This is a genomic window from Streptomyces sp. NPDC005017 (assembly GCF_042873115.1).
Taxonomy (GTDB): Bacteria; Actinomycetota; Actinomycetes; order Streptomycetales; family Streptomycetaceae; genus Streptomyces.
In genome coordinates, this window is record NZ_JBIALD010000013.1 from 1 (window position 1) to 56,722 (window position 56,722).

The window sequence follows — 56,722 nt, forward strand, 5'->3', positions numbered from 1 at the left end:
CGGGCCCCGGCCGCCACCCCCCCCCCCCCCCCCGCGGGGGGGGGGGGCCGCCCGCGCCCCCCCCCCCCCCCCCCCCGGCCCCGCACCACCCACCCACGCAAGACGCTACGCCCACCCCCACCGGACACGAGCAGGCCGCCGCAGGCACACGCCCCGCACCACCCACCCACGCAAGACGCTACGCCCACCCCCACCGGACACGAGCAGGCCGCCGCAGGCACCCCCTGTCAGTGCCGACCGCTACCGTTTCCCCATGGCCGCCCGTACGAAGACCGCCAAGGACCGACCCTCCTACCGCTGCACCGAATGCGGCTGGCAGACCGCGAAGTGGCTAGGCCGCTGCCCGGAGTGCCAGGCCTGGGGCACGATCGAGGAGTACGGCACGCCCGCGGTCCGCACGACCGCCCCCGGCCGCGTCACCACCTCCGCCCTCCCCATCGCCCAGGTGGACGGCCGCCAGGCCACCGCCCGCACCACCGGCGTCCCCGAACTCGACCGCGTACTCGGCGGCGGCCTGGTCCCCGGCGCGGTCGTCCTGCTCGCAGGCGAACCGGGCGTGGGCAAGTCCACACTCCTCCTCGACGTGGCCGCGAAGGCCGCGAGCGACGAGCACCGCACCCTCTACGTCACCGGCGAGGAGTCCGCGAGCCAGGTCCGCCTCAGAGCGGACCGCATCGGCGCGCTCGCCGACGACCTCTACCTCGCCGCGGAGACCGACCTCGCCGCCGTACTCGGCCACTTGGACGCCGTGAAGCCGTCGCTGCTCATCCTCGACTCGGTGCAGACCGTCGCCTCCCCCGAGATCGAGGGCGCCCCCGGCGGCATGGCCCAGGTCCGCGAGGTCGCCGGCGCGCTCATCCGCGCCTCCAAGGAGCGTGGCATGTCCACCCTCCTGGTGGGCCACGTCACAAAGGACGGCGCGATCGCGGGCCCGCGCCTGCTGGAGCACCTCGTGGACGTCGTCCTGCACTTCGAGGGCGACCGCCACGCCCGCCTCCGCCTGGTGCGCGGCGTCAAGAACCGCTACGGCGCCACGGACGAGGTCGGCTGCTTCGAGCTGCACGACGAGGGCATCACGGGCCTCGCCGACCCCAGCGGCCTGTTCCTGACCCGCCGCGCGGAACCCGTGCCGGGCACCTGCCTGACCGTCACCCTGGAGGGCAAACGCCCCCTGGTCGCGGAGGTCCAGGCGCTCACGGTCGACTCCCAGATCCCGTCCCCCCGCCGCACCACCTCCGGCCTGGAGACGTCCCGGGTGTCGATGATGCTGGCGGTGCTGGAACAGCGGGGCAGGATCAGCGCACTGGGCAAAAGGGACATCTACTCCGCGACGGTCGGCGGAGTGAAACTCACCGAGCCCGCCGCGGACCTGGCGGTGGCCCTCGCCCTGGCCTCCGCGGCCAGCGACACCCCCCTGCCGAAGAATCTCGTGGCGATCGGTGAGGTCGGTCTCGCCGGCGAGGTCAGACGGGTCACGGGCGTGCAGCGCAGACTCGCCGAGGCACACCGTCTGGGGTTCACGCACGCCCTGGTACCGGCCGACCCGGGCAAGATCCCGCCGGGTATGAAGGTGCTGGAAGTCGCGGACATAGGGGACGCTCTCAGGGTTCTGCCGCGCTCGCGTCGCCGAGAGGCCCCCCGGGAGGCGGAGGAGCGCCGGTAGACTTTGCCCTGGTCTCGCCCGTCCGTACGAACCGCGTGCGCGTACGGGAGCGCCCCAGAACCCGCGACCGGAGGAGTGCAGTGGCAGCCAACGACCGGGCGGCAGCTCCCGGAAAGTCCGGTGGGAGTGCCGGTTCCGATGGCCTGATGCGCGCTTCCCTGAGCGCCGTGGCGCCGGGTACGGCGCTGCGCGACGGCCTGGAGCGCGTGCTCCGCGGCAACACCGGCGGCCTGATCGTGCTCGGCTCGGACAAGACCGTCGAGACCATGTGCACGGGCGGCTTCGTGCTGGACGTGGAGTTCAGCGCGACCAGGCTGCGCGAGCTGTGCAAGCTGGACGGCGGCATCGTGGTGTCGTCGGACCTGTCGAAGATCCTGCGGGCGGGCGTGCAGCTCGTGCCGGACCCCACGATCCCGACGGAGGAGACCGGCACCCGGCACCGTACGGCGGACCGGGTCTCGAAGCAGGTCGGCTTCCCGGTCGTGTCGGTCTCGCAGTCGATGCGCCTGATCGCGCTGTACGTGGACGGCCAGCGCCGGGTCCTGGAGGACTCGGCGGCGATCCTGTCCCGGGCCAACCAGGCCCTGGCGACCCTGGAGCGCTACAAGCTGCGCCTGGACGAGGTCGCGGGGACGCTGTCGGCGCTGGAGATCGAGGACCTGGTCACGGTCCGGGACGTCTCGGCCGTGGCGCAGCGCCTGGAGATGGTCCGCCGTATCGCCACCGAGATCGCCGAGTACGTCGTCGAACTGGGCACGGACGGAAGGCTCCTGGCCCTCCAGCTCGACGAGCTGATCGCGGGCGTGGAGCCGGAGCGCGAGCTGGTCGTACGGGACTACGTGCCCGAGCCGACGGCCAAGCGCTCCCGCACGGTGGACGAGGCACTGGCGGAGCTCGACGCCCTGAGCCACGCGGAACTGCTCGAACTGTCCACGGTCGCAAGGGCGTTGGGCTACACGGGCTCGCCCGAGACGCTCGACTCGGCGGTCTCGCCGCGCGGTTTCCGTCTGCTGGCGAAGGTCCCGAGGCTGCCCGGCGCGATCATCGACCGCCTGGTGGAGCACTTCGGCGGCCTCCAGAAGCTGCTCGCCGCGAGCGTGGACGACCTCCAGACGGTGGACGGCGTGGGCGAGGCGCGCGCCCGCAGCGTGCGCGAGGGCCTGTCCCGCCTCGCGGAGTCGTCGATCCTGGAACGCTACGTCTGAGACGGGCCGGCCGGCCCCGAAACGGATAGCAGAACCCGTCACCCCGAAACCCGTCACCTCGAAACCGGTCGTACCGAAACGGGTCACCCCGCAACGGGTCGCCCCGGAGCCGACAGCCCCGAAACGGATCGCCCCGAAGACACCCGACCCCGAACCCCTCACCCCGGATCAGACCGCTCCGAACGCGTCACCCCGGAACCGGCCGCCCGAAGCCGCCCCACCCCGAAACCCGCCGCCCCGGAACGGGTCACCCCGAAACCGGTGGCCCCGAAACTAGTCGGCCTTCAGCAGGAACGACGTCTGCGCCTTGGCGAACCCCGCGGACCGCGCCTCGACGAGGTACGTCCCCGCCCCGGCCACCCCCGCCGGAGGCGTACCGCACTCGGCGGCGCTCGGCTTGCGGTCCCACTCCACGGTGTAGGTGATGCTGCTGCCCGCGGGCACCCGGTACAGCCGGCCGGCGGCGCCCTCCGGACAGTCGGCCGAAGACCAGTACGGCTCGTCCTCGTTGGTCCGCGTGATGGTCAACACCGCGCCCCTGGGCCCGAGATCGACCTTGCAGTCGCCGCCGGAGGAGTTCTTCGCGGTGATCTGGAACGAGGGCGTCTGGTCCGGCGAGTAGGAGTTGTGCAGGCTGCGCAGGGTCAACGTCACAGCATTGGAAGTGCAGTTGGGCAGCGAGGAGCTCGCGGGCAGGGTGCTGACGGAACCACCGCCGCTGTCGACGGCACCGCCCGCCGATCCCGAGCCGCCGGCGCCGGACCCGTCGCCCCCGTCGGAACCGCCCGCCCCGGAACCGTTGGCGCCGTCGGAGTCGTCGCCGGTGCCGGACCCCGTGTCCCCGCCGGAGCCGGCCCCCGATCCGGAGCCTGACCCGTCGGACCCCCCGTCGCCCGACTCGTCGCGCCCGCCCGGGGCCTGACTGATCGCCGGACCGGAACCGGAAGGACCGGGAGTGATGGTGGAGGGCGCGGGATTCTTGCCGTTGGTGCCCTGCGCGTCCTTCCTGCCGCCGCCGCCCGAGACGACGACCCAGGTGGCCAGCAGCGCCAACAAGGCGACCATGGACACCAGAACGACCCTCCGTCGCCAGTAGATGGAGGAGGGAAGCGGCCCGACCGGATTGCGCAGAGATCCCACGGCGCAAACTGTACGAGAGATCGGCGCCCCAGCCTGCCCCACCCGCCGTTGATCGCATCAACTTTTCCGGATCATCATCCCGGACTCCCCGACGAGCGTTCGCAGTCGCGCGCCTTGCACCTATGGCCAAGGCCGCCGGACGGCACGGTCCACCCCGCCACACACCCCGGGTGGCGCTCCCCCCGACCCCCCGCCGCCGCATGGCAGGATCGGAAGTGCCATGACTGCGCCCACGAAGCCCCCGCACAGCACGCCCCCGCCCACGGAGACGGCCGAGACAGCGGCAGCCGCCTCCTCCCGGGGAGCGGATCTGCACGCACCGGTCATCGACTGGTTCGACGAGAACGCCCGTGACCTGCCCTGGCGGCGCCCCGAGGCCGGGGCGTGGGGCGTGATGGTCAGCGAGTTCATGCTCCAGCAGACGCCGGTCAACCGCGTCCTGCCGGTGTACGAGCAGTGGCTGGCCCGCTGGCCGCGCCCGGCGGACCTCGCCCGCGAGGCCCCCGGCGAGGCGGTACGCGCCTGGGGCCGACTCGGTTATCCGCGCCGCGCGCTGCGGCTGCACGGCGCCGCGGCCGCCATAACGGAGCGGCACGGCGGTGACGTACCGTCCGACCACGCGCAGTTGCTCGCGCTGCCCGGCATCGGCGAGTACACGGCCGCCGCGGTGGCGTCGTTCGCGTACGGGCGCCGGCACGCGGTGCTGGACACCAACGTACGGCGGGTGTTCGCGCGCGCGGTGACGGGCGTGCGGTATCCGCCGAACGCCACCACCGCCGCCGAACGCAGGCTGGCCCGCGCGCTGCTCCCGGAGGAGGAGGCGACGGCCGCGCGCTGGGCGGCGGCCTCGATGGAGCTGGGCGCGCTGGTGTGCACGGCGAAGAACGAGACGTGCCACCGCTGCCCGATCGCGGCGCAGTGCGCCTGGCGCCTCGCGGGCAAGCCGGAGCACGACGGCCCGCCACGCCGGGGGCAGACGTACGCGGGCACCGACCGCCAGGTCCGCGGCAAGCTGCTCGCCGTACTGCGCGATGCGCGCACGCCGGTCGAGCAGGCCGCGCTCGACGCCGTCTGGCACGAGCCGGTGCAGCGCGCCCGCGCCCTGGACGGGCTGGTCTCCGACGGCCTGGTCGAACCGCTGCCGGGCGGCCTGTACCGCCTGCCGTCGAGCTGAACCCGGCCGGCCCGCCGGGCCTCCGCAACGGACCCGTAGGAAACGGGGCCGCCGAGAAGCCGGTCCCGTGACAAGCGGCCGTAACGAACGACCGCACCCGACCCGCGCCCCGAATTCCCCCAAAGCACGGCAACTCGGCGACCCGCCTTACCCCGTTCCTACTTCTGTTACACAACCGACGGACAGCCGCGCGCTGTCCGCAGGCTGCTTCGGACAGCCCCGTGACAACCCCTCCGTAGCTTCTTGGGCAGACCAGACACGGGGAAGCGGGAGGCGGTTGATCATGGCGCAGGGCGAGGTGCTCGAGTTCGAGGAGTACGTCCGTACCCGGCAGGACGCGCTGTTGCGCAGTGCCCGTCGGCTGGTACCGGACCCCGTCGACGCACAGGACCTGCTCCAGACCGCCCTGGCCCGTACGTACGGCCGCTGGGAGGGCATCGCCGACAAGCGGCTGGCGGACGCCTATCTGCGCCGGGTGATGATCAACACCCGGACCGAGTGGTGGCGCGCCCGCAAGCTGGAGGAGGTCCCGACCGAGCAGCTGCCCGAGGCCTGCGTGGACGACTCCGCCGAGCAGCACGCCGACCGTGCCCTGCTGATGGACGTGCTGAAGGTGCTCGCCCCGAAGCAGCGCAGCGTGGTCGTGCTGCGACACTGGGAGCAGATGTCCACGGAGGAGACGGCCGCCGCTCTCGGCATGTCGGCCGGAACCGTCAAGAGCACGCTGCACCGGGCCCTCGCGCGGCTCCGCGAGGAGCTGGAGTCCCGCGATCTCGACGCACGCGCGCTGGAGCGTGAGGAGCGGGAGCGTTGCGCGGCCTGAGCGGCGCGGAATCCACACAGGACCGGTACCCGGCACAGCCCCCTCGGGGTTCCGCGGAAGCCGGACGGCACGAAGCCGGACGGTACGGGGAGCGCACGGTGCCCCCGCGCGGGCGGGACTCCTGGCGGGCGGTGAGCACGGCGGCGGCCGGTCTCGCCGCCCTCGCCCTCGCGGTCTCCGCGTGTTCCACCGGCGGCACCGGCGCCCGCGACGAAGGCCCGGCCCACGCCGACGGCCTGGCGGGGGCGGCGGCCTCCCCCTCGGTCCCGGCGGCGGCCCCCTCGCGGGTGAACGCCGTACGGCTGGTGCAGGAGGACCCGCTGGTGTCGGGCGCGGTCAAGCAGGGCCTGCGCCCGTGCGCCGGCGACAAGTACCCGGTCGACGTTTCCTACGGCGAGCTGACCGGCGGCCCGGCCGACGACGTCGTGATCAACGTGCTGACCTGCGGTGACACCGTCGGTGTCGGCTCGTACGTGTACCGCCGCGAGGGCGGCCGCTACGAGAACGTCTTCCGGGTCGAGGAACCCCCCGTCTACGCCGAGATCGACCGCGGCGACCTGCTGGTGACCAAGCAGGTCTACGACGAGGGCGACCCGGTGACCGACCCGTCCGGCGAGGACGTGATCACCTACAGCTGGGCGACGGACCGTTTCGTCGCCGGGCACCACTGGCACAACGACTACGGCACGACCGCCGGGGGCGAGCAGCCCGCCCCGGCGCCCGAGAGCGACTGACGGAGCATCCGGATGGCAGACCAGACCCACGTGCTGTTCGTGGAGGACGACGACGTCATCCGCGAGGCCACCCAGCTCGCCCTGGAGCGGGACGGCTTCGCGGTCACCGCCATGCCCGACGGGCTGTCCGGCCTCGAGGCGTTCCGCGCGCACCGCCCGGACATCGCCCTGCTGGACGTGATGGTGCCGGGCCTGGACGGGGTGAGCCTGTGCCGCCGTATCCGCGACGAGTCGACCGTGCCGGTGATCATGCTGTCCGCGCGGGCCGACTCCATCGACGTGGTGCTCGGCCTGGAGGCGGGCGCCGACGACTACGTCACCAAGCCGTTCGACGGGGCCGTGCTGGTCGCCCGTATCCGTGCGGTGCTGCGCCGCTTCGGGCACGCGAGCGGCGGCGCGCGCGCCGAGGAGGCCGGGGCCGCGGTCGGCGGGGTGCTGACCTTCGGCGATCTGGAGATCGACACCGAGGGTATGGAGGTGCGCCGGGCCGGGCGGCCGGTCGCGCTCACCCCGACCGAGATGCGGCTGCTGCTGGAGTTCTCCTCCGCGCCGGGGACCGTCCTGTCCCGGGACAAGCTGCTGGAGCGGGTGTGGGACTACGGCTGGGGCGGTGACACCCGGGTCGTCGACGTCCATGTGCAGCGGCTGCGGACGAAGATCGGCCAGGACCGCATCGAGACCGTGCGCGGTTTCGGCTACAAGCTCAAGGCGTGAGCGGGCGAGGGCGGGGCGCGGCCGTGCGGGGGGACACCGGGGGATCGCTGCCCCGACGCGTGCACACATGGACCGGGCTCGGGCGCCGGCGACGACAGCCCGACGCGGACGGCGGCCGTCCGCCGGGGCTCGCCCCCGGGAGCGGCGACGACGACCGTTTCACCGCCCCCATCCGCCGGAACGACGACGATCCGTACGCCGCCGCTGCCCGCCGCACCGCCGAGGACGCGTACACCGACCTGACCCGCCGCACCGCCGACTACCCGTACATCGGCCAGGCCTTCCGAACCGTCGACGATCCGCGCCCCCGGTTTCCGCTCCCCCACCCCTTCCCCCACCACGACAGCGGCTCCAGCCCAGGTCACCCGCGCCACCCGGTCACCGGCAGCCCGCACCCGCGGGCGCATCTCCGTTCGCCCTGCCTCGGCAGACTCACCGGCCCCCTGCTCCGCACGCGCCTCGGTCGGCGGTTCGCCGGGAACCTGCGCCGGACCCGGATCGGCAGACGGCTCGGCAGGCGTCTCGGCGACGGTCTGCGCACCGGACTGCGCTGGAAGCTCAGCGCGGCCATCGCCCTGGTCGGCGCGCTGGTCGCCGTGGCGCTGAGTCTGGTCGTGCACAACGCCGCCCGGGTCTCGATGCTGGACAACGCCCGTGGCCTGGCCGACGAGCGGGTGCGGATCGCCCAGCGCAACTACGAGCTGAACGGCCGGCCCAACTTCCCCGACATCGTCGTCGACGACCCCGATCTGCCCGCCGAGCTGCGGGAGAAGGTGGAGCGCGGGCGGCGGGCGACCTATGTGTGCGACAGCCACGACGGGCCGCCGGAGATCTGGGCGGCCGTGCCGGTGACGGACGGGCGGGTGCTGTCCCTGCACAGCGGCTTCCCCGACCGCAGCGCGGACATCCTCGACGACCTGGACCAGGCGCTGGTCATCGGCTCGATCGCGGCCGTCCTGGGCGGCAGCGCGCTCGGCGTGCTGATCGGCGCGCAGCTGTCGAGCCGGCTGCGCCAGGCGGCCTCGGCCGCGAACCGGGTCGCCAAGGGCGAGACCGAGGTCCGGGTCCGTGAGGAGATAGGCGGGGTCGTCCGGGACGAGACCGACGATCTGGCGCGGGCGGTGGACGCGATGGCGGACGCGCTGCGCCAGCGTCTGGAGGCCGAGCGCCGGGTCACCGCCGACATCGCGCACGAGCTGCGCACCCCGGTCACGGGCCTGCTGACCGCGGCCGAACTGCTGCCGCCCGGCCGTCCGACCGAGCTGGTGCTGGACCGGGCCAAGGCGATGCGCACGCTGGTGGAGGACGTGCTGGAGGTGGCCCGGCTGGACGGGGCCTCGGAGCGGGCGGAACTCCAGGACATCATGCTGGGCGAGTTCGTGGCCCGGCGCGTGGCGGCCAAGGACCCGGACGCCGAGGTGCTGGTGGTGCACGAGTCGGAGGTCACCACCGACCCGCGCCGCCTGGAGCGGGTGCTGTTCAATCTGCTGGCCAACGCCGCCCGGCACGGCCGCCCGCCCATCGAGGTCACGGTCGAGGGCCGGGTGATCCGGGTCCGCGACCACGGCCCCGGCTTCCCCGAGGACCTGCTCGCCGAGGGCCCGAGCCGCTTCCGCACCGGCAGCAAGGACCGCGCCGGGCACGGGCACGGTCTGGGCCTGACCATCGCGGCCGGCCAGGCCCGTGTGCTGGGGGCCCGGCTGACCTTCCGCAACGTACGGCCGCCGGGCGCGCCGGAGCATGTGCCTGCCGACGGCGCGGTCGCGGTGCTGTGGCTGCCGGAACACGCGCCCACGAACACGGGCAGTCACCCGATGCTCCCGGCGCCGAAGTAGCCCCGGCCTCACTGCGGCACCGGCGGCCCCGGGGTCACCGGCTCAGCAGGCCCAGTCCTTGTCCAGGTCGAGCTCGCCCTCGTGGGGCTGGGTGAAGGAGAACCAGTTCCCCGAGTCGTCGCGGAACAGGGCCTCCGTGCCGTACGGGCGCTCCTGGGGGTCCTGGAGGAACTCCACGCCACGGTCCTTCAGCTTCTTGCAGTCGCCGTGGATGTCGTCGGTGGTGAGCACTCCGGCGCCGAGCACTCCCTTGGTCACCAGCGTCTTCACCATCTCGGCGGACTCGGGGTCCATGGCGGGCGGGCCGGGCACCATCAGGGTGAGCTCGACGTCGGGCTGTGCCGGGGAGCCGACGGTGAGCCAGCGCATCCCGCCCTCGCCCATCGTCATGTCCGTACGGACCTCCAGCCCCAGCTTCTCGGTGTAGAACTCCTTGGCACGGTCCTGGTCCAGTACCCAGACGGTCGAGATCTTGAGTCCCTTGATCACGGCTTGCTCCTGTGAGGTGCTGCTGAACTGGCTTGTGCCGCCACCGTAGGCAGCACGGCCCCCGGCCCGCTTCTCCGGAATTGCGCTCCCCCTCGCTCCTCCGGAATCGGACTCCACAGCCTCCCCGGGACCGCGCTCCCCTGCTTCACCGGCGCGGCCTTCACCGCCCGCGGCCGTCGCCGCCCTGTCGGCCACCGGTTCCGCCACCCGGTCCGCCGCCGAAGCCGCCCGCCCAGAGCATGGCGTAGCACCCGGGTATGAGCGCGGCCCCGCGGCCGACGTGTGTCGCCCGGTACTCGCTGGGGGTCAGCCCGGTCCACAGCTTGAACCGGGTCGAGAACGTGCCGAGGCTGCTGAAGCCGACCAGGTGGCAGATCTCGGTGACGGTCAGGTTGGCGGTGCGCAGAAGGTCCTGCGCCCGCTCTATCCGGCGGTGGGTCAGATACTGGCCGGGGGTCTCGCCGTACGCCCCTTTGAAGGCGCGGACGAAGTGGTAGCGGGAGTAGCCGGCGTGTGCCGCGACCGCGTCCAGGTCGAGGTCGGGATCGGCCCAGTCCCGGTCCATGGCGTCCTTGGCGAGCCGCAGCTGCCGCAGCCTGTCCACGCGGGCCTCCCCTCCGTCGTCGCACGGCCCTGTTCCTCCGTGGACCGATGGTGGCACGGGGGTCTGACAACGCTCCCGGCCCGCGGCGGGGCCTGGCCGGCGGAGCCCTGCCGGGAACGCCGCAGGCCCCCGGGGCGGGCACCCGGGGGCCTGCGGTCACGCGCTGGCCGGACGGCTTTCAGGCGGCTTTCAGACGGCTTCGGCGGGGGCGTTCGGCCCGGTGCCCTCGGTCTTCTGGGGCCCCGCTCCCTTCAGCGGCACCTCCTTGACGAACACCGAGGCGATCACCGCGATCACCGCCACGGCCGCGCCGAGCAGGAAGGCACCGTGGGTGCCGGAGGAGACGGCGTGCTGGTAGGCCTCGCGGGCCGCGGCCGGCAGCTTGGCCAGGCTCGCCGCGTCGAGCTGCGCGGACTGCTCGGTCATCCGGGAGCCCAGCGCGCCCGCCCGCTCGGCCATGACGTCCTGGACGCGGTGGTTGAAGAGCGCGCCCATGATCGCCACACCGAAGGACGAGCCGAGGGTGCGGAACAGGGTGGTGGTGGACGAGGCGACGCCCATGTCCTTCAGCTCCACGCTGTTCTGGGCGACCAGCATGGTGATCTGCATCAGGAAGCCCATGCCCGCGCCGAGCACGGCCATGTAGAGCCCGGAGGTCAGCCGCGAGGTGCCGGTGTCCATCAGCGACAGCAGGTACAGGCCGGTGACCATCAGGGCGCTGCCCGCGACGGGGAAGACCTTGTAGCGGCCGGTGCTGGTGGTGACCCGGCCCGCGACCATCGACACGACGAGCATCGCGCCGAGCATCGGCAGGAGCAGCAGACCTGAGTTGGTCGCGGAGGCGCCCTGCACCGACTGCTGGTAGAGCGGCAGGAAGAGCACCGCGCCGAACATCACGAAGCCGGTGAGGAAGCCGATGACGGACATCAGGCTGAAGTTGTGGCTGCGGAAGATGTGCAGCGGCACGATCGGCTCCGCGGCCCTCTTCTCCCAGAACAGGAAGCCGACGAGCGAGGCCACGCCGATGGCGGTCAGCTCCATGATCCGCGCGGAGGTCCAGGCGTACTCCGTCCCGCCCCAAGTGGTGACCAGGACGATGGAGGTGATGCCGACGGTGAGCAGCGCGGCGCCGACGTAGTCGATGCGGGCCTTGGCGGCCTTCCTCGGCAGATGCAGCACGGCACCCACGGCGGCCAGCGCGACCACGCCGAGGGGGAGGTTGATGTAGAAGGCCCAGCGCCAGCCCCAGTGGTCGGTGATGGTGCCGCCGACGAGGGGGCCGCCGATCATCGCCAGTGCCATGACACCGGCGATCAGGCCCTGGTACTTGCCGCGCTCGCGCGGGGGCACCAGGTCGCCGATGATCGCCATCACGCCGACCATCAGACCGCCGGCGCCCAGGCCCTGGACGGCGCGGAAGCCGATGAGCTGGCCCATGTCCTGGGCCATACCGCTGAGCGCGGAACCCGCCAGGAAGATCACGATGGACGCCAGGAACGAGCCCTTGCGTCCGTACATGTCGCCGAGCTTGCCCCAGATCGGGGTCGAGGCGGCGGTGGCGAGGGTGTACGAGGTCACGACCCAGGAGAGGTGTTCGAGGCCGCCCAGTTCGCCGACGATCGTGGGCATCGCGGTGCCGACGATCATGTTGTCCAGCATCGCGAGCATCATCGCGATCATCAGCGCGAGGATGACGACCCGTACGTTCTGCGGCTGTCCGGGGCTCTCCGGGTTCGCCGGGGGCGCGGAGCCGTCCTCGTCGGGCTTGTTCTTCTTCGGTGTCGCGGTGTCCGCCATCGTCTCCCCCAGCCCGGGTACTTACTTGCCGACCGGCTAGTTGCCTACACTGGAGGAAGCTAGCCCTCTAACTAGCCGGGCGTCAAGTAAGTTCAGTCGAGCCGATTTCCGCGGCAGCGCGAGGAGTACGAGGATGGGCGTCACGATGGACGGCACCAAGCAGCAGCGCCGCGGCAACACCCGCCAGCGCATCCAGGACGTGGCCCTCGAACTCTTCGCCGAGCAGGGATACGAGAAGACCTCCCTGCGCGAGATCGCCGAGCGCCTGGAGGTCACCAAGGCCGCGCTGTACTACCACTTCAAGACGAAGGAAGAGATCCTCGTCAGCATCTTCGAGGACCTCACGCAGCCGATGGAGGACCTCATCGAGTGGGGCAGCCGTCAGCCGCACACCCTGGAGACCAAGCACGAGATCATCCGGCGCTACAGCGACACCCTCGCGGGCGCGGCACCGCTGTTCCGTTTCATGCAGGAGAACCAGGCGACCGTGCGTGACCTGCGGATCGGCGACAGCTTCAAGGAGCGGATGCGCCGGATGCGCGACATCATCGTCGACCCCGGGGCCCCGCTGATCGACCAGATCCGTTCGGTCAGCGCGATCTTCACACTGCACGCCGGGATGTTCTTCCTCCAGGACCTCGAAGGCGACCCCGAGGAGAAGCGCGAAGCCGTCCTCGAGGTCGCCATGGACCTGATGTCCCAGGCGCACTCGGGCGCCTGGGGCCCTTCTGCCGGAGATCCGCCAGACGGGCCCTGAGAGCAGTCGGTCAGAGGTCTCAGACCTTCAGACCCTGGCCGCGCAGGAAGGCGACGGGGTCGATGGCCGTGCCGTAGTTGGCGGTCGTGCGGATCTCGAAGTGCAGGTGCGGACCGCTGGAGTTGCCGGTGTTGCCGGACAGGGCGATGTGCTGGCCGGTACCCACGACCTGGCCGATCTTCACGTCGACACGGGACAGGTGCGCGTACTGCGAGTAGGTGCCGTTGGCGTGCTTGATCACGACGGCGTTGCCGTACGCGGGACCGTCACCGGCGCCGTTGCCGCCGGCCTTGACCACGGTGCCGCCGTGCGTGGCGACGACCACGGTGCCGCTCGGGACGGCGAAGTCCTGGCCGCTGTGGGTGGACTGCCACATGCCGCCGGCCTGCGCGAAGCTCGCGGACTTGGCGTAGTGCTTCACCGGCGAGACCCAGGCCAGAGCCTTCTTCGCGGCGGCCTTCTTCGCGGCGGCCTTCTGCACCGCCGCCTTCTTGGCAGCGGCCTGCTTGGCGGCGGCGGCCTTCACCGCGGCCGCCTTCTTCGCGGCGGCGGCCTTGGCCTGCACGGCCGCGGCCTTCTCCACGGCCTGCGCCTGGGCGGCGGCCTGGGCCTGGACGGCGGTCGCGGCCACACCGGCCGCGGAGTTGTCCACGGCGGCCGCGACCCCGGCCCCCAGCACGGCCGACGCTCCCAGGCCGGCGGCCAGGACAGCGGCACGGGTGCGAAGGGACGTGCGGAAGAAACGGGACGTGACGCGCTGGGACATGAGGAACCTCGTGGGGTGGGGGACATGAGTGACCACCCGGTGCACAACTGCGTCCGGATGGCTATCCCTTGGTACCCGGATCGCCCATCAGGCCCCAAACGTGTGATCTACGACGAAAGCTAGTAACGATCACCCAAAGCCCCGAATCGTTGACAGAACCCCGAATTGGGACGAATCACCCAAGAAGCCGCGATCAACGGCATGAAGCCCCGACGTCCGACACGGGACACCTACCTCAAGATCACCACTATTCCTCCTAGTAACGGACAAATCGCCTGTGCGGCATGTCACCGGGGTCTCCGCCGCTCTGTGACGGGCGCTACGCGCCGCTGACCTGCGATGTGACGGGGGCTACGCCTTTTACTACCGTCCAGTAACCTGCCGGTCCCCTCGACGCCACCTGATCCGTCGAGCATGCTCACGACACGTTGGTTGTGTACGGGACGCCGTACACGCGTGAGAGGACCCCCACACATGACCGGACGACGCCTCTGGACGCGTCGCGCTGCCGCGACCGCCGTGACCGCGACCGCCCTGGTGGGCCTGGCCGCACCGGCCCAGGCCGCACCGGCCGCCACCGGCACGATCACGACGGCCGCCGCCGCGACCGCCGCCGCGGACGTCGACTACGCCACCTGGCAGAAGGACTGCCGGGCGGTGATGAACCAGGCGCTGCCCGAGATCAAGCAGCGCATCGCCCAGCCCAGGCCGGGCGAGAAGCAGGCGATCGTGCTCGACATCGACAACACGGCCCTGGAGACCGACTTCGGCTTCAGCTACCCGCAGCCGGCCAACAGCCCGGTCCTGGAGGTCGCGCGGTACGCCCAGGAGCACGGCGTCGACCTGTTCTTCGTCACGGCCCGCCCCGGCATCATCTACGGGCCGACCGAATGGAACCTGGAGTACCGCGGCTACGAGGTCAGCGGTCTGCACGTCCGCGGCTTCCTGGACCTGTTCAAGAACGTCGCCGACTACAAGACCGCCCAGCGCGTCTCGATCGAGAACAGGGGCTACACGATCATCGCGAACATCGGCAACAGCGCCACAGACCTCTCCGGCGGCCACGCCGAGAAGACCTACAAGCTGCCGGACTACAACGGCCAGCTCTCCTGATCCCGGCCCCGCAACTGCGGGTAGCCTCACCCCTGTTGACGCGATCACGGGGGTGAGGCCGGATGGATCCGGCGGTACTGGGCGGCAGACTCGCCTCATCGGTGATCGCTCCGCTCCTGAAGAAGCTGTTCCGCTCCGACGGCCCCGGCGCGGGCCTGGTCGACAAACCGGTCAGGCTGTCCGCACTGGTCTCCTTCCGCGGCGAGAAGCGGGCCCTTCAGGAGCGGGACGTCCGCGGGCTCGCCGCCCAGCTCGTCGCCCAGGCCGTGGACTCCCCCGGCGAACCGCCCTTCCCCGCCGACGAGCGGCACGCCGTCACCGAGGCCCTCGGCCGCCGACTGATCGCGCTCGGCGACCTGGACATGGACGACGTGCAGGCCGTGCGCCTCGGCCGGCGCGAACTGGCCGCGAGGCTGCGGGCCGCGGCCCCCGCCGACGGGCTGTCGGCGGACGCGGAGCACTTCCTCGACTCGGCGACCGAGTGGGCGTGCCTGCACATCCTGGAGTTCTTCACCCGCCGGTCCACCTTTGTGGCACGCACCCTGGTGGAGCAGACCCGCGGCCAGGCGGACCTGATCGCAAAGGTCGACGCCCTGCTCGCCCGCACCCCCCGCCCGGCGGCCTCCGACACGGCCTTCGAACGCCGCTATCTGCCCTACGTCGCCGACCGCCACGACCACCTCACCATCTACGGCCTCGACCTGCGCGACTCCCCCGACCGCTGGCCGCTGGAGGTGGCGTACCTCAGCCTCGAGGCGACCGGCCCGGGCCAGGACGTCCCCTTCGAGGAACCCGAGCCCGCCGCCCCGGCCCACATCCCCGCCGAACAGGCCCTGCGCGACCACGACCGCGTCCTGCTGCGCGGCGACGCCGGCTCCGGCAAGACGACGCTGGTCCAGTGGCTGGCGGTGACGGCGGCGCGGGACACCGGCGAGATCCCGTACGTGCTGCCGCTGCGGACCCTGATCCGCCGCGCCGCGCTGCCCGCGCCCGCCGACTTCCTCACGGCCGTCGGCTGCCCGCTCTCCCCGCCCGAGGGCTGGGCGGACCGCGTACTGTCCGTCGGCCGTGCGCTCGTCCTGGTCGACGGCCTGGACGAGATCCCCGCCCCCGACCGCCATCGCGCCCGTGACTGGCTCCTGGACCTGATCAGGGCGTTCCCGGGCAACCGCTGGCTGCTGACCTCCCGCCCCACGGCCGTACGCCCCGACTGGCTGGCCTCTGAGGGCTTCCGCGAGCTGCTCCTCGCGCCCATGCGGCGCGGGGAGGTGGCGAAGTTCGTCCACCGCTGGCACCGGGCCGCCCGCGCCCCGGAGTACGAGACCCCGCTGCTGGACTCCCTGCGGACCAAGCGCGACCTGGCCCGCCTCGCCACGAACCCGCTGATGTGCGGCCTGATCTGCGCCCTGCACCGCGAACGCCGGGGCTACCTCCCGACCGGCCGCAAGGAGCTGTACGACGCCGCGCTCGGGATGCTGCTGACCCGCCGCGACAAGGAGCGCGGCATGGGCTCGGTGGACCGGGTCGGCCTGGGCGAGGAGGCCCAGCTCGAGCTGCTGCAACGTCTGGCGTACGCGCTGGTGCTGAGCGGCCGCACGGAGATGGACGCGGAGACGGCGGAGGGCATCGTCGAGCGCTGCCTCCCCTCGATCGCCCTGGCCTCGGACGCCCGGTCGGTCCTCGCCCAGCTCCTGCTCCGCAGCGGTCTCCTGCGACAGCCCGCCGACGGCGTCCTGGACTTCGTCCACCGCACCTTCCAGGACTACCTGGGCGCGCGGTACGCGGTGGAGGAGGGCCACCTCGACGTCCTGCTGAGCCACGCCGACGACACGCAGTGGGAGGACGTGATCCGCATGGCCGTGGCCCACGCCCGCCCCCGCGAACGCGCCTCCCTCCTACGACAGCTCCTGTCGCGGAACACCCCTCGGCTGACCCTCCTCGCCCTGGCATGCCTGGAACACGCACCGGCCCTCGACCCGGGGGTGCGCGGGAACGTGGAGGCCCGGGCGAGGGCTCTGATCCCGCCGGGGACGAAGAACCATGCCAGGGCCCTCGCCGAGGCCGGTGCCCTGGTTCTGGAGCTGCTACCGGGGCCGGAGGGGCTGTCCGGCGAGGAGGCACTCGGGATGACGATCACCGCCTCGCTCCTGGCCGCGGAGGAACCTGACGCGGCCTTGGCGGTGCTGCGGCGATTCCGGGACCATCCGGACCTGGATGTGCGGCGGCAGTTGGTGGGCACATGGCCTCGCTTCGACGTCGAGCAGTACGCCATGGAGGTGCTGGATCACCTCGACCGGCACCAATTGATCCTCACGTGCCAGACGCGGGCGGAGACGGCGACGGTACGGCAGATGCGTCCGTGGTCGCGGCTGAGCTTCCATGGACTCGGTGTGGAGGTCCTGGACGTCATGGACCCCGCCCCGCTCGAATACCTGAGCCTGAACGACATCGACGGCCTCACCGATCTCTCGGCGCTGACGGCTTTCCCCTCGCTGTCCAGCCTCCGGCTCCAGAACTGCACCGGCGCCTCGAACCTCGCCGCCTTGGCGGGGCTGCCGTTGACCGTCCTGACGCTGGACGGCGCAGTGGATCTCTCCGGCCTCGGCGCATTGAGCTCGCTGACGCACCTCGCGCTGCTCCAGCTTCCCGCGGACAAGCCGGTCGCCGACCTGCTGCCCGCAGAGGCACCGCTGGAATACCTCTTCCTCGCGGGCGGGGGCCTTCGGCGGCCTCACCCGCTGCGAGGGCTGCGAGCATGGCCCACGCTGAAGCAGCTGGACCTCGACGAAGGAAGGCACTCCGCCGCGGACTGGGCGGAGATCGCCGCCCTTCCAGCGCTCGAGGCCCTCACGCTCCGCAGCGACCCCGGTGACCTGGCTCGCATCAGGCGCTCGGCTCCGCCTCTCCCGAGCGTGCGCAAGGTCGTCCTGCGTCCCCTTGCCGACGCGAGCCAGATCCCCGACCTGACCGCGGTCTTCCCGTCGGCGCAGATCCATCACCACCCCTTCTGACCCCGGACACGCCGAAGGGGCCGGCGCCTGACGGCACCGGCCCCTTCGACCACGCTCACCCCGGAGGGCTACGCGTCCTTGCTCAGGTTGGGACCCGCCCCACCCGCGGCCTGCTCGATCGGCGGGACGTCGGGGAGCGCGGACTTCTCCTCGCCCCGGAAGGTGAAGGTCTGGTTCTCGCCCTCGCCCTCCGTGTCGACGACCACGATGTGGCCGGGACGCAGCTCGCCGAAGAGGATCTTCTCCGACAGCGTGTCCTCGACCTCGCGCTGGATCGTGCGGCGCAGCGGACGCGCGCCCAGCACCGGGTCGTAGCCCTTCCTGGACAGCAGCTCCTTGGCGGACTGGGAGAGCTCGATGCCCATGTCCCGGTCCTTCAGGCGCTCGTCCACCTTGCCGATCATCAGGTCGACGATCGCGAGGATGTCGTCCTGCGTCAGCTGCGGGAAGACGACCACGTCGTCGACGCGGTTGAGGAACTCGGGCCGGAAGTGCTGCTTGAGCTCGTCCGAGACCTTGTTCTTCATGCGCTCGTAGTTGGTCTTCTTGTCGCCCGAGGCCGCGAAGCCCAGGTTGAAGCCCTTGGAGATGTCCCGGGTGCCGAGGTTGGTCGTCATGATGATGACCGTGTTCTTGAAGTCCACGACCCGGCCCTGGGAGTCGGTCAGACGACCGTCCTCCAGGATCTGCAGCAGCGAGTTGAAGATGTCCGGGTGGGCCTTCTCGACCTCGTCGAAGAGGACGACGGAGAACGGCTTGCGGCGGACCTTCTCGGTCAGCTGGCCGCCCTCTTCGTAGCCCACGTAGCCGGGGGGCGAACCGAAGAGACGCGAGACCGTGTGCTTCTCGCTGAACTCCGACATGTCGAGGGAGATCAGCGCGTCCTCGTCGCCGAAGAGGAACTCGGCGAGCGCCTTGGACAGCTCGGTCTTACCGACACCGGACGGACCGGCGAAGATGAACGAGCCACCCGGACGCTTCGGGTCCTTCAGACCGGCGCGCGTACGGCGGATCGCCTTCGACAGCGCCTTGACGGCGTCCGTCTGGCCGATGACCCGCTTGTGCAGCTCCTCCTCCATGCGGAGCAGGCGGCTGGACTCCTCCTCGGTCAGCTTGAAGACCGGGATGCCGGTGGCCGTGGCGAGGACCTCGGCGATCAGCTCGCCGTCGACCTCGGCGACGACGTCCATGTCGCCGGCCTTCCACTCCTTCTCCCGCTTGGCCTTGGCGGCCAGGAGCTGCTTCTCCTTGTCGCGCAGGGAGGCGGCCTTCTCGAAGTCCTGCGAGTCGATCGCGGACTCCTTGTCCCGGCGGACACCGGCGATCTTCTCGTCGAACTCGCGGAGGTCCGGCGGCGCGGTCATCCGGCGGATGCGCATCCGGGAACCGGCCTCGTCGATCAGGTCGATCGCCTTGTCCGGCAGGAAGCGGTCGGAGATGTACCGGTCGGCCAGGGTGGCTGCCTGGACGAGGGCCTCGTCGGTGATGGAGACGCGGTGGTGGGCCTCGTACCGGTCACGCAGACCCTTGAGGATCTCGATCGTGTGCGGCAGGGACGGCTCGGCGACCTGGATGGGCTGGAAGCGGCGCTCGAGGGCCGCGTCCTTCTCCAGGTGCTTGCGGTACTCGTCCAGCGTGGTGGCACCGATGGTCTGGAGCTCACCGCGGGCCAGCATCGGCTTCAGGATCGAGGCGGCGTCGATGGCGCCCTCGGCGGCACCCGCACCGACCAGCGTGTGCAGCTCGTCGATGAACAGGATGATGTCGCCGCGGGTGCGGATCTCCTTGAGGACCTTCTTCAGGCGCTCCTCGAAGTCACCGCGGTAGCGGGAGCCGGCGACCAGCGCGCCGAGGTCCAGGGTGTAGAGGTGCTTGTCCTTGAGGGTCTCGGGCACCTCGCCCTTGACGATGGCCTGGGCGAGGCCCTCGACGACGGCGGTCTTGCCGACGCCGGGCTCACCGATCAGGACCGGGTTGTTCTTGGTACGGCGGGACAGCACCTGCATGACCCGCTCGATCTCCTTCTCGCGCCCGATGACCGGGTCGAGCTTGGACTCACGAGCGGCCTGGGTGAGGTTCCGGCCGAACTGGTCGAGGACCAGGGACGTCGAGGGGGTGCCCTCGGCAGGCCCGCCGGCGGTGGCGGTCTCCTTGCCCTGGTAGCCGGAGAGCAGCTGGATGACCTGCTGCCGCACCCGGTTGAGATCGGCGCCCAGCTTGACCAGGACCTGGGCGGCGACGCCCTCGCCCTCACGGATCAGGCCGAGCAGGATGTGCTCCGTGCCGATGTAGTTGTGGCCCAGCTGAAGGGCCTCGCGGAGCGACAGCTCCAGGACCTTCTTGGCACGGGGGGTGAAGGGGATGTGCCCGGACGGGGCCTGCTGGCCCTGCCCGATGATCTCCTCCACCTGCTGGCGGACCGCCTCGAGCGAAATCCCGAGGCTCTCAAGGGCCTTGGCGGCGACACCCTCACCCTCGTGGATCAGGCCCAGGAGGATGTGCTCGGTGCCGATGTAGTTGTGGTTGAGCATCCGGGCTTCTTCCTGAGCCAGGACGACAACCCGCCGCGCGCGGTCGGTGAACCTCTCGAACATCGTTAATCGCTCCTCAGAGCGGTCAGGCAGTGGGGGGAACTTCCCCTCCCTGTCCTTCCGCAGCTTAGTCCCGCAAGCGGGGACCGCTCATTCCAACTGCCGACACCCTCGATGGCCTCCTGACCCCGAACGCCGACATCTGCTCCAACCCGATGGTGCGAGACGATGTTCCCGCAGGCCAGGCAGTTACCCCAGTCGCCACTACGCCGATGGCGAACGTGAGACGGCCTTTCCCGCGCGTCGCCCCCTCCCACTAGGGATGTCTTACCCCGTGGGACTGACACTCCATACCGTGCGCCCCCGGTCCCTCCGCTACGGGCGAACAACCTTGCGCCTCCCCGTACGCCCACCCGACCCCCTTTCGGAACTCCGGGCACCCGTGGCGACACCCAGCGTAACTTCGGCGCCGTTTCCCCGGTTGCACTTGTCATGGTTGGCGCCCACCCGCCCGTGACCCCGGTCCCTCCGGCCTCCCCGGCCCAGTCGTCCGTCTCCCCGACGGTCCCTCTTCCCCGCCGGGGTCGCCGGGCAGCCGGGGCGCATGCCCGGGTCCGGCGCTGGTACGAGAACGAACTGGGATGGGCGACAGTGCCCGGTGATCCGGTACGACTTTCGGTCGGTCCGCGCTTCGACGTGCTGGACGTCCCCGCGGCGGCGGGCCTCGCGGCCCTGCGGCATCTGCGGGCGGGCTCCCCGGTGGCCGTGTGCGGGGATCGGATGTGGCTGCTGACGGCCGCGGGCAGCGCGGAGGAGCTGCCGGCCGTGCTGACCTGGCTGGAATGGGGGGCGCTGGCGACGGACCTGGTGCCGGTCGGCGCGGGCGGAACGATTCTGGCCCCATGGCCGCCGGGGCGGGAGCCGAGCACGCCGGGGTCGGCGGACGAGCCGCTCACGAGCGGCCGGGGAGCGGGAGGTCCGGCCGCGGCCGGTCATCGGACGCCGGCGCCCGCGACGGGGCCACCGGTCCGGTCCGGCTCACTGCAGGGGGCCGCTTGGCTGCGGCCCCCCGTGCCGGGATGCGAGGTGGAGGCCTCGCTGCCGACGCTGTCGGCTCTTGGGGGCGCACCGGACGCCCCCGATCTCGCGCGGGTCGTGGACACGGTGGCCACGCAGTGCCACCGGATCCGGCTGCGGCGCGAGGGCGCGCAGCCACCGGTCATGCCGTAGTACCTCAGCCGTTGGCCTTCTCGTACGCCTCACGGATGGACGCGGGAACGCGGCCGCGGTCGTTGACCTCGTAGCCGTTCTCCTTGGCCCAGGCGCGGATCGCCGCGGTGTCCTGGCTGCCGCCGCCGGCCACGGCGCGCGTCTTTCCGCGCCCGCCCGAAGCACGGCCCCCGGTGCGCCGGCCGCCCTTGACGTAAGGGTCGAGAAGGCTGCGCAGCTTGTCCGCATTGCCGGTCGTGAGATCGATCTCGTACGTCTTGCCGTCCAGCGCGAACGTCACGGTCTCGTCGGCCTCGCCACCGTCGAGGTCGTCGACAAGAAGGACCTGAACCTTCTGTGCCACCGGATTTCCTTTCATCGATAACGTGAGGGCCGAGGGTCCGCGGCTCCGCCGTTTCGCCGCCCCCTCTTATATGCAGTACTGCACTACGTCGGAAAGCAAACCGCTTTTGCTGGAAAAACACAAACCCCCGGAGAGGACCGCAGGCCCGCCCCCGCCCGGGAAACGTGCGCGATTCGGACATAGGGGAACCGGGCAAGGAGGATCGGCCAGAATACCTCCGGCATAGGCGACGGCATACCCCTTGGGATACCTGGGGATACCTCAGGCATACCTGGGGCATAGGCCGGGCATAGGGCCGGCGTCGATCACAGATGCAGAAGCATCCGGCTGTTGCCCAAGGTGTTCGGTTTCACTCGTTCGAGACCGAGGAACTCCGCTACGCCCTCGTCGTAAGAACGCAGCAGCTCCGCGTACACATCCGTGCCCACAGGCGTCTCGCCGATCTCCACGAAGCCGTGCCTGCTGAAGAAGTCCACTTCGAAGGTCAGACAGAAAACCCGCCGAACGCCGAGCCACCGCGCGGTCTCCAGCAACTTCTCCAGCACCTGGTGGCCGACGCCCGCCCCCTTCAGGCCGGGCCGGACCGCCAGGGTGCGGACTTCCGCGAGGTCTTCCCACATGACGTGCAGGGCGCCGCAGCCGACGACCTCGGCGTTGTCGTCGCGTTCCGCGACCCAGAACTCCTGGATGTCCTCGTAAAGCGTCACGGTCGCTTTGTCGAGCAGGATGCCGTCACGGGCGTAGTCGTCAAGGAGTCGGCGCACGGCGGGGACATCGCTGGTCCGGGCCCGCCGGACGGTGATGGCTTTAGCGGAGACTTCGGGACTGGCTGCTGACATGAGCGGACGCTATCGCCCGGCGTCCTCCGGCGCCGAGCCGGGGTTGTCCCCGCCGGCCGCTTCGGAAGGACCGACAGGCCGGGCGTGTTCCGCGGCTTGCGGGGGTTCGACGGATTCCGGGCCCTGGACGATCCGTACGGCGTCCGTGAGGGCCTGGCGCTGTTCGTCGCTCATCATCCCGAAGAAGGCGACGAGGGCCGCCGCCGCGTTGTCGCTCTGCGCCCAGGCGTCGTTCATCAGGGCCGCGGCGTAGGCGGCGCGGGTGGAGACCGCCTCATATCGATAGGCACGGCCTTCCGCCTCGCGGCGTACCCAGCCCTTCTGATGGAGATTGTCCAAAACGGTCATCACCGTGGTGTAGGCGATCGACCGTTCCTGCTGCAGGTCTTCCAGGACTTCCCGAACGGTCACCGGGCGGTTCCACTTCCACACCCGCGTCATGACCGCGTCTTCGAGTTCTCCCAATGGGCGAGGCACAGCTCAGCACCATAGTGGGAGATCAACCGGATGGCATGACAGACGTGCACATCGATCTGCGTAACGAGACAAAAAGGGCGTACGGCTCCCGGTTCAACCCGCCGAAACGGTGCCACGAGGAGTCGTACGCCAGGTCGCCGCGCGCCCCGAGGGGGATCAGACGTCGGCGCCCGCGGACGGGCGGGCACCCTGCGCGCGCTTGAGGGCGGCGTCGACGGCCGCGTCCTCCTTGGCCTTCTGCGAGCCGCCCTGGGTCTTGACGATCACCCGGATCACGCCGATGAAGAACACGGCCATGACGGCCGGGGGCAGGAGCGCGGAGACGTAGTCCATGCCCCCAGAGTAGCCACGCGCGCGTGGGGGACCGTGACCGGGTGCCGACGGCTCCCCCGGGACACGCGGCGCGCGGCGCAGCCGTCCTCTCAGCCCGCGGCCAGGTGCCGCGGCGGGTCGGCGGGCGGCTGGGGCGGCCTGCGCCGCGGGAAGACCTCGCCGGGCGTGGGAATCGGCCGGCGGGCGGGCTCGGGCGCGGCGGGCTTCTCCGGGCGGGGCCCTCCCGGCTGCTCGCCCGGCCGGCCCTCCGGTTCCTCCTCGGCGTCGAACGGCCCGGCGAGGCCTCCCGGCAGCGCCAGGAGCCGGGTACGGGAGGCGGGGACGGCGGGGACGGGACTCGCGACGGTGCGGGCGGCGGTACGGCGGGCCAGGCGTGCGCGTACGTCCTGCTCGGCGAGCCTCTGGCAGCGGGCGAGGAGCGCCGCGGCGACCGGGTTGCCTCTCAGTGCGCGCAGAGCGGCGAGGTCATCGGGTTCGGGGCGGTGGCCGGCCCCCAGAACCTCCTCCAGCAGCGTCAGATATCCGGCCGCCGTGCCGGGCAGGGCTTCCCGGTAGCGGGCGAGGTCGGCCACCAGGAACGCCCGCAGCCGGGCCCCCTCCCGCATCGCCTCGTCTAGCGACTCCGCGAGGCGATGACATTCCTGGACGTCCTGGGCCGAGGCGGGGCCGGGGTGCAGGGCGAGGGCGAGGGCGCGGCGGAGCACACGCAGCTCCTCCGCGCCGAACGCCATGCCGCCGCGGGATCCGTATGGCGTGGGCATGCGCCGACAATACGCGCTAATCAGACAAACTCTACGTAACTCGCACGTGTCCCCGCCCCGTGCCACCCACCCGGCTGTCGTGGCTGGGGGCGGGGCGGTGCGCAGCTCGGCGTCATCGAGGTGCCTCCCCCGGAGGAGACCCCCAGCGCCCACCCGTGCCGCCCCTGGCGACACGCATGCCCGCGGCGGCGGCGCGCGGCCCGAGGCAACGGGCGACGGGCGACGGGCGACGGGCGACGGGAAGCCGCGTACGGCGGCAAGGGGCCGGGGCGGGGGGTGTCCGCCCGCAGCGGCCGCCGTCGAACACCAGAACCCCCGTAGGAGACCGGATCGGCGGACCGAGGACGGACACCCCCCGCCCCGGCCCCGCACCCCCCACAAACCGCAGACGCGGGCACAGGCACGGGCACAGGCACAGGCACAGGGACAGGGACAGGGACAGGGACGCCACCCGTCACATACGCGACACGTTCCGCTCGTACACCAACCGCAGCCCCACCAGCGTCAACCACGGCTCGTGCTCGTCGATGACATGCGACTCACCGAGCACCATCGGCGCCAGCCCACCCGTGGCGATGACCGTCACCTCGTCCGGATCGGACGCCAGCTCCCGCGCCATCCGGCTGACGACCCCGTCGACCTGCCCGGCGAACCCGTACACGATCCCCGACTGCATCGCCTCGACCGTGTTCTTGCCGATGACGCTCCGCGGCCGCGCCACCTCGATCTTCCGAAGCTGCGCCCCCTTTACCCCGAGCGCCTCCACGGAGATCTCGATGCCGGGCGCGATGACCCCGCCGACGTACTCCCCGCGCGCGCTCACCGCGTCGAACGTCGTGGCCGTACCGAAGTCGACGACGATCGCCGGCCCCCCGTACAGCTCGACGGCCGCGACCGCGTTGATGATCCGGTCCGCGCCGACCTCCTTGGGGTTGTCGGTGAGGATCGGCACGCCCGTCTTGACGCCGGGCTCCACGAGCACGGCGGGCACGTCGCCGTAGTACCGCCGCGTGACCTCCCGCAGCTCGTGCAGCACCGACGGCACGGTCGCGCAGATGGCGATGCCGTCGATGCCGTCGCCGAGCTCGTCGCCGAGCAGCGGGTGCATGCCCATCAGGCCCTGGAGCAGCACCGCCATCTCGTCGGCGGTACGGCGCGCGTCCGTCGAGATCCGCCAGTGCTCGACGATGTCCTCCCCGTCGAACAGACCGAGCACGGTGTGCGTGTTGCCCACGTCGATCGTCAGCAGCATGGCCGGTACCGCTCCCTTACTCCGCCGCGCGCAGGTCGAGGCCGATGTCGAGGATCGGCGAGGAGTGCGTGAGCGCGCCGACGGCGAGGAAGTCCACGCCGGTCTCCGCGTACGCGCGGGCGTTGGCCAGCGTCAGCCGCCCCGAGGCCTCCAGCGCGGCGCGGCCGCCGACGAGGGCGACGGCCTCCTCGCACTCACCGGGGGTGAAGTTGTCGAGCAGGATCAGGTCGGCCCCCGCGTCGAGGACCTCGCGCAGCTGGTGCAGGGTGTCGACCTCGACCTCGATCGGCACCTCGGGGAAGGCCTCACGGACGGCCTTGAAGGCCTGGGCGACGCCACCCGCGGCGACGACGTGGTTGTCCTTGACGAGCGCGGCGTCCGACAGGGACATGCGGTGGTTGACGCCGCCGCCGCAGCGCACGGCGAACTTCTCCAGCGAGCGCAGCCCGGGCGTGGTCTTGCGGGTGTCGCGGACCCGGGCGCCGGTGCCCTCCAGGGCGTCGGCCCACGCGCGCGTGGCGGTGGCGATGCCCGACAGACGGCACATCAGGTTCAGCGCGCTGCGCTCGGCGGTGAGCAGGTCGCGGGTGCGGGTGGTGACGGACAGCAGCTTCTGCCCGGCCTCCACCTGCTCGCCGTCCTCCACGTGGCGTTCGACCTCGAACTCGTCGGTGGCGACGACGGAGACGACGGCCTCGGCGACGCGCAGGCCGGCGACGACGCCGGCCTCACGGGCGACGAAGTCGGCGGTGGCGACGGCGTCCTCGGGGATGGTGGCGTCGGTGGTCACGTCGACGCCGCCGGCCAGGTCCTCCTGGATCGCCACGTTGGCGACGTCCTCGACCTCGAGCGGGTCGAGCCCGGCGTCGGCGAGCAGCTGTGCGAGGGCGGGGTCGAGCCCGCTCTCCGGGTACTCCTCGTCGGCGCCGCAGGCGCAGCCGTCGCCGCAGCCGCCTTCTTGGACGAGGGGAAGGTCGGTGTCGCTCACTTCTGTCACTGCTCCTGAGAGGGCTGGGGCCGCCGGGTCGGGGGAAAGTCTGCGGTGTCGGTGGTGTGCACGGCGAGCGTGCGGTCGGGATTGAGCCGTACGACGATATGGCGGCGCCAGGCCGTGTCGTCCCGGTCGGCCCGGTCCTCGCGCCAGTGGCAGCCGCGGGTCTCCTCGCGCAGCCGGGCGGCGGCGACCAGGACGCGGGCGACGCACAGGAGGTTGGTGGCCTCCCAGGTGTCGACGCCGGGCTCGGCGGTCTTGCCGTTCTCGTCGAGGGCGTCACGGGCGTCGGCGTGCAGCCGCTGGAGCTGCTCGGCGGCCCGGTCGAGGGAGCCGGCGGAGCGCAGGACGCCCGCGCCGGCGGTCATGGTCCGCTGGATGGCGAACCGGGCCTCGGCGGCCTGCAGGGGGTGCGCCGGGACCTCGGGGTGGGGCACCGGCTCGGGCACGCGCGCGTGGAGCCGGTTCTCCGCGTGCCGGGCGGTGATGTCGCCGGCGATGCGCTCGGCGTAGACCAGGCCCTCCAGCAGGGAGTTGGAGGCGAGCCGGTTGGCGCCGTGCACGCCGGTGCAGGCGACCTCGCCGCACGCGTAGAGGCCGGGCACGGTGGTACGGCCCCGGGAGTCGGTGCGTACGCCGCCGGAGGCGTAGTGGGCGGCCGGGGCGACGGGGATGGGCGTGGTGACGGGGTCGATGCCGTGGGCGCGGCAGGCGGCGAGGATGGTCGGGAAGCGGTGCTCCCACATCTCGGCGCCGAAGTGCCGGGCGTCGAGGAACATGTGCTCGGCGTCCTGCTCCTGCATGCGGCGCATGATGCCCTTGGCGACGATGTCGCGGGGCGCCAGTTCGGCCAGTTCGTGCTGCCCGACCATGAAGCGCACGCCGTCGGCGTCGACGAGGTGGGCGCCCTCGCCGCGTACGGCCTCGGAGACGAGCGGCTGCTGCCCCTCAGCGTCGGCGCCGAGGAACAGCACGGTCGGGTGGAACTGGACGAACTCCAGGTCGGAGACCTCGGCGCCGGCGCGCAGCGCGAGGGCGACGCCGTCGCCGGTGGAGACGGACGGATTGGTGGTGGCGGAGAAGACCTGGCCCATGCCGCCGGTCGCGAGGACGACCGCGGGGGCGTGCACGGCGCCCACGCCGTCGTGCTGGCCCTCGCCCATGACGTGCAGGGTGACTCCGGCGGTGCGGCCGTCGGCGTCGGTGAGCAGGTCGAGGACGAGCGCGTTCTCGATCGTGCGAAGGCCACGCGCGCGCGTGCCTGACGGCATTGCTCCGTTGACCGCCTCGACGAGCGCGCGGGAGATCTCGGCGCCGGTCGCGTCGCCGCCCGCGTGGGCGATGCGGCGGCGGTGGTGGCCGCCCTCGCGGGTGAGCTCGATGCCGCCCTCGTCGTCGGTGTCGAACGCGGCGCCGGTGGCGATGAGCCGGTGCACGGCGTCGGGGCCCTCGGTGACGAGGATGCGCACGGCGTCCTCGTCGCACAGTCCGGCGCCGGCGACGAGGGTGTCGTCCAGGTGCTGTTCGGGGGTGTCGCCCTCGCCGAGGGCCGCGGCGATGCCGCCCTGCGCCCAGCGGGTGGAGCCGTCGTCCAGGCGGGCCTTGGTGACCACGACGGTGGTCAGTCCCGCGGCCTGGCAGCGCAGGGCGGCGGTCAGGCCCGCGACGCCGGAGCCCACGACGACCACGTCCGCGTCGATCGACCAGCCGGGCGCGGGCGCGTGCAGTCGTATGCCTGTGCTGGTCACGAGGCGGCTCCGAAGGTGAGGGGGAGATTGTCGATCAGCCGGGTCGTCCCGACCCGGGCGGCGACGGCGAGGACGGCCTCGCCGGTGAAGTCGTCGTCGATCTCGGTGAAGTCGGCGGGGTCGACGAGCGCGAGGTAGTCGAGGGTCAGCGGCGGGACCAGACGGGCGGCGTCGTCCAGGACCAGGCGGGCGGCCTGGCGGACGGCGCCCGCGGCGCGGGGCACGGCCTGGGCGACGGCGTGCGCGTCGGCGGCGGCGCGGGACTCCCCGAGGGCGCTGAGCGCCTCCGCGCGCGCGGGCGGTGCGGGTACCTCCAGGGCGCGGGCGCGCAGCGCCTCCTGGGCGGCGTGCCGGTCGCGGCCGGCGAACAGCGCGCGGGACAGGGCGAGCGCGGTGCGTCGCTCGGACGCGGAGAGGTAGCGGTTGCGGCTGGACAGCGCGAGGCCGTCGTCCTCGCGCACGGTCGGCACGCCGACGATCTCCATGCCGAAGTTCAGGTCGCGGACCATGCGCCGGATGAGGGCGAGCTGCTGGGCGTCCTTCTGGCCGAAGAAGGCGAGGTCGGGCCGGGTGAGGTGGAGCAGCTTGGCGACGACGGTGAGCATGCCGTCGAAGTGGCCGGGCCGGGAGGCGCCTTCCAGGCGTTCGCCCATGGGGCCCGCGCTGATCCGTACCTGGGGTTCGCCGCCGGGGTAGACCTCCTCGACGGAGGGGGCGAAGACGACGTCCGCGCCGGCCTGTTCGGAGATCTTCAGGTCGGCGTCCAGGGTGCGCGGGTAGCGGTCGAGGTCCTCGCCCTGGCCGAACTGGAGCGGGTTGACGAAGACCGTGACCACGACCTCGCCGTCCGGCCCGGCGGCCGCGCGGGCGGCGCGGACGAGCGTGGCGTGGCCCTCGTGCAGGGCGCCCATGGTCATCACGACGGCGCGGCGGCCGCCACGCGCGCGTGCGGACAGTTCGGCGGCGGTGCGCAGCAGGGTGGTCATGGGGCGTCTCCTTCGGCGCCGTAGCTCTCGGCCTCGTCGGCGAGCACGCCGAGCAGGTCCTCGGCGAGTTCCGGCTTGAGCAGTCCGCCGGCCAGCGCGCGGTCCGCGGTGGCGCGGGCCATGGCCAGATAGCCGGCCACGGTCTGCGGGGCGTGCTTGCGCAGCTCGGTGACGTGGGCGGCGACCGTGCCCGCGTCGCCGCGCGCGACGGGCCCGGTCAGGGCGGCGTCGCCGGAGCGCAGGGCGTTGTCGAGGGCGGCGCCGAGGAGCGGTCCGAGCATCCGGTCGGGGGCGGTGACACCGGCGGTGCGCAGCAGTTCCATGGACTGGGCGACCAGGGTGACCAGGTGGTTGGCGCCCAGGGCGAGGGCCGCGTGGTAGAGCGGGCGGTTCTGCTCGGCGATCCACTCCGGCTCGCCGCCCATCTCGATGACCAGGGCCTCGGCGGCCAGCCGCAGCTCGTCGGGGGCGGTGACGCCGAAGGAGCAGCCGGCCAGGCGCTGCACGTCGACGGCGGTGCCGGTGAAGGTCATCGCCGGGTGCAGGGCGAGCGGCAGGGCGCCCGCGCGCGTGGCGGGGTCGAGCACCCCGGCGCCGTAGCGGCCGGAGGTGTGCACGAGGAGCTGGCCGGGGCGTACGGCGCCGGTCTCGGCGAGACCCTCCACCAGGCCGGGCAGGGTGTCGTCGGGCACGGTGAGCAGCACCAGGTCGGACCGCTGGAGCACCTCGGCGGGCGGCACGACGGCGACGTCGGGCAGCAGTTCCGCCGCGCGGCGGCGGGAGGCGTCGGAGACCGCGGAGACGGCGACGGGCCGGTGCCCGGCGAGCCGGAGGGCCGCGGCGAGCGCGGGGCCCACCCGCCCGGCGCCGACGACGCCCACGGTGAGCCGTGCGGGGCGGTCTCTGGGGTCTGGTTGTTGGACTGTACTCACGCGACGGTGGCCTTCCCGTTCCAGTCCGCTCTGGGTACCGGACGATTTCTCGTCATGTTAACGCGATCGGTTCGAGGGGCCCCCGGTCGTCCACAGGCTGTGGCTTACCCCACGCGGTCCTCGCGAGCCCGCCGGGGCTCCGCACACGGCTGCGGGCGTCCGGGCGGGGAGGGTTCTTCGCCCACGGACGGCGGGACCGGGGAAATCCCCGTGCAGTGCCCCCGCGGACGACGGCATGATCCGCCCCATGAGCGACGTGGCGCGGCACGAGGACGGACAGGACACCCGATCGGGGCCGGAGGCGCTGCGCGAGCGGCGGCGCGCGGCGCACCGCGAGGCGCGGCGGGTGCTGTCCCGCGCGGGGTTCGGGAAGTCGCTCCGCGAGCGGCTGACCTGGCTCCAGGAGGCCGGCGCCGAGGCGTACGACCTGGACGAGCCCGGCGACATGTACGGCGACCGGATCGTGGAGGCCCTGGAGGAGCGGGTCGCCTCTCTGCTGGGCCACGAGGCGGCCGCGTTCTTCCCCACCGGCACGATGGCCCAGCAGGTGGCCCTGCGCTGCTGGGCGGGCCGCACCGGCGACGCCACGGTCGCGCTGCACGGGCTGGCCCACCCCGAGGTGCACGAGCGGCAGGCGTTCGGCCGGGTCAGCGGGCTGCGGCCGGTGCGGCTGACGTCCGAGTCACGGCAGCCGACGGCCGGGGAGGTGCGTGACTTCGAGGAGCCCTTCGGGGCGCTGATGCTGGAGCTCCCCCTCAGGGACGCCGGTTTCCTGCTGCCGGCCTGGGAGGAGCTCGGCGAACTGGTCGACGCGGCGCGCGAGCGCGAGGCGGTGGTGCACTTCGACGGGGCGCGCCTGTGGGAGTCCACCGAGCACTTCGGCCGCCCCCTGGACGAGATCGCCGGCCTGGCGGACAGCGTCTATGTGTCCTTCTACAAGTCCCTGGACGGCTTCGGCGGCGCCGCGCTCGCCGGCCCGCGCTCCCTCGTCGAGGAGGCGAAGACCTGGCGGCACCGCTACGGCGGGCTGGCCTTCCAGCAGTTCCCGACGGCCCTGTCCGCGCTGATCGGCCTGGAGCGCGAGCTGCCCCGGCTGCCGGAGTACGTCCGGCACGCGCGCGTGGTCGCGGCCGCGCTGAGCGAGGGCCTCGCCGGGGCGGGTGCGCCGTGGGCCCGGGTGCACCCCGGGGTGCCGCACACCCATGAGTTCCAGGTCTGGCTGCCGTACGCCCCCGAGGTGCTCGCGGAGGCCGCCGTGCGCCAGGCCGAGGAGACCGGCACGATGCTGTTCGCCGGCGGCTGGCAGCCGGGCGGGCCTGGGCTGGCCCTCACCGAGGTCACCGTGCGCGCGGAGGGCCTTCGGTGGACGGCGGACGACGTACGGCGGGCGGCACGGGAGTTCGCCGCGCGGCTGCCGGAGGCGGGCCACGGCTAGCCGCGGCGGGAGCGGCCCGGGCTCAGTCGAAGCGGATGTGCCGCAGCCCCACCCAGGCCTGACGCACCCGCGTCCGCAGCGCGCTCTCCTTGTTGGGCCGCAGCGTCAGCCCGGCCAGGACGGCGATGCGGTCGGCGGTCTTGGGCACGGTCGTGTGGTCGGTCCACAGATGCTCGGCGAACTCCGGCTCGCTCAGCCGCTCCAGGCAGTGGTCGAGCCGGGAGACGGCCCAGCTCTCCCGGCGCAGCCCCGCGTTCCTCCCGGCGACGTACCGCGGCAGACGGCCGAGGCCCCGCTCGCGCAGCCGTTTCAGCACGGTCTCGCGCTGGGCGAGCAGCGTGAAGTGGTGCACGGGGTGGCCGAGTTCGCGCAGGCGCCCGACGGTCTCGGCGAAGCAGCCGGGGTCGGTGACCGTCATCGGCGCGATCACCACCCCGTCGTGCTTCGTCAGGGCGAGGTCGAGGACCTCGACGACGCCGGTGCGCCAGGACGTCAGCTCCTGGAAGTCCCCGCGCAGTCCGGGCGGGAGCATGCGGCGCAGGCCGAACCCGGCGTGCTCGGGGTCGCAGACGACACTGCCCGGCAGCCGGCGGTGTATCTCGTGTGCGGTCTGTGTCTTGCCGCCCCCGAAGGGGCCGTTGATCCACAGGAGCATGCGCAGACGGTACCGGGGCGCCGGGCGTACGTCAGCCGCGTCCGCCGGCCCGCACCAGCCCGGTCTCGTAGGCCAGCACGACCACCTGTACGCGGTCGCGCAGGCCGAGCTTGGTCAGGATGCGTCCGACGTGCGTCTTCACGGTCGCCTCGGACAGCACGAGCCGGGCGGCGATCTCGCCGTTGGACAGTCCCTGCGCGACCAGGATCATGACCTCGCGCTCGCGCTCGGTGAGCCGCTCCAGCTCCTTGTGCTGGAGCTCGCGCCCGCCGGTGGGCAGCATCGGCGCGAACCGGTCCAGCAGCCGCCGGGTGGTGGAGGGGGCCACGACCGCGTCGCCGCTGTGCACGGAGCGGATGGCGGCGAGGAGTTCACCGGGCGGCACGTCCTTCAGCATGAAACCGGAGGCGCCCGCCTTCAGCCCGGAGAAGGCGTACTCGTCGAGGTCGAAGGTGGTCAGGATCAGCACCTTCGGCGGCTCGGGCTCGGAACAGATGCGCCGGGTGGTCTCCACGCCGTCCAGCTTCGGCATCCGGACGTCCATCAGCACCACGTCGACGTCGGCCGAGCGCAGCACCTGGAGGGCCTCGACGCCGTCGCCCGCCTCCGCGACGACCTCCATGTCCGGCTGTGCGGCGAGCACCATCCGGAATCCGGTGCGCAGCAGCACCTGGTCGTCGACGAGCATCACGCGGATCGTCATCGGGTCCTCTTCCGTCTTGCGGGGGTCGGCTGGGTCCTACGGGGTTGTCGGCCGCGGGGCGTACGACAGGTCTCAGTGGGCCGGTTTGAGCGGCAGCAGGGCGCTGATGCGGAATCCTCCGCCCGGCCGCGGGCCGGCGTCCAGGGTGCCACCGACCATGCCGACGCGCTCGCGCATGCCGATCAGGCCGTGGCCCCGGCCGTCGACTCCGCCGTCCTCGTACAGCTCGTGCGGGGCGCCCTTGCCGTCGTCCTCGACGAGCAGGCCGAGGCCGTCGTCGAAGTAGACCAGGCGCACGCTGGCACCCGCGTTCGGGCCGCCGTGCTTGCGGGTGTTGGTGAGCGCCTCCTGCACGATGCGGTACGCCGTGAGCTCGACGCCGCTGGGCAGCGGGCGCGGAGTGCCCTCGATCTTGAAGTCGACGGGCAGCCCGGATCCGCGGCACTGCTCGACGAGCTCCTCGATCTGCTCGACGTCGGGCTGCGGCACGTACTCCCCGGCTTCCTGGTGCTCGCCGGTGCGCAGCACGCCCAGCAGGCGGCGCATCTCGGCGAGGGCCTGACGGCCGGTGGAGGAGATGGTCTCCAGGGCCTTCTTCGCCTGGTCGGGCGCGGCGTCGAGGACGTAGGCGGCACCGTCGGCCTGGACGACCATCACCGAGACGTTGTGCGCGACGACGTCGTGCAGCTCGCGGGCGATCCGGGCGCGCTCTGCGGCGACGGCGACCTTGGCCTGTGCCTCGCGCTCCTTCTCCAGCCGGGCCGCGCGCTCCTCCAGCTGCGCGAAGTAAGCGCGGCGGGTGCGCAGCGAGTCGCCGAGCACCCAGGCCAGCGCGAACGGCACCGTCTGGAAGACCGCGATCGCCACGTTGCCCAGCGCGCTCGCCTCGCTGTCGGGCCAGCGCATCTGCGCCAGCGGCGCCGCGACCAGTCCGGCGGCCAGGCCGAAGCGGCGGGCCCAGCTCGCGCCGGTGGCGGCGACGGTGTAGACGATCATCAGCAGGGCGAAGTCCGCGAGCATCGTCGACACGTTCAGGGCGAGCTGTGTGACACCGACGACCGCGGCCAGGACCAGCATGTTCTCCGGCATACGGCGGCGCAGCGCGACCGTGACGCACAGCAGCAGCGTCACGGGGACGACGAGCCAGAGGTCGTTCCTCCCGTCGGTCCGCTCGACCGCTCCGCTCGCGACGGACAGCCCGAACAGGACGATCGCCCAGAAGGTGTCGACCCCGGTCGGGTGCCTGCGGAGGAAGTCATAGAGGCGCTGCACGTAACCCAGAGTAGGGAAGACGGATGTGTGCCCGGGTCAACCGGAGGGCCGATCCGTGCTCGCCGCGCGTACTCCGCAAGGTGGATGCCTCGTTCTCCTGTACGCCTGGCCGCCGGTCCTGGCGTTCGTCCTAGCCTTGCGTCGTGGACGACGAGGTGCGGCGGAAGACGCGGGACGCGGGTCCCGGTGACGGGTGGACCACCGAGTGGCTCGGCTGGCGGGCGGCCGCGCGGCAGGCGCTGTACGGGCCGGAGGGCTTCTACCGCCGCCCTGAGGGGCCCGCCGGGCACTTCCGGACCTCCGTGCACGCCTCCGCGTTGTTCGCGCGGGCCGTGGCCCTGCTGCTGTGCCGGGTGGACGAGGCGCTGGGGCACCCGGACCGGCTGGACTTCGTCGACATGGCCGCGGGCCGGGGCGAGCTGGCCGCCGGGGTGGCCGCCGCGCTGCCCCCCGAGGTGGCCGCACGCGCGCGCGTGCACGCCGTCGAGATCGCCGCGCGCCCGCCGGGGCTGGATCCCCGGATCGAGTGGCACGCCGAGCCGCCGGCGGGCGTCACCGGGCTGCTGTTCGCGAACGAGTGGCTGGACAACGTGCCCGTCGAGATCGCCGAGGTGGACTCCGCGGGCGTGCCCCGGCTGGTCCTCGTGCGCCGGGACGGCGCCGAACGGCTCGGGGAGCCCGTCACGGGTGCGGAGGCGCGGTGGCTGGAGCGGTGGTGGGCGCTGCCGGGCGAGGCGGGGTGGCGGGCCGAGATCGGGCTGCCCCGCGACACGGCCTGGGCGGAGGCGGTCGGGCACCTGCGGCGGGGGCTCGCGGTGGCCGTGGACTACGCGCACACCGCGGACGCGCGCCCCCTGTTCGGGACGCTGACCGGCTTCCGTCAGGGGCGCGAGACGGCGCCCGTGCCGGACGGGTCCTGCGATGTCACGGCGCACGTGGCGCTGGACGCGTGTGTGCTCCCGGGCGGGCGGGTGACCACCCAGCGTGCTGCTCTGCGCATGCTCGGCGTCACCGGCGCACGCCCTTCACTCGCGCTCGCCTCCACCAGCCCCGCCGAGTACGTGCGCGCCCTCGCGAGCGCCGGGGAGGCCGCGGAACTCACCGCGCCGGGCGGCTTCGGCGACTTCGGCTGGCTGGTCCAGCCGGTCGGCATCCCGGACCCGCTCGCCGAGGCGACCGCCTGACGTCCCGGCCACCACCCGCTCCCCGCCTGAGCCCTGCCAGGCGTCGCGGCCCGTGCCGCCGGCCACCCGCGCCGGCTCCCGACCCGCGCTGCCGGACACCCTCGCCGGCCTCCGGGCCGGCCCTCACCACCAGGCCCTCGCCGGCCTCCGGGCCCGCACCACCGACCCGTAGGGCCCACTTCCCGTGGGGCCTACTTGTCGATGTCCCCGACCACGAAGAACATCGACCCCAGGATCGCGACCATGTCCGCCACCAGCGTGCCCGGCAGCAGCTCGGTCAGCGCCTGGATGTTGTTGTACGAGGCCGAGCGCAGCTTCAGCCGGTACGGCGTCTTCTCGCCCTTGCTGACGAGGTAGTAGCCGTTGATGCCGAGCGGGTTCTCGGTCCAGGCGTAGGTGTGCCCCTCGGGCGCCTTCAACACCTTCGGCAGCCGCTGGTTGATCGGGCCGGGGGCCAGCTGGGCGAGCCGGTCCAGGCAGACGTCCGCCAGGTCGAGGGCGTTGTGGGTCTGCGCCAGCAGGCACTCGAAGCGGGCGAGGCAGTCGCCCTCCTCGCGGGTGACCACCTTCAGGGTGTCCTGGAGCTCGCCGTACGCCAGGTACGGTTCGTCCCGGCGCAGGTCGAGGTCGACGCCGGAGGCACGCGCGATCGGACCGCTGACGCCGTAGGCGTGCACGGCCTGCGGGGTGAGCTCGCCGACGCCCCGCGTGCGCCCCCGGAAGATCTCGTTGCCGAGGACCAGGTCGTCGAAGACGTCCATGCGCGAGCGCACTGCGGCGACCGCGCCGCGCGCGCGGGTGGCCCAGCCCGCGGGCAGGTCCTCCTTCAGGCCGCCGACGCGGTTGAACATGTAGTGCATCCGCCCGCCGGAGACCTCCTCCATGACGTTCTGGAGGACCTCGCGCTCCCGGAACGCGTAGAAGACCGGCGTGATGCCGCCCAGCTCCAGCGGGTAGGAGCCGAGGAACATCAGGTGGTTGAGCACCCGGTTCAGCTCCGCCAGCAGGGTGCGGGTCCACACCGCGCGCTCGGGCACCTCCATGCCGAGCATCCGCTCCACCGCGAGGACGACGCCCAGCTCGTTGGAGAACGCCGACAGCCAGTCGTGGCGGTTGGCGAGCATGATGATCTGGCGGTAGTCGCGCGCCTCGAACAGCTTCTCCGCGCCCCGGTGCATATATCCGATCACCGGCTCGGCGCTCGTGATGCGCTCACCGTCCAGGACGAGCTTGAGCCGCAGCACACCATGCGTCGACGGGTGCTGGGGGCCGATGTTGAGCACCATGTCGGTGCTCTCCGCGGCGCCGCCGATTCCGACCATGGTCTCCGTCTGAGGAGTCATGGACACAGTCTCTCCTACGTAGGCTGGCCGTATGGAGACGGGGAGCCGGGAAGACACACAGCCGCGCGAGGCCGAGCCGGTGTGGACCGCGCTGCCGCCGGGACTGCTGCGGATGCGGCGGCTGCTGCTGGTGGTGTGGCTGGGAATCCTGGCCCTGGGCCTGGGCCTGCTGCTGGGCCTGGCCGCCGGAGCGCCCTGGGCGGCGTTCGCCCTGCTCCCGCTGGCACTCCTGGTCTGGGGCTGGCTGCTGACCGGCCGCAACTGGCGGTCCTGGCGCTACGCCGAGCGCGCCGACGACCTGCTGATCAGCCGGGGCGTCATGTGGCGCAAGGTCACGGTGGTCCCGTACGGCCGTATGCAACTGGTCGAGGTGACCTCCGGGCCCGTCGAACGGCACTTCGGGCTGGCCAGCGTCCAGCTGCACACCGCGGCCGCCGCGACCGACGCCACCATCCCCGGCCTCGACCCGGCCGAGGCGGAACGGCTGCGGGACCGGCTCACCGAGCTGGGCGAGGCCCGATCGGCCGGGCTGTGACCGCGCCGGGCGCCGAAGAGGGCGCGCGGCCGAGGGAGCGCGGAACCGGACGCGACACCCGCCCCGAGGCCGCCGTCGCCGCCCCCGGGGCGGCCCTCGGCGAGCGGCGGCTGCACCCCGTCACACCGCTGCGGCGGGCCTGGGCGCCGATCGCCGTGATCGTCGGCTGGGCCGTGCACGACCCGGGGCAGGCGCAGCGCCAGCTGGAGCGGCTGACCACCACCACACTGCTGATCGCGCTCGCCGTGGTCATCCCCGCGGCTTCCCTCTACGGCTTCCTGACCTGGTGGTACACGCATTTCGCGGTCACCGACAGCGAGCTGCGCATCCGGACGGGACTGGTCTTCCGGCGCACCGCGCACATCCGGCTGGAACGCATCCAGGCCGTCGACGTGACCCGGCCGCTGCTCGCCCGGATCGCGGGCGTGGCGAAACTCAGGCTCGACGTCGTGGGCGCCGACAAGAAGGACGAACTCGCCTTTCTCGGGGAGCGCGACGCGCGTGCCCTGCGCGCGGAACTGCTGGCGCGCGCCGCCGGGTTCGCGCCCGAGACCGCGCCCGAGGTCGGCGAGGCACCGGCGCGCGAACTGCTGCGCACGCCCCCGGGCGTGCTCGCGGTCTCGCTGCTGCTGACCGGCGCGACCTGGGGCGCGCTCACCGCCGCGCTCGTCGTGCCGCCGCTGCTGTGGCTGGCCACCCACAACGTGTGGACGGTCCTGGCGACCGCGCTGCCGCTGCTCGGCGCGGCGGGCGCGAGCAGCGTGGGACGGTTCGTCGCCGACTACGACTGGACGCTCGCCGAGTCCCCGGACGGGCTGCGCATCGACCGCGGGCTGCTGGACCGCAGCCACGAGACGGTGCCGCCGGGCCGCGTGCAGGCCGTGCGGATCGTCGAGCCGCTGCTGTGGCGCCGCCGCGGCTGGGTGCGCGTGGAGCTGGACGTGGCCGGGTCCTCCAACTCCGTGCTGCTGCCGGTCGCCCCGCGCGAGATCGCCGAGCCGCTCGTCGCCCGCGTACTGCCCGGAGTGACCGTGCCGCCGTACGCGGCGCTGTCGCGGCCGCCGCGCCGCGCGGGCCGGTGCGTGCCGCTGTGGTGGCGCGGACACGGACTCCTGGTCACCGACACGGTGTTCGCCGCCCGGCACGGGCTGCTGCGCCGCAGCCTCGCCCTCGTCCCGCACGCGAAGGTGCAGAGCGTACGGCTCACCCAGGGGCCCTGGCAGCGCCTGTGGCGGCTCGCCGACGTACACGTGGACACCGGGGCCGACAAGAGCGTCCCGGCGCGGCTGCGGGACGCACGGGAGGCCGAACTGCTGCTGCACGCCCAGGCCGAGCGGTCCCGGACCGGCCGCCGGGTCGCGCGGCCCGACCGCTGGATGGCGTCGTAGGCCGGGACGCCGGCGTCCCGGGCAGGAACGCGAAGGCGCTGCGGCGCCGGGGCGGGAAGGGCGCCTGGAACGCGCGAGGGGCGCCCCGCCGAGCGGGGCGCCCCTCGCGCGTCGTGAGGCGGCGTCAGGAGACCGCGCTGCGCAGTCGCTGGACGTCGATCTGCTCGGTCTCGTCGTGCGCCGTCAGGTCGATCACCTGGCCGACGGCCCGGGTGCTCTCGTCGGCGGGCCTGAACCGCGCCTCGGCCTCGGCCTTGTGCAGGTCCAGGGCCTCCTGGCCGACGACGTCGGCGAGGTCCTCGTTCTGCACGGCCTCCAGTGCCGCGGACTCGGACTTCTGCGTGCCGAAGAAGTCGAATCCGCCCTGCGCCGACTGGCGTCGGACGGGAGCCCCCGGGACGACGGCCACGGCGGTCGGGACGGTGAAGTGCCCTCGGGCCTGCCGCACGGGCAGCGCGGCGGCCGGCCGGGGGGCGGGGAGCATCTCGGCCGAGCGGGCGGCGGGAGCGTCGGCGTCGGGGGCCTCGGGGGCTTCCTCGGTGGAGTGCTCCTCCGTGGAAGCGGCCGAGTGCTCCTCCGTCGCAGCGGGCTCCGGCTGCTCGGTGGTCTCGGGGGCGGCGGCCGCGCGCTCGTGCTCGTCGGCCGCCTCGGACTTCCCCTGCGCCTCGTCCTCCGATGCCTCGTCGGCGGCGCGCTCACCGGGCCCGCCGGGACCGTCGGGTCCTTCGGGGTTCCCGGGGGCCTCCGGCCTCTCGGCGGTGGTGACGCCGGCCTTGCCCGCGGACTCCTCCGCGGAGTCCTCGGTCAGGCGGTCCAGGGCCGCGTTCGCCCGCAGGAACAGCCGGGAGCCCTCGGGGGAGAACACCGCGGGGGTCTTCGCCCCGTCCTCGCGCGCGTGCTCCGCCTCGACGGCTTCGGTCCGCTCCTCGGCGGCCTCTGCACGCTCCTCCGCGGCCTCGCCCCGCCCGGGCTCGGCCTGGCGCGGCACCGGCGCGGGCGGCAGCGCGGCACGCGCCGGGGTGGTCGCCTCTATCTCCAGCAGACGGCGGCCCTCCAGGGCCGTGGCCCGCTCGGTCTCCGCGGTGGCGTACCGGCGCAGCAGCGACGCGTGCTCGTTGCGCAGCTTCGCCAGCTCCGCCCGCTTCGCCCGCAGCCGCTGCTCCAGCTTGCCGCGCAGCTCGCGCGACTCGTCCAGGTCGGACTCCAGTTCGGCGACCCGTTCCTCGTGGCGCCAGTCGTCGCTCGCACGCGCGCGCGTGAGGTCGGCGACCTGTTTGCCCGCCTGCGTGTCCCAACGGCGCATGACGACGGCACTGGTGACCGCGGTGACCGCGGCGACCGCCGCGAGACCGCGCAGCAGTACCGCTTCCGTGAACACCCAGGGGCCGAGAGCGCAGACAGCGGACACGCCTGCGATCGCCGACGGAGGCAGCAGCCTGTGCAGAGGCGGGGAATGGCGGTGACGTCCACGTGGCATGGCCAGAAACTTACCGCGCGTAGGCACGTCATGGTGCCTTGGGTCACAAAAACTCGGCCATGCCCGGGCCTTCACAGCGCATCAGGGATTCACGCCGCCCCACGGGCACCGCCGGCCCCGCACGGACCCGTTCCACCCGGCGCCTACAGCGAGTGAACCTTCGTGTCGAACTCGTCGTCCTAGAGGGCGCAATGTCGGCGGATGCCCGGATCGGCACCGGTACCGAGCCCTCTCGCGGAACCACGGGAAGCGATGACTGCCAGGGAAGAACAGGACATGCCGGGCACCGACACGGCCCCGCCCGTCCGCACACGGCACCTGCCCGGCGGCCCCCGCCCCGAGTCCGTCCCCGTCCTCGCCGCCCGCGCGGGCGCCTTGGTGGGCCTGCTGGACATCGCGGCGGGCGTTTTCCCCCGCTTCCGACACAGCCGAATCCACACCCTCCCCGACGTACTGCCGGGCGCCGTCGGCCCGTTCGCGGCCGCCCTCTCGCTCAGCGCGGGCGTCCTGCTGCTCCTGCTCACCCACGGCCTCGAACGCGGCCGGCGCCCGGCCTGGCGCGCCACCGTCGCCCTGCTGCCGATCGGCGCCCTCGCCCAGTTCGCCCACCGCGGCTCCGTCCTCGGCCTGCTCGTCCCGCTGGGACTGCTCTGGCCGCTGCTGCGCCACCGCGACCGGTTCGCCGCCCCGCCCGACCCGCGCGAGCGCCCCCGGGCGCTCGCCCACTTCGTGCTCATGGGCGCCTTCTCGCTCGCCCTCGGCCTGGTCGTGGTCAGCGCCCACCCGGGCGCCACGGTCGGCGACCCCAGCCTGGCCGACCGGCTCGCCCACGTCCTGTACGGGCTGCTCGGCGTCGACGGCCCGGTCGGCTACCGCGGCACCGTCTCCTGGACGGTCGCCCTCTCCCTCGGCGCCCTCGGCCTGCTCACCGCCCTCACCACGCTCCACCTCGCCCTGCGCCCCGGCCACCCCGGCACCCGTCTCACCCGTGAGGACGAGACCCGGCTGCGCGCCCTGCTGGAGCGGCACGGCGGCCGTGACGCGCTCGGCCACCGCGTCCTGTGCCGTGACACGGCCGTCGTCTTCTCCCCCAGCGGCAAGGCCGCCGTCACCTACCGCGTCGTCTCCGGCGTCATGCTCGCCGACGGCGACCCCGTCGGCCACGCCGAGGCCTGGCCCGGCGCCATCGAACGCTTCATGGACGAGGCCCGCGCCCACTCCTGGTCCCCCGCCGTCACGGGCTGCTCCGAGACCGGCCGCCGGGTGTGGACCCGGGAGACGGGCCTGGCCGTCCTCGAACCCGGCGACGAGGCGGTGGTGGACACCGCGGATTTCTCCCCCGCCGGCCGCCCGACGCGCGACGTACGCCGGACGGCCGGGCGCATCGGACGGACCGGCTGCGCAACCCGGGTACGTCGTGTCCGTGACCTCGGCGACACCGGGCCGGACGGCGTCCCCCGCGCCGCCGAGGACCGGCGCGGCACCGACACCGAGCGCGGCTTCGCCCTCGCGCTCGGCAGACCGGCCACCCCGCCGACGGCGACCGTCTGACACCACCGCCCCGTCCCCTCGGCGGACCCGCCCGGGGGCCGGGAAGCCCGTCGGCCCCCCGGACGCCGCCCTCTCGGCCCCCGGCCACGTACCCGGGCCGCACACCGTTCACGGCCCGCACGGGGCCTACGCTGACCATATGAGCAAGCAGAGCGGACGCGGGATCGTCGCGGGCCTTCCGGACTGGGACCGCTGCGCGGTCATGGGAGTCGTCAACGTGACCCCCGACTCCTTCTCCGACGGCGGCCGCTGGTTCGACACCACCGCCGCCATCAAGCACGGCCTCGAACTCGCCGCCCAGGGCGCCGACCTGATCGACGTCGGCGGCGAGTCCACCCGCCCCGGCGCCACCCGCGTGGACGAGGACGAGGAACTGCGGCGCGTCGTCCCCGTGGTCCGCGGGCTCTCCTCCGAAGGCGTCGTCGTCTCCGTCGACACGATGCGCGCCTCCGTCGCCGCCCGGGCCCTCGCCGCCGGAGCGGCCGTGGTCAACGACGTCAGCGGCGGCCTCGCCGACCCCGGCATGATCCCCGCCGTCGCCGAGGCCGGCGCCCCCTTCGTCGTCATGCACTGGCGCGGCTTCCTCCAGGGCACCAACGTCCAGGGCGCCTACGCCGATGTCGTCGGCGAGGTCGTCGACGAACTGCACGCGCGCGTGCAGGCCGTCCTGGACGGCGGTATCGCCCCGGACCGGATCGTCGTCGACCCCGGCCTCGGCTTCTCCAAGGAGGCCGAGCACGACCTCGCCCTCCTCGCCCACCTGGACCGCCTGCACGCCCTCGGCCACCCGCTGCTCGTGGCCGCCTCCCGCAAGCGCTTCCTCGGCCGCGTCCTCGCCGGCCCCGAGGCCGCCCCGCCGCCCGCGCGCGAGCGCGACGCCGCCACCGCCGCCGTCACCGCCCTCGCCGCGCGGTCCGGCGCCTGGGCCGTCCGTGTGCACGAGGTCCGCGCCTCGGCGGACGCCGTACGGGTCGCCCGCGCCGTGGAAGGGGCGCGCGCCCGGACGGGCGCGCCGGTCCCGGGCTTCGAGCGCCCCCCGCACACACCCGACCGCGCGCCCGGCGCGCAGCCCCACGAAGGAGCCCGGTGAGCGCCCCTCACACCGACGTCGAAGAGGTCGAAGCCGCCAACACCGCCTTCTACGAGGCACTGGAGCGCGGCGACTTCGAGGAACTGTCCTCGCTCTGGCTCACCCCCTCCGACCTCGGCGTCGACGAGGAGTACCACGACCCGGCCGACACCGGCGTCGTCTCCTGCATCCACCCCGGCTGGCCCGTCCTCACCGGCCGCGCCGAGGTCCTCAGGTCATACGCCCTGATCATGGCGAACACCGAGTACATCCAGTTCTTCCTGACCGACGTCCACGTCTCCGTCACCGGCGACACCGCCCTGCTGACCTGCACGGAGAACATCCTCAGCGGCGGCCCCGCGCCCGAGGCCGGCGGCGAGCTCGGCCCCCTCGTGGGCCAGCTCGTGGTCGCCACGAACGTCTTCCGGCGCACCACGGACGGCTGGAAGATCTGGTCCCACCACGCCTCCCCCGTCCTCGCCGAGAAAGACGGGGAAGATGACGGGGACACACCCGAATGACGGGGTAGGCGTCCTCACAGGACGCGACACGGTGCCCACCCACAGGGACGAACGAGGGATTGGACCAACCGCAGCCGGGGTAGGGGCGGCTTCCGACCCGTGAGGCGCCGGGTTCCCCAGGGGAAACACCCGCTGAACACTCCTGGTCCCGGCCCGGATCCACCACCCGTGGCCCGGCGCTGTCAGTGCCCGCAGGTAGATTCGTTCGAGGCCGGACCGCCGCCCGCACGCGGAACGGACCGGCTCTCACCGACGATTGCAGGAGTGATTCGCGTGGATCGTGTCGCGCTGCGCGGCCTCAGGGCCCGGGGCCACCACGGTGTCTTCCCCAAGGAACGCGAGGAGGGCCAGACCTTCATCGTGGACCTCGTGCTCGGGCTGGACACCCGACCGGCCGCGGCCGACGACGACCTGGCGAAGACCGTGCACTACGGCATCGTGGCCGAGGAGGTCGTCGCCGTCGTCGAGGGTGAACCGGTCAACCTCATCGAGACGCTCGCCGAGCAGATCGCCCAGACCTGTCTGAAGCACGACGGGGTGCGGGAGGTCGAGGTCTGCGTCCACAAACCGGACGCGCCGATCACGGTCCCCTTCGACGACGTGACCGTCACCATCATCCGGAGCCGAGCATGAGCACCTCGTTCACCGAGGGTCCCAGCGACCCGACCGTACAGCCGGTGCCCGCCTCCGTCGTGGAGAAGGTCGACGCCGCCGACACCACCCTCCACAACCCCCGCCGCGCCGTGCTCTCCCTCGGCTCCAACCTCGGCAACCGCCTGGAGACCCTCCAGGGCGCCGTCGACGCGTTCGAGGACACCCCCGGCGTCCGCGTGAAAGCCGTCTCCCCCGTCTACGAGACCGAGCCCTGGGGCGTCGAGCCCGGCAGCCAGCCCTCGTACTTCAACGCGGTCGTGATCCTCAAGACCACCCTGCCCCCCTCCTCCCTGCTGGAGCGCGCCCACGCGGTCGAGGAGGCCTTCCACCGCGTACGCGACGAACGCTGGGGCGCCCGCACCCTCGACGTCGACATCGTCGCCTACGCCGACGTCGTCTCCGGAGACCCCGTGCTCACCCTGCCCCACCCCCGCGCCCACGAACGCGCCTTCGTCCTCGCCCCCTGGCACGACGTCGACCCCGCCGCCGAACTGCCCGGCCGCGGAGCCGTCGCCGCGCTCCTGGACGCGATCACCCGCGAAGGCGTCGCGCCGCGCAAGGACCTGGAACTCCGGCTGCCCGAGTAGTCGTTAAGGTCGACACGACCACCACGTCCGGGGGAGCTGAAGGGACACCGTGAGAGAGCTGCGCATCAGGGTGCTGGCAGGCGTGTTCATCGTCGCCGGAATCCTGTCCTGGGCGGGCGCCCGCCTGTGGAACTCGGTCGGAACCCTCCCCAGCGTCCCCCTGGCCGCACCCATCGTGCTGGCCGTGATCGCCGTGATCCTGCTCGCCACGGCCCTGTCCCTGCGCGCCCGCCTCAAGGCCCAGCGCGAACGCCGCCCGGGCGCCAAGGGCGTCGACCCCCTGATGGCCGCCCGCGCCGTCGTCTTCGGCCAGGCCAGCGCCTTGGTGGCCGCCCTCGTCGCCGGCATGTACGGCGGCACCGGCGTCTTCCTCCTGGAGTACCTCGACATCCCCGCCCGCCGCGACCAAGCCGTCTACGCCGCCTTCTCCGTCGCCGCCGGAATCGCCGTCATAGCGTCCGCCCTCTTCCTGGAACGAGTCTGCAGACTCCCGGAGGACGACGACAACCACACCGGCACAGGCGCGGCCCCGGCGGCCTGAGCGTCCCCGGGCCGCCCGACGGGCACCGCGCCTGAGAGCCCTCGGCGGGTTCCAGGGGCTCAGCGGGCCATGATCAGGCTCATCGCCTCGTTGCGGGTCGCCGCGTCGCGCAGCTGGCCGCGCACCGCCGAGGTGAGGGTCTTGGCGCCGGGCTTGCGGATACCGCGCATCGACATGCACATGTGCTCGCACTCGACGACGACGATCACACCGCGCGGCTCCAGGATGTCCATGAGGGAGTCCGCGATCTGCGTGGTGAGTCGTTCCTGCACCTGCGGCCGGCGGGCGTAGACGTCCACCAGCCGGGCCAGCTTCGACAGCCCCGTGATCTTCCCCGAGGTGGCGGGAATGTAGCCGACATGGGCGACGCCCCTGAACGGCACAAGATGATGTTCACACGTGCTGTACACCTCGATGTCCTTCACCAGGACCATCTCGTCGTGTCCCAGGTCGAACGTCGTGGTGAGCACGTCCTCCGGCTTCTGCCACAGCCCCGCGAATATCTCCTTGTAGGCCCGCGCCACCCGGCCCGGTGTCTCCTTCAGGCCCTCGCGGTCCGGGTCCTCGCCGACCGCGATCAGGAGCTCGCGTACGGCGTTCTCGGCGCGCTTCTCGTCGAACTCGCCGATGGGGCCCTCGCCGTCCAGCGTCACGGGGTCGGTCATCTCGTGCCTCGTTCCTGAATAACTGTCGCGTCCGGATCGCGCGTCTCACATGCGGGCATACGGAAATGCCGCGCCCCCCAGGCTAGAACCAGGGGGGCGCGGCATCCATTCCGGGCCCGGTGGGGTCACCGGGGCCGGAGGGGTCAGCTCTCGGGGCGGTCCTCGGTGACCGGGTCGACCACCGGGGTGGGCTCCGTCGCCGTGGACTTGGCGGTGCTGATCGCCGGGGTCGCGCCGTTGGCACCGTTGGTCAGTGCGAGCTCCTTGGGGGAGAGCACCGGCGGGCGGGTGGACGGCGTGCGGCGAGAGGAGCCGGTCCAGGCCGGCCGCGGGGGACGCTTGACGATGGGGGCGAAGATCTCGGCGATCTCCTCCTTGCCCAGCGTCTCCTTCTCCAGCAGCTGGAGGACCAGGTTGTCGAGGACGTCGCGGTTCTCGACCAGGATCTCCCAGGCCTCGTTGTGCGCGGTCTCGATGAGCTTCTTGACTTCCTCGTCCACCAGGGCGGCGACCTCTTCCGAGTAGTCGCGCTGGTGGGCCATCTCACGGCCGAGGAACGGCTCGGTGTTGTCGCCGCCGAACTTGATGGCGCCGAGTCGCTCGGTCATGCCGTACTGGGTGACCATCGCGCGGGCGGTGGCGGTGGCCTTCTCGATGTCGTTCGCCGCGCCCGTGGTCGGGTCGTGGAAGACGAGCTCCTCGGCCGCGCGGCCACCCAGCATGTAGGCCAGCTGGTCCAGCATCTCGTTGCGGGTCGTGGAGTACTTGTCCTCGTCCGGCAGGACCATCGTGTAGCCCAGCGCACGGCCGCGGCTGAGGATGGTGATCTTGTGGACCGGGTCGGAGTTCGGGGAGGCCGCCGCGACCAGGGCGTGACCGCCCTCGTGGTACGCGGTGATCTTCTTCTCCTTGTCCGACATGATCCGGGTCCGCTTCTGCGGGCCCGCGACCACACGGTCGATCGCCTCGTCCAGCATGTGGTTGTCGATCAGCTTCTTGTCCGAGCGGGCCGTGAGCAGCGCGGCCTCGTTCAGCACGTTGGAGAGATCGGCACCCGTGAAGCCGGGGGTGCGGCGGGCGACGGCCGAGAGGTCGACGTCCGGAGCGACCGGCTTGCCCTTCTGGTGGACCTTGAGGATCTCCAGGCGGCCCTGCATGTCCGGGCGGTCGACCGCGATCTGGCGGTCGAAGCGGCCGGGGCGCAGGAGGGCGGGGTCGAGGATGTCGGGGCGGTTCGTGGCGGCGATCAGGATGACGCCGCCCTTCACGTCGAAGCCGTCCATCTCGACGAGCAGCTGGTTCAGGGTCTGCTCGCGCTCGTCGTGACCGCCGCCGAGGCCGGCGCCGCGGTGGCGGCCGACCGCGTCGATCTCGTCGACGAAGACGATGGCCGGGGCGTTCGCCTTGGCCTGTTCGAACAGGTCACGCACTCGGGAGGCGCCGACGCCGACGAACATCTCGACGAAGTCGGAACCGGAGATCGAGTAGAACGGCACGCCCGCCTCGCCGGCGACGGCGCGCGCGAGGAGGGTCTTGCCGGTGCCGGGCGGGCCGTACAGCAGCACGCCCTTGGGGATCTTGGCGCCGACGGCCTGGAACTTGGCCGGTTCCTGGAGGAACTCCTTGATCTCGTGGAGTTCCTCGACGGCCTCGTCCGAGCCCGCGACGTCGGCGAAGGTGGTCTTGGGGGTGTCCTTGGTGATGAGCTTGGCCTTCGACTTGCCGAAGTTCATCACCCGGGAGCCGCCGCCCTGCATCTGATTCATCAGGAACAGGAAGACGACCACGATGAGGACGAAGGGAAGCAGCGAGAGCAGGATGCCCACGATGGGGTTCTGCTTCGACGGCGAGACGGTGTAGCCGTCCGGGATCTGCTTCTCCTGGAACTTCTGCTGGAGCGTGCCGGCGATGGTCACGCCCTGGTCGCCGATGTAGCTCGCCTGGATCTTGGAGCTGTCCTCGACCTTTACGCCGTCCTTGAGCTCGACCTTGATGGTCTGCTCGTCACCTGTCGTCAGCTTGGCCGACTCGACCTTGTTCTCGTTGATCGCCTGGATCACCTGGCCGGTGTCCACCGTCTTGTAGCCCCCGGACGAGCCGACGACCTGCATCAACACGACCACGGCAAGGACGGCCAGCACGATCCACATGACCGGCCCACGGAAGTATCGCTTCACGTCCATCCATACGGAGCGGTGCCGCCCCGTCCCTCCTGCCATAGTGAGTTTGATAAGACAGTTCTTCTGACGGTACCCCAGCTTTGCGGCCGGAAGCCGCACGGACTGGCGGGGAACCCGTCTGCATGCTCCAACGGCGCGACACCCGCCGGGGTTCCCGATCTTCGTACGGCACTGGGCCCTTCGGGTCAGCCGCCGTAGACGTGGGGCGCGAGCGTACCGACGAACGGGAGGTTGCGGTACTTCTCGGCGTAGTCGAGGCCGTAGCCGACGACGAACTCGTTGGGGATGTCGAAGCCGACCCATTCGACGTCGATGGCGACCTTGGCCGCGTCGGGCTTGCGCAGCAGGGTGCACACCCTCAGCGTCTCGGGCTCGCGGGAGCCGAGGTTGGAGAGCAGCCACGACAGGGTCAGGCCGGAGTCGATGATGTCCTCGACGATCAGGACGTGGCGGCCCTTGATGTCGGTGTCGAGGTCCTTGAGGATCCGTACGACGCCGGAGGACTGGGTGCCCGCGCCGTAGGAGGAGACGGCCATCCAGTCCATGGTGACGGGGGTGGACAGCGCTCGGGCGAGGTCGGCCATGACCATGACGGCGCCCTTGAGGACTCCGACGATGAGCAGGTCCTTGCCCGCGTACTCAGCGTCGATCTTCGCGGCCAGCTCGGCCAGCTTCGCGTCGATCTCTTCCTTGGTGATGAGCACCTGCTTGAGGTCGGCACCCATGTCTTTCGCGTCCACCCGCATCACTTTCGGTCGTCCCACCGGCCGTCCGGTCCCTCCCGTGAAGAGGGACCGGGTCGTCTCCCCTCGTGGGGGAGATTTCAGCCTTGCCGAATCACCAGTCTGCCACCCTGGCGCTGGGCCACGACTCTGCCGGGGAGATTGATGGCTCCCTGGCCGCGCCAGCCGGTGATCAGCCGGTCGACTTCCTCGATGTGCCGGGCGAAGAGCGAACCGGCCGGAGCGCCCGCCTCGATGGCGGCGCGGCGCAGGATCCGGCGGCGTACGGCGGGCGGCAGGGCGTACAGCTTGGCGCACTCCAGGCGTCCGGTGGCGTCACGGACGGCGGCCTCGGCCTGACTGGCCCAGGCGTCGAGCGCGTCGGCGTCGTCGCGGGAGAGCTGGGCCGTTCGGGCGAGGGCCTCCACGACGCCTTTGCCGAGGGCCTTCTCCAGGGCGGGCAGGCCTTCGTGGCGCAGGCGGGAGCGGGTGTACGCGGGGTCGGTGTTGTGCGGGTCGTCCCACACGGGCAGCGACTGCACCAGGCAGGCCTTGCGGGCGGTCTGGCGGTCGAGCTGGAGGAAGGGGCGCCGGTAGCGGCCGTCGGCCCCCGAGACCGCGGCCATGCCGGACAGGGAGCGGATGCCGGAGCCGCGGGCGAGGCCGAGCAGGACGGTCTCGGCCTGGTCGTCGCGGGTGTGGCCGAGGAGGACGGCGGTGGCGCCGTGGCGGGCGGCGGCGGCGTCCAGGGCGGTGTAGCGGGCGTCGCGCGCGGCGGCTTCGGGTCCTCCGTCGCGGCCTACGGTGACGGCGGCGGACTCGACGGGGTCGAGGCCCAGTTCGCGCAGGCGCACGACGACTTCCCCGGCACGCAGGTCGGAGCCGTCCTGGAGGCCGTGGTCGACGGTGACGCCGCCGGCCCGGATGCCGAGCCTGGGGGCTTCGAAGGCGAGGGCCGAGGCGAGCGCCATGGAGTCGGCGCCGCCGGAGCAGGCGACGAGGACGAGCGGCGGCGGGGTGTGCGGGGGGCTCGTCGAGGGTGGTGTGGAGTGGTGGTCGGTGAGGATGTCGTGGAGGACGCGGCGGACCGCCAGGCGTATCGCCGCGACCGCAGGATGGGGACCCATGTCCGGTTCCCTTCATGAAGTTTTCGGGGGTGAGCCCGAGTTCGGTCACTCAGAGTGTGTCGATGGTGACAGAAATGGGCGGTTCCCCGAGCATTGCACGCCTGTCCATGCCTCACGGTCCCTCGGACGGGTGATTGGAGGGGCGTTCGACTGCCGTCGGCCGAATACCCTCGCTCCGATCGCGCGGGGTGTCATGTGTCGGTCCTGCCGTGCACCCGTGTGATCCAGTCCGCCGGTTTGGCGATCTCGGTCTTGGTGGGGAGGGTGTTGGGGGAGGTCCAGACGCGGTTGAAGCCGTCCATGCCGACCTCGTCGACGACGGCCCGGACGAAGCGTTCGCCGTCGCGGTACTGGCGGAGCTTGGCGTCGAGGCCGAGAAGCCTGCGCAGGGCGAGGTCGAGGCGGGAGGCACCCTTGGCGCGGCGCTGCTGGAACTTCTCGCGGATCTCGGCGACGGAGGCCACGACGTCGGGGCCGACGCCGTCCATGACGTAGTCGGCGTGTCCTTCGAGGAGGGACATGACGGCGGTGAGGCGGGCGAGGATCTCGCGCTGGGCGGGGGTCTGCACGAGTTCGACGAAGGAGCGGCCGCCGTCGTCCTCCTCGCCCTCGGGGCGGCCTCCGGCGAGCGACTGGGCGGCCTCGCGGATGCGTTCCAGGACGGTGCCGGGGTCGACGTCGGTCTCGGCGAGGAACGACTGGATCTCGCCCTCGAGGTGGTCGCGCAGCCAGGGCACGGCGGTGAACTGGGTGCGGTGGGTCTCCTCGTGCAGGCAGACCCAGAGGCGGAAGTCGTGCGGGTCGACGTCGAGTTCGCGTTCGACGTGGACGATGTTCGGGGCGACCAGGAGGAGCCTGCCGCCGCCGTTGCCGGCCCCGGGGAGGTCTCGGGTGCCGGGGGCGAAGGTCTCGTACTGGCCGAGGACGCGGGAGGCGAGGAAGGACAGCAGCATGCCGAGTTCGACGCCGGTGACCTTGCCGCCGACGGCCCCGAGGACGGCGCCGCCGGGGGTGCCGGAGCGGCGGTCCTGCATCTTGTCGAGCAGGGGCTTGAGGATGGCGCGGAACCCGGCGACGTTGGCCTTGACCCAGCCGGGCCGGTCGACGACGAGTACGGGTGTGTCGGCGAGGTCCTCGCCGCCGAGGCGGGTGAACGCGCGCACGTGCTGCTCGGAGGCCTTGGCGTGCCGGCGCAGTTCGGCGACGACGGCGCGGGCCTCGTCACGGCTGATCTCGGGGCCGGGCCGCAGGAGGCGGGTCGCGGTCGCCACGGCGAGGTTCCAGTCGATCATCCCAGCGGATGCGGCACCACCGATGCTCGTCATGCGTCAACCGTACGTGAGCGGCCCCCTCGGGGGCAGGGCGCTCGCGGCGGGGCTTGTGGGTGATGTTCCGGGCGCCGGGTGCCGGGCCCGTCCGTCGCGTCGCGCGCTGCGGACGGGCGTGGCGTCGCCGGGGCCGGCTCAGCGGCAGCCGCAGTCGGCGAGTGCGGTGGCGACCCGGTCCAGGGCGATCTGGGCCGCGTCCTTGTCGAGCGTGCCGGAGGCGAGGAAGGCGAAGGCCAGGAGGCGGCCGTCGCGGTCGACGACGGTGCCGGCGAGGGCGTTGACGCCGGTGAGGGTGCCGGTCTTGGCGCGGACGAGGCCGGCGGCGCCGTCGGCGTAGCGGGTGCTCAGGGTGCCGGTGAATCCGGCGACGGGCAGGCCGGTGAGGGCGGGGCGAAGTTCGGGGCGGGCGGGGTCGGCGGCCTCGGCGAGCAGTGCGGTGAGCAGGCGAGTGCTGAGCCGGTCCTCGCGGCTGAGTCCGCTGCCGTCCTTGAAGACGGCGCCCGCGACGGGCAGGCCGAGCTTCTTCAGCTGGGCGTGCACGGCCTGTCCGGCACCGTCGAAGTCGGCGCGGCGGCCGGTGGCGAGGGCGGTGTGGCGGACGAGAGCCTCGGCGATGTCGTTGTCGCTGTGGGTCAGCATGCGCTCGACGAGGGTGGCCAGGGGCGGCGAGGAGACGGTGGCGAGGGTCTGCGCGCGCGTGGTCGCCTTGGAGGGTCCGGGGGCGCTGGTGCGGATGCCGTGGGCCTTGAGGAGGTCGGCGAAGGCGCGGGTGGCGTCGGCGGCGGGTTCCCTGCTGCGGGTGGCGGTGCCGCTGGTGGAGTCGTCGACGCGGGCCTCGTCGGCCATCAGGGCGGTGACGGGCGCGATGTTGTCGTTCTCCCCGATCGGGTGACGTTCGGGGCCGGTGTAGAGCGTGGTGTCGTAGGAGAGGGTGACCTCGCGTACGCCGCGTTCGGCGAGTTTCCTGGCGGTGCGGTCGGCGAGGGTGCGCAGGTCGGCCCAGCCGCCGGTGTGGCCGCGGGCGGTGAGGGTGGGGTCGCCGCCGCCGACGAGGACGAGTTCGCCGGTGTCGGGCTCGAAGGCGGCTCGGGTGGTGAGGCGGTGGTCGGGGCCGAGCGCGGACAGGGCGGCGACGGCGGTGGCAATCTTGGTGGTGGAGGCCGGGGTCAGGGCCTCGCCGGCCGCCTTGCCGTACACGGATCTGCCGGTGGCGAGGTCGACGACGGCGGCGGCTCGGCGGTCGCCGAGCGCCGGGTCCCGGAGCAGGGGGCCCAGGACGTCGGCGAGGGGGCGGGCGCCGGGCGCGGACCTCGCGACGGGTGCGGAGCCGCCGAGGCCGGTGAGCACGGTGGGGGCGCTGGGGGCGGGGCGCGGCGCGGCGGGCGTCCTGATGGATCCGCGATCGTGAGATGCGCCACCTGTGTGCTGCCGGGCGACCGCCCGCTCGCGCTCGGCCGTACGCTGACCGGTGGAGTCCCAGGGACCCGCTGCGGTGACCGCACCGGCGGCCAGCGCCAGTCCGGCCACCCCGGCACCCGTGGTGAAATGCCAGGTTTTCACCCGCTTGACCTGCGGTTTCGTGGGCCGTGCCCATCGCGTCGACCGCGGTGTCGCGGCTGCGGCGATCCGGGCGAGGCGGGGTCGTACGGCGTTCGCGGCCCGCACCAACCGGGGCCTCGCAACCCGCCACGGCCTGAGCTCTGGCACGACCACCAGCCCCTTTCGCGATCACACACCTGCGTGAGGGACACTTAATCACCAGAACTGTGCGCTGATCATGGAGGAGCCACCGGTGGAGTTCGACGTCACGATCGAGATCCCGAAGGGTTCGCGGAACAAGTACGAGGTGGACCACGAGACCGGTCGTATCCGCCTGGACCGCCGACTCTTCACGTCGACCGCCTACCCGACCGACTACGGGTTCGTCGAGAACACTCTCGGCGAGGACGGCGACCCGCTCGACGCGCTGGTCATCCTGGACGAGCCGACCTTCCCGGGCTGTCTCATCAAGTGCCGCGCGATCGGCATGTTCCGGATGACGGACGAGGCCGGCGGCGACGACAAGCTGCTGTGCGTGCCGGCGACCGACCCGCGTGTGGAGCACCTGCGCGACATCCACCACGTGTCGGAGTTCGACCGGCTGGAGATCCAGCACTTCTTCGAGGTCTACAAGGACCTGGAGCCCGGCAAGTCCGTCGAGGGCGCCAACTGGGTCGGCCGGGTCGAGGCCGAGCAGGAGATCGAGCGGTCCTACAAGCGGGCCGAGGAGCAGGGCGGCCACTGAGCCCCCTGCCGCAGAGCCGATACGACGGGCCGCACGCATGCGTGCGGCCCGTCCGGTTATCTGTACGCATACTGACCTTGGTTCGGTGTCGTACAGGGAGCGCTGCTTTAAGTGACGGAAGCGGAGGACCGCAAACCGCAGTCGGACGAGGCGAGGAGCGCGTTCACACCGCCTCCCGGGGTCGGTCCGGCGGACGGGGTGGACACGGAGTCGTCGACGACGTCCGAGTTCGCCGTCCCGAAGGGGCTGGAGGTCCCCTCGCCGCCCGGTCCCGAGCCGGAGGGGTCGGCGTTCACCGCGCCGAGCACGTACAGCTCCAAGGGCGCTCCGGCGGCGTTCACGCCCGCCACCGGGATACCGCTGGTGAGTCTGACCAAGGGTGGGCCCTGGCAGGACCGGATGCGCACGATGCTGCGGATGCCGGTGGCCGAGCGGCCGGCGCCGGAGCCGGTGCAGCGCGCCGAGGAGGGCGGTCCGGCCGTCCCGCGCGTGCTGGACCTGACGCTGCGTCTCGGTGAGCTGCTGCTGGCGGGCGGGGAGAGCGCCGAGGACGTGGAGACGGCGATGTTCGCGGTGTGCCGTTCCTACGGTCTCGACCGCTGCGAGCCGAACGTCACCTTCACGCTGCTGTCGATCTCGTACCAGCCGTCGCTGGTGGACGACCCCGTGACGGCGTCCCGTACCGTACGGCGCCGTGGCACCGACTACACGCGGCTCGCGGCGGTGTTCCAGCTCGTCGACGACCTCAGCGACCCGGCGACCCATGTCTCGCTGGAGGAGGCCTACCGGCGGCTCGCGGAGATCCGCCGCAACCGGCACCCGTATCCGACCTGGGTGCTGACCTCGGCGAGCGGGCTGCTGGCGGGCGCGGCCTCGCTGCTGGTCGGCGGTGATGTGATCGTGTTCGTCGCGGCCGCGCTGGGCGCGATGCTCGGCGACCGGCTGGCGTGGCTGTGCGCGGGGCGCGGGCTGCCGGAGTTCTACCAGTTCACGGTCGCCGCGATGCCGCCCGCGGCGATAGGGGTCGCGCTGACCCTCACCCATGTCGACGTGAAGGCCTCCGCCGTGATCACCGGTGGGCTGTTCGCGCTGCTGCCCGGGCGGGCGCTGGTGGCGGGTGTGCAGGACGGTCTGACCGGCTTCTACATCACCGCGGCCGCGCGTCTGCTGGAGGTGATGTACCTGTTCGTGGGCATCGTCGTGGGCGTGCTGGTGGTGCTGTACTTCGGCGTCCAGTTCGGTGCCGAGCTCAAGGCGGACGAGGCGCTGGTGCTGGCCGAGCGGCCCGTCGTGCAGATCGTCGCCTCGATGCTGCTGTCCCTGACCTTCGCGGTGCTGCTCCAGCAGGAACGGTCCACCGTGCTCGCCGTCACCCTCAACGGGGGCGTGGCGTGGTCGGTGTACGGCGCCATGCACTACGCGGGCGGTCTGTCGCCGGTCGCCTCCACGGCGGTGGCGGCGGGGGTGGTCGGTCTGTTCGGGCAGCTGCTGTCGCGGTACCGGTACGCCTCGGCGCTGCCGTACACGACCGCGGCGATCGGGCCGCTGCTGCCGGGGTCGGCGACGTATTTCGGGCTGCTGTCCATCGCGCAGAACGAGGTGGACAGCGGGCTGGGGTCGTTGACCAAGGCTGCGGCGCTGGCGATGGCTATCGCGATCGGGGTGAATCTGGGGTCGGAGGTGTCGCGGTTGTTCCTGCGCGGACCGGTTGCCTCCGGCGGTGAGCGGAGGGCGGCGAAGCGGACGCGGGGGTTCTGAGGCACCGGGTCCCCTCTTGCGAGGTCGTTCGGGTGCGGGGTCGTTGTGGCTTGTCGCGCAGCCCCCCGCGCCCCTGAAAAACCTGCGCAGTTCCCCGCGCCCCTTGCTAGAAAGCCTGCGCAGTTCCTCGCGCCCCTTTGGGGGCGTTCTTGTCAGCCCTGGTTGTAGGGGTACGGGTACTGCTGTTGGTTCTGGTGGTGCTGGGGGGTGTACGGCTGGTTGTGGTTCTGGTCGTAGCCCTGGTCGTACTGCTGGTGGCCGTTGTAGTACGGGTCGGGGGCCGGCTGGGCGTAGTGCTGCTGGTCGTAGCCCTGGTCCGGGCCGTACTGGCTGCCGTACGGGTCGTTCTGGTCGTCCGGCTCGACGCGGCGGAGCTGGGTCGTGGCGTCGTCCATCGGCGGGTGGGGCTGGTACGGCTGCTGGGGGGCCGCCGTCTGCTGCTGGGGGGCCGGGTTCTTCTTGGCCTGGGAGCGGGCCCTGAGGAACTCGATGATGATCGGGACGACCGAGAGGAGGACGATCAGGATGAGGATCGCCTCGATGTTCTTCTTGACGAAGTCGATGTTGCCCAGCCAGGAGCCGAGCAGCGTGACCCCGGCGCCCCAGAGGATGCCGCCCAGGACGTTGAAGATCAGGAACGAGCGGTACCGCATGCCGCTGACGCCCGCGATGATCGGCGTGAACGTGCGCACGATGGGCACGAAGCGGGCCAGGACCAGGGACTTCGGGCCGTACTTCTCGAAGAACTCGTGGGCCTTGGTGACGTTCTCCTGCTTGAACAGGCGGGAGTCCGGGCGGTTGAACAGGGCCGGGCCGACCTTCTTGCCGAACATGTAGCCCGCCTGGTCGCCGAGGATCGCGGCGAGGCAGATCAGCAGGATCGCGGCCCACAGCGGGAAGTCCAGCTGACCGGAGGCGATCAGCAGGCCCGCCGTGAACAGCAGGGAGTCGCCCGGCAGGAAGAAGCCGATGAGCAGCCCGGACTCGGCGAAGACGATCAGGAGCAGGCCCCAGATGCCGAAGGTGTCGAGCAGGTGGTTCGGGTCGAGCCAGCTCGGTCCGAGTGCGAGCGTCGTCACGGTTCCGGGCTCCTGAGGGGTGAGAGGTACGGCGGCGTCCAGTGCGGCCGGGCCAAAGCTATCAACGCCCGGCGGCCGCCCCGGGTTCCACCGGGTGACTCCAGGATGCACTGTGGGTCCACGGGGACAAAGCTGTGAGACATGGGCATCGATGACTACGGCGGCGGCCAGGGGCCCCAGCCGGACGTACTGGTCGTGACGACGAACGACATCCCCGGATTCCGGGTCGAGCAGGTCGTCGGCGAGGTCTTCGGGCTGACGGTCCGCTCCCGCCATCTCGGCAGCCAGATCGGCGCGGGTCTGAAGTCACTCGTCGGCGGTGAGCTCAGAGGGCTCACCAAGACGCTGGTGGAGACCCGCAACCAGGCCATGGAACGGCTGGTGGAGCAGGCACGCGCGCGTGGCGCCAACGCCGT

The 56,722-nt window shown here is 72.3% G+C and carries 51 protein-coding genes and 1 pseudogene (1 of these 52 cut by a window edge); 24 read left to right on the forward strand and 28 right to left on the reverse strand.

The window, feature by feature from the left end; translation table 11 throughout:
• Positions 1-253 precede the first annotated feature (253 nt).
• Together radA and disA are read left to right on the forward strand one after the other, a co-directional pair.
• Entirely contained in the window at positions 254-1,663 is a 1,410-nt protein-coding gene (gene radA / locus ACFYR0_RS20710) for a DNA repair protein RadA (protein WP_389329822.1), read from the forward strand.
• Between the two features lie 80 nt (positions 1,664-1,743).
• On the forward strand, positions 1,744-2,868 hold the full coding sequence (gene disA, locus ACFYR0_RS20715) for a DNA integrity scanning diadenylate cyclase DisA (RefSeq protein ID WP_386386252.1): 1,125 nt from the start codon (positions 1,744-1,746) through the stop codon (positions 2,866-2,868).
• Between the two features lie 273 nt (positions 2,869-3,141).
• Here disA and ACFYR0_RS20720 read toward each other — a convergent pair whose 3' ends face one another.
• Positions 3,142-4,008, reverse strand: a complete 867-nt coding sequence (locus tag ACFYR0_RS20720; RefSeq protein WP_389329825.1) for a hypothetical protein — start codon at positions 4,006-4,008, stop codon at positions 3,142-3,144.
• A 220-nt stretch (positions 4,009-4,228) separates the two neighbouring features.
• Here ACFYR0_RS20720 and ACFYR0_RS20725 point away from each other — a divergent pair, with 220 nt between their 5' ends.
• The 5 genes from ACFYR0_RS20725 (at position 4,229) to cseC (ending at position 9,288) form a co-directional block, all read left to right on the forward strand.
• Positions 4,229-5,182 carry an A/G-specific adenine glycosylase gene (locus tag ACFYR0_RS20725; protein WP_389329828.1) on the forward strand — a complete coding sequence of 318 codons (954 nt, stop codon included), beginning with the start codon at positions 4,229-4,231 and terminating at the stop codon, positions 5,180-5,182.
• A 283-nt stretch (positions 5,183-5,465) separates the two neighbouring features.
• Positions 5,466-6,005, forward strand: a complete 540-nt coding sequence (locus tag ACFYR0_RS20730) for a SigE family RNA polymerase sigma factor (RefSeq protein ID WP_389329831.1) — start codon at positions 5,466-5,468, stop codon at positions 6,003-6,005.
• A 98-nt stretch (positions 6,006-6,103) separates the two neighbouring features.
• A complete protein-coding gene (locus ACFYR0_RS20735) occupies positions 6,104-6,739 on the forward strand; it encodes a hypothetical protein (RefSeq protein ID WP_389329834.1) in 636 nt (211 codons plus the stop codon).
• 12 nt (positions 6,740-6,751) lie between these two features.
• Positions 6,752-7,453 carry a two-component system response regulator CseB gene (gene cseB, locus ACFYR0_RS20740; RefSeq protein WP_389329837.1) on the forward strand — a complete coding sequence of 234 codons (702 nt, stop codon included), beginning with the start codon at positions 6,752-6,754 and terminating at the stop codon, positions 7,451-7,453.
• A gap of 497 nt (positions 7,454-7,950) precedes the next feature.
• Positions 7,951-9,288, forward strand: coding sequence for a two-component system sensor histidine kinase CseC (gene cseC / locus ACFYR0_RS20745; protein WP_389330350.1), 1,338 nt, complete (start codon positions 7,951-7,953; stop codon positions 9,286-9,288).
• A 42-nt stretch (positions 9,289-9,330) separates the two neighbouring features.
• Here cseC and ACFYR0_RS20750 read toward each other — a convergent pair whose 3' ends face one another.
• From ACFYR0_RS20750 to ACFYR0_RS20760, 3 genes are all read right to left on the reverse strand, one after another.
• Positions 9,331-9,777 carry a VOC family protein gene (locus tag ACFYR0_RS20750; protein WP_389329840.1) on the reverse strand — a complete coding sequence of 149 codons (447 nt, stop codon included), beginning with the start codon at positions 9,775-9,777 and terminating at the stop codon, positions 9,331-9,333.
• Positions 9,778-9,937: 160 nt separating this feature from the next.
• Complete coding sequence (locus ACFYR0_RS20755; RefSeq protein ID WP_389330353.1) at positions 9,938-10,342, reverse strand: helix-turn-helix transcriptional regulator; 405 nt, start codon at positions 10,340-10,342, stop codon at positions 9,938-9,940.
• Between the two features lie 228 nt (positions 10,343-10,570).
• Positions 10,571-12,178 carry an MDR family MFS transporter gene (locus tag ACFYR0_RS20760; RefSeq protein ID WP_389329843.1) on the reverse strand — a complete coding sequence of 536 codons (1,608 nt, stop codon included), beginning with the start codon at positions 12,176-12,178 and terminating at the stop codon, positions 10,571-10,573.
• 133 nt (positions 12,179-12,311) lie between these two features.
• Here ACFYR0_RS20760 and ACFYR0_RS20765 point away from each other — a divergent pair, with 133 nt between their 5' ends.
• On the forward strand, positions 12,312-12,935 hold the full coding sequence (locus tag ACFYR0_RS20765) for a TetR/AcrR family transcriptional regulator (RefSeq protein ID WP_389329846.1): 624 nt from the start codon (positions 12,312-12,314) through the stop codon (positions 12,933-12,935).
• 19 nt (positions 12,936-12,954) lie between these two features.
• Here ACFYR0_RS20765 and ACFYR0_RS20770 read toward each other — a convergent pair whose 3' ends face one another.
• On the reverse strand, positions 12,955-13,701 hold the full coding sequence (locus ACFYR0_RS20770; protein WP_389329849.1) for a M23 family metallopeptidase: 747 nt from the start codon (positions 13,699-13,701) through the stop codon (positions 12,955-12,957).
• A gap of 474 nt (positions 13,702-14,175) precedes the next feature.
• Between ACFYR0_RS20770 and ACFYR0_RS20775 the strand changes: the two genes are divergently transcribed.
• A complete protein-coding gene (locus ACFYR0_RS20775; RefSeq protein ID WP_389329852.1) occupies positions 14,176-14,814 on the forward strand; it encodes an HAD family acid phosphatase in 639 nt (212 codons plus the stop codon).
• A 62-nt stretch (positions 14,815-14,876) separates the two neighbouring features.
• Entirely contained in the window at positions 14,877-17,825 is a 2,949-nt protein-coding gene (locus ACFYR0_RS20780; protein WP_389329855.1) for an NACHT domain-containing protein, read from the forward strand.
• Positions 17,826-17,893: 68 nt separating this feature from the next.
• Here the strand turns inward: ACFYR0_RS20780 and ACFYR0_RS20785 are convergent, their stop codons facing one another.
• Positions 17,894-20,419 (reverse strand): ATP-dependent Clp protease ATP-binding subunit, encoded by a 2,526-nt coding sequence (locus tag ACFYR0_RS20785; protein WP_389329858.1) that lies wholly within the window; start codon positions 20,417-20,419, stop codon positions 17,894-17,896.
• A gap of 429 nt (positions 20,420-20,848) precedes the next feature.
• On the opposite strand from ACFYR0_RS20785, the gene ACFYR0_RS20790 reads away from it, so the two are divergent.
• Positions 20,849-21,586, forward strand: a complete 738-nt coding sequence (locus ACFYR0_RS20790; protein WP_389329861.1) for an SCO3374 family protein — start codon at positions 20,849-20,851, stop codon at positions 21,584-21,586.
• 4 nt (positions 21,587-21,590) lie between these two features.
• On the opposite strand, the gene ACFYR0_RS20795 is transcribed toward ACFYR0_RS20790, so the two are convergent.
• The 10 genes from ACFYR0_RS20795 to ACFYR0_RS20840 all read right to left on the reverse strand — a co-directional run bounded on the left by ACFYR0_RS20795 (position 21,591) and on the right by ACFYR0_RS20840 (position 30,248).
• Positions 21,591-21,929: an Lsr2 family protein gene (locus tag ACFYR0_RS20795; protein ID WP_389329864.1), complete on the reverse strand. Its 339-nt coding sequence runs from the start codon at positions 21,927-21,929 to the stop codon at positions 21,591-21,593.
• Between the two features lie 305 nt (positions 21,930-22,234).
• Positions 22,235-22,768, reverse strand: coding sequence for an amino-acid N-acetyltransferase (locus ACFYR0_RS20800; protein ID WP_386386278.1), 534 nt, complete (start codon positions 22,766-22,768; stop codon positions 22,235-22,237).
• A gap of 9 nt (positions 22,769-22,777) precedes the next feature.
• On the reverse strand, positions 22,778-23,209 hold the full coding sequence (locus tag ACFYR0_RS20805; protein WP_389330356.1) for a BlaI/MecI/CopY family transcriptional regulator: 432 nt from the start codon (positions 23,207-23,209) through the stop codon (positions 22,778-22,780).
• Between the two features lie 192 nt (positions 23,210-23,401).
• Positions 23,402-23,578 carry a hypothetical protein gene (locus ACFYR0_RS20810; protein WP_386386282.1) on the reverse strand — a complete coding sequence of 59 codons (177 nt, stop codon included), beginning with the start codon at positions 23,576-23,578 and terminating at the stop codon, positions 23,402-23,404.
• 89 nt (positions 23,579-23,667) lie between these two features.
• The gene (locus ACFYR0_RS20815; protein ID WP_389330359.1) at positions 23,668-24,309 is read right to left on the reverse strand and encodes a hypothetical protein; all 642 of its coding nucleotides are present in this window, start codon (positions 24,307-24,309) and stop codon (positions 23,668-23,670) included.
• A gap of 484 nt (positions 24,310-24,793) precedes the next feature.
• Positions 24,794-25,591: a type III pantothenate kinase gene (locus ACFYR0_RS20820; RefSeq protein WP_389329868.1), complete on the reverse strand. Its 798-nt coding sequence runs from the start codon at positions 25,589-25,591 to the stop codon at positions 24,794-24,796.
• A 16-nt stretch (positions 25,592-25,607) separates the two neighbouring features.
• The gene (nadC, locus tag ACFYR0_RS20825) at positions 25,608-26,579 is read right to left on the reverse strand and encodes a carboxylating nicotinate-nucleotide diphosphorylase (RefSeq protein ID WP_389329872.1); all 972 of its coding nucleotides are present in this window, start codon (positions 26,577-26,579) and stop codon (positions 25,608-25,610) included.
• Positions 26,580-26,584: 5 nt separating this feature from the next.
• The gene (locus tag ACFYR0_RS20830) at positions 26,585-28,330 is read right to left on the reverse strand and encodes an L-aspartate oxidase (RefSeq protein WP_389329875.1); all 1,746 of its coding nucleotides are present in this window, start codon (positions 28,328-28,330) and stop codon (positions 26,585-26,587) included.
• Complete coding sequence (panC, locus tag ACFYR0_RS20835; RefSeq protein ID WP_389329878.1) at positions 28,327-29,316, reverse strand: pantoate--beta-alanine ligase; 990 nt, start codon at positions 29,314-29,316, stop codon at positions 28,327-28,329. Before panC ends, ACFYR0_RS20830 begins: the two co-directional genes overlap by 4 nt.
• Positions 29,313-30,248, reverse strand: coding sequence for a Rossmann-like and DUF2520 domain-containing protein (locus ACFYR0_RS20840; protein ID WP_389329881.1), 936 nt, complete (start codon positions 30,246-30,248; stop codon positions 29,313-29,315). Before ACFYR0_RS20840 ends, panC begins: the two co-directional genes overlap by 4 nt.
• Positions 30,249-30,495: 247 nt before the next feature.
• Here ACFYR0_RS20840 and ACFYR0_RS20845 point away from each other — a divergent pair, with 247 nt between their 5' ends.
• Positions 30,496-31,683 (forward strand): threonine aldolase family protein, encoded by a 1,188-nt coding sequence (locus tag ACFYR0_RS20845; RefSeq protein WP_389329884.1) that lies wholly within the window; start codon positions 30,496-30,498, stop codon positions 31,681-31,683.
• Positions 31,684-31,705: 22 nt separating this feature from the next.
• Here ACFYR0_RS20845 and ACFYR0_RS20850 read toward each other — a convergent pair whose 3' ends face one another.
• From ACFYR0_RS20850 to ACFYR0_RS20860, 3 genes are all read right to left on the reverse strand, one after another.
• Positions 31,706-32,338, reverse strand: a complete 633-nt coding sequence (locus ACFYR0_RS20850) for an AAA family ATPase (protein ID WP_389329887.1) — start codon at positions 32,336-32,338, stop codon at positions 31,706-31,708.
• A 31-nt stretch (positions 32,339-32,369) separates the two neighbouring features.
• Positions 32,370-33,041, reverse strand: a complete 672-nt coding sequence (locus tag ACFYR0_RS20855; RefSeq protein WP_389329890.1) for a response regulator — start codon at positions 33,039-33,041, stop codon at positions 32,370-32,372.
• 72 nt (positions 33,042-33,113) lie between these two features.
• Positions 33,114-34,313: a sensor histidine kinase gene (locus tag ACFYR0_RS20860; RefSeq protein ID WP_389329893.1), complete on the reverse strand. Its 1,200-nt coding sequence runs from the start codon at positions 34,311-34,313 to the stop codon at positions 33,114-33,116.
• A gap of 155 nt (positions 34,314-34,468) precedes the next feature.
• Here ACFYR0_RS20860 and ACFYR0_RS20865 point away from each other — a divergent pair, with 155 nt between their 5' ends.
• Positions 34,469-35,497 carry an SAM-dependent methyltransferase gene (locus ACFYR0_RS20865; RefSeq protein ID WP_389330361.1) on the forward strand — a complete coding sequence of 343 codons (1,029 nt, stop codon included), beginning with the start codon at positions 34,469-34,471 and terminating at the stop codon, positions 35,495-35,497.
• A 191-nt stretch (positions 35,498-35,688) separates the two neighbouring features.
• On the opposite strand, the gene ACFYR0_RS20870 is transcribed toward ACFYR0_RS20865, so the two are convergent.
• Positions 35,689-36,840 (reverse strand): NADH-quinone oxidoreductase subunit D, encoded by a 1,152-nt coding sequence (locus ACFYR0_RS20870; RefSeq protein ID WP_389329896.1) that lies wholly within the window; start codon positions 36,838-36,840, stop codon positions 35,689-35,691.
• A 31-nt stretch (positions 36,841-36,871) separates the two neighbouring features.
• Here ACFYR0_RS20870 and ACFYR0_RS20875 point away from each other — a divergent pair, with 31 nt between their 5' ends.
• Positions 36,872-37,375, forward strand: a complete 504-nt coding sequence (locus ACFYR0_RS20875) for a PH domain-containing protein (RefSeq protein WP_389329899.1) — start codon at positions 36,872-36,874, stop codon at positions 37,373-37,375.
• A complete protein-coding gene (locus ACFYR0_RS20880; RefSeq protein WP_389329902.1) occupies positions 37,372-38,763 on the forward strand; it encodes a PH domain-containing protein in 1,392 nt (463 codons plus the stop codon). The genes ACFYR0_RS20875 and ACFYR0_RS20880 overlap by 4 nt, the downstream gene beginning before the upstream one ends.
• Positions 38,764-38,887: 124 nt before the next feature.
• Here ACFYR0_RS20880 and ACFYR0_RS20885 read toward each other — a convergent pair whose 3' ends face one another.
• Entirely contained in the window at positions 38,888-40,240 is a 1,353-nt protein-coding gene (locus tag ACFYR0_RS20885) for a hypothetical protein (protein ID WP_389329905.1), read from the reverse strand.
• Between the two features lie 276 nt (positions 40,241-40,516).
• Between ACFYR0_RS20885 and ACFYR0_RS20890 the strand changes: the two are divergent.
• From ACFYR0_RS20890 to ACFYR0_RS20915, 6 genes and pseudogenes are all read left to right on the forward strand, one after another.
• Positions 40,517-41,790: pseudogene (locus ACFYR0_RS20890) on the forward strand (phosphatidylglycerol lysyltransferase domain-containing protein); the annotation flags it as partial.
• Between the two features lie 140 nt (positions 41,791-41,930).
• Complete coding sequence (gene folP / locus ACFYR0_RS20895; RefSeq protein WP_389329908.1) at positions 41,931-42,881, forward strand: dihydropteroate synthase; 951 nt, start codon at positions 41,931-41,933, stop codon at positions 42,879-42,881.
• The gene (locus ACFYR0_RS20900) at positions 42,878-43,381 is read left to right on the forward strand and encodes a nuclear transport factor 2 family protein (RefSeq protein ID WP_389329911.1); all 504 of its coding nucleotides are present in this window, start codon (positions 42,878-42,880) and stop codon (positions 43,379-43,381) included. Before folP ends, ACFYR0_RS20900 begins: the two co-directional genes overlap by 4 nt.
• Positions 43,382-43,654: 273 nt before the next feature.
• Positions 43,655-44,014 carry a dihydroneopterin aldolase gene (folB, locus tag ACFYR0_RS20905; RefSeq protein ID WP_389329914.1) on the forward strand — a complete coding sequence of 120 codons (360 nt, stop codon included), beginning with the start codon at positions 43,655-43,657 and terminating at the stop codon, positions 44,012-44,014.
• Positions 44,011-44,622 carry a 2-amino-4-hydroxy-6-hydroxymethyldihydropteridine diphosphokinase gene (gene folK / locus ACFYR0_RS20910; protein ID WP_389329917.1) on the forward strand — a complete coding sequence of 204 codons (612 nt, stop codon included), beginning with the start codon at positions 44,011-44,013 and terminating at the stop codon, positions 44,620-44,622. The genes folB and folK overlap by 4 nt, the downstream gene beginning before the upstream one ends.
• Positions 44,623-44,671: 49 nt before the next feature.
• Positions 44,672-45,163, forward strand: a complete 492-nt coding sequence (locus ACFYR0_RS20915) for a DUF3180 domain-containing protein (RefSeq protein WP_389329920.1) — start codon at positions 44,672-44,674, stop codon at positions 45,161-45,163.
• Between the two features lie 59 nt (positions 45,164-45,222).
• Here ACFYR0_RS20915 and folE read toward each other — a convergent pair whose 3' ends face one another.
• The 6 genes from folE to dacB all read right to left on the reverse strand — a co-directional run bounded on the left by folE (position 45,223) and on the right by dacB (position 52,898).
• Positions 45,223-45,828, reverse strand: coding sequence for a GTP cyclohydrolase I FolE (folE, locus tag ACFYR0_RS20920; protein ID WP_389329923.1), 606 nt, complete (start codon positions 45,826-45,828; stop codon positions 45,223-45,225).
• A 143-nt stretch (positions 45,829-45,971) separates the two neighbouring features.
• The gene (gene ftsH, locus ACFYR0_RS20925) at positions 45,972-48,011 is read right to left on the reverse strand and encodes an ATP-dependent zinc metalloprotease FtsH (RefSeq protein ID WP_389329926.1); all 2,040 of its coding nucleotides are present in this window, start codon (positions 48,009-48,011) and stop codon (positions 45,972-45,974) included.
• Positions 48,012-48,193: 182 nt separating this feature from the next.
• Positions 48,194-48,754 (reverse strand): hypoxanthine phosphoribosyltransferase, encoded by a 561-nt coding sequence (gene hpt / locus ACFYR0_RS20930; protein WP_389330363.1) that lies wholly within the window; start codon positions 48,752-48,754, stop codon positions 48,194-48,196.
• Between the two features lie 77 nt (positions 48,755-48,831).
• Positions 48,832-49,857 (reverse strand): tRNA lysidine(34) synthetase TilS, encoded by a 1,026-nt coding sequence (gene tilS / locus ACFYR0_RS20935; RefSeq protein ID WP_389329929.1) that lies wholly within the window; start codon positions 49,855-49,857, stop codon positions 48,832-48,834.
• 191 nt (positions 49,858-50,048) lie between these two features.
• Complete coding sequence (locus tag ACFYR0_RS20940) at positions 50,049-51,182, reverse strand: zinc-dependent metalloprotease (protein WP_389329932.1); 1,134 nt, start codon at positions 51,180-51,182, stop codon at positions 50,049-50,051.
• A 138-nt stretch (positions 51,183-51,320) separates the two neighbouring features.
• The gene (gene dacB, locus ACFYR0_RS20945; protein ID WP_389329935.1) at positions 51,321-52,898 is read right to left on the reverse strand and encodes a D-alanyl-D-alanine carboxypeptidase/D-alanyl-D-alanine-endopeptidase; all 1,578 of its coding nucleotides are present in this window, start codon (positions 52,896-52,898) and stop codon (positions 51,321-51,323) included.
• Positions 52,899-52,977: 79 nt separating this feature from the next.
• On the opposite strand from dacB, the gene ACFYR0_RS20950 reads away from it, so the two are divergent.
• Both ACFYR0_RS20950 and ACFYR0_RS20955 read left to right on the forward strand, forming a co-directional pair.
• The gene (locus tag ACFYR0_RS20950) at positions 52,978-53,469 is read left to right on the forward strand and encodes an inorganic diphosphatase (RefSeq protein ID WP_386384241.1); all 492 of its coding nucleotides are present in this window, start codon (positions 52,978-52,980) and stop codon (positions 53,467-53,469) included.
• A 111-nt stretch (positions 53,470-53,580) separates the two neighbouring features.
• Entirely contained in the window at positions 53,581-55,227 is a 1,647-nt protein-coding gene (locus tag ACFYR0_RS20955) for a threonine/serine exporter ThrE family protein (RefSeq protein ID WP_389329939.1), read from the forward strand.
• 152 nt (positions 55,228-55,379) lie between these two features.
• Here the strand turns inward: ACFYR0_RS20955 and ACFYR0_RS20960 are convergent, their stop codons facing one another.
• On the reverse strand, positions 55,380-56,306 hold the full coding sequence (locus ACFYR0_RS20960) for a VTT domain-containing protein (protein ID WP_389329942.1): 927 nt from the start codon (positions 56,304-56,306) through the stop codon (positions 55,380-55,382).
• Positions 56,307-56,447: 141 nt separating this feature from the next.
• Between ACFYR0_RS20960 and ACFYR0_RS20965 the strand changes: the two genes are divergently transcribed.
• A protein-coding gene (locus ACFYR0_RS20965; protein WP_386384235.1) for a YbjQ family protein crosses the window boundary here: on the forward strand, positions 56,448-56,722 show its 5' portion. Its footprint extends 91 nt past the window's final position; the window shows 275 of its 366 coding nt (coding positions 1-275); it begins with the start codon at positions 56,448-56,450; its stop codon lies off the right edge, out of view.

Coding starts and splice junctions, on each gene's coding strand:
- ACFYR0_RS20850 (WP_389329887.1), bottom strand. CDS start 32,338: ATGCTCCTGTGGATCAACGGCCCCTTCGGGGGCGGCAAGACACAGACC.
- folK (WP_389329917.1), top strand. CDS start 44,011: ATGAGCACCTCGTTCACCGAGGGTCCCAGCGACCCGACCGTACAGCCG.
- ACFYR0_RS20820 (WP_389329868.1), bottom strand. CDS start 25,591: ATGCTGCTGACGATCGACGTGGGCAACACGCACACCGTGCTCGGTCTG.
- ACFYR0_RS20765 (WP_389329846.1), top strand. CDS start 12,312: ATGGGCGTCACGATGGACGGCACCAAGCAGCAGCGCCGCGGCAACACC.
- ACFYR0_RS20855 (WP_389329890.1), bottom strand. CDS start 33,041: ATGACGATCCGCGTGATGCTCGTCGACGACCAGGTGCTGCTGCGCACC.
- ACFYR0_RS20845 (WP_389329884.1), top strand. CDS start 30,496: ATGAGCGACGTGGCGCGGCACGAGGACGGACAGGACACCCGATCGGGG.
- panC (WP_389329878.1), bottom strand. CDS start 29,316: ATGACCACCCTGCTGCGCACCGCCGCCGAACTGTCCGCACGCGCGCGT.
- tilS (WP_389329929.1), bottom strand. CDS start 49,857: ATGGGTCCCCATCCTGCGGTCGCGGCGATACGCCTGGCGGTCCGCCGC.
- cseB (WP_389329837.1), top strand. CDS start 6,752: ATGGCAGACCAGACCCACGTGCTGTTCGTGGAGGACGACGACGTCATC.
- folP (WP_389329908.1), top strand. CDS start 41,931: ATGAGCAAGCAGAGCGGACGCGGGATCGTCGCGGGCCTTCCGGACTGG.
- ACFYR0_RS20805 (WP_389330356.1), bottom strand. CDS start 23,209: ATGACGCGGGTGTGGAAGTGGAACCGCCCGGTGACCGTTCGGGAAGTC.
- folE (WP_389329923.1), bottom strand. CDS start 45,828: ATGACCGACCCCGTGACGCTGGACGGCGAGGGCCCCATCGGCGAGTTC.
- ACFYR0_RS20810 (WP_386386282.1), bottom strand. CDS start 23,578: ATGGACTACGTCTCCGCGCTCCTGCCCCCGGCCGTCATGGCCGTGTTC.
- ACFYR0_RS20725 (WP_389329828.1), top strand. CDS start 4,229: ATGACTGCGCCCACGAAGCCCCCGCACAGCACGCCCCCGCCCACGGAG.
- ftsH (WP_389329926.1), bottom strand. CDS start 48,011: ATGGACGTGAAGCGATACTTCCGTGGGCCGGTCATGTGGATCGTGCTG.
- ACFYR0_RS20875 (WP_389329899.1), top strand. CDS start 36,872: ATGGAGACGGGGAGCCGGGAAGACACACAGCCGCGCGAGGCCGAGCCG.
- ACFYR0_RS20870 (WP_389329896.1), bottom strand. CDS start 36,840: ATGACTCCTCAGACGGAGACCATGGTCGGAATCGGCGGCGCCGCGGAG.
- ACFYR0_RS20885 (WP_389329905.1), bottom strand. CDS start 40,240: ATGCCACGTGGACGTCACCGCCATTCCCCGCCTCTGCACAGGCTGCTG.
- ACFYR0_RS20940 (WP_389329932.1), bottom strand. CDS start 51,182: ATGACGAGCATCGGTGGTGCCGCATCCGCTGGGATGATCGACTGGAAC.
- radA (WP_389329822.1), top strand. CDS start 254: ATGGCCGCCCGTACGAAGACCGCCAAGGACCGACCCTCCTACCGCTGC.
- ACFYR0_RS20760 (WP_389329843.1), bottom strand. CDS start 12,178: ATGGCGGACACCGCGACACCGAAGAAGAACAAGCCCGACGAGGACGGC.
- ACFYR0_RS20790 (WP_389329861.1), top strand. CDS start 20,849: ATGGTTGGCGCCCACCCGCCCGTGACCCCGGTCCCTCCGGCCTCCCCG.
- ACFYR0_RS20815 (WP_389330359.1), bottom strand. CDS start 24,309: ATGGCGTTCGGCGCGGAGGAGCTGCGTGTGCTCCGCCGCGCCCTCGCC.
- ACFYR0_RS20755 (WP_389330353.1), bottom strand. CDS start 10,342: ATGGACCGGGACTGGGCCGATCCCGACCTCGACCTGGACGCGGTCGCG.
- ACFYR0_RS20785 (WP_389329858.1), bottom strand. CDS start 20,419: ATGTTCGAGAGGTTCACCGACCGCGCGCGGCGGGTTGTCGTCCTGGCT.
- ACFYR0_RS20800 (WP_386386278.1), bottom strand. CDS start 22,768: ATGTCAGCAGCCAGTCCCGAAGTCTCCGCTAAAGCCATCACCGTCCGG.
- hpt (WP_389330363.1), bottom strand. CDS start 48,754: ATGCGGGTGGACGCGAAAGACATGGGTGCCGACCTCAAGCAGGTGCTC.
- ACFYR0_RS20730 (WP_389329831.1), top strand. CDS start 5,466: ATGGCGCAGGGCGAGGTGCTCGAGTTCGAGGAGTACGTCCGTACCCGG.
- ACFYR0_RS20775 (WP_389329852.1), top strand. CDS start 14,176: ATGACCGGACGACGCCTCTGGACGCGTCGCGCTGCCGCGACCGCCGTG.
- ACFYR0_RS20780 (WP_389329855.1), top strand. CDS start 14,877: ATGGATCCGGCGGTACTGGGCGGCAGACTCGCCTCATCGGTGATCGCT.
- ACFYR0_RS20770 (WP_389329849.1), bottom strand. CDS start 13,701: ATGTCCCAGCGCGTCACGTCCCGTTTCTTCCGCACGTCCCTTCGCACC.